This is a genomic window from Rhodococcus sp. APC 3903, from assembly GCF_030407755.1.
In the GTDB taxonomy this organism is placed as follows: domain Bacteria; phylum Actinomycetota; class Actinomycetes; order Mycobacteriales; family Mycobacteriaceae; genus Rhodococcus_F; species Rhodococcus_F erythropolis.
Map to the genome: position 1 here is coordinate 228,758 of NZ_JASDCV010000003.1, position 57,671 is coordinate 286,428.

At 63.8% G+C, this 57,671-nt stretch carries 55 protein-coding genes and 1 riboswitch (1 of these 56 cut by a window edge); of the genes, 28 read left to right on the forward strand and 27 right to left on the reverse strand.

Features of this window, described 5'->3' with window-relative positions:
* Both QMA15_RS05755 and sucB read right to left on the reverse strand, forming a co-directional pair.
* Positions 1-588 carry the 5' portion of a TIGR01777 family oxidoreductase gene (locus tag QMA15_RS05755; RefSeq protein WP_019748921.1) on the reverse strand. It extends 300 nt beyond the left edge of the window, so 588 of the gene's 888 nt are visible here — the first part of the coding sequence; it begins with the start codon at positions 586-588; its stop codon lies off the left edge, out of view.
* A 120-nt stretch (positions 589-708) separates the two neighbouring features.
* Positions 709-2,472, reverse strand: a complete 1,764-nt coding sequence (sucB, locus tag QMA15_RS05760) for a 2-oxoglutarate dehydrogenase, E2 component, dihydrolipoamide succinyltransferase (RefSeq protein ID WP_290283754.1) — start codon at positions 2,470-2,472, stop codon at positions 709-711.
* Between the two features lie 364 nt (positions 2,473-2,836).
* On the opposite strand from sucB, the gene QMA15_RS05765 reads away from it, so the two are divergent.
* Positions 2,837-3,187: an oxidoreductase gene (locus QMA15_RS05765; RefSeq protein WP_070796876.1), complete on the forward strand. Its 351-nt coding sequence runs from the start codon at positions 2,837-2,839 to the stop codon at positions 3,185-3,187.
* A gap of 55 nt (positions 3,188-3,242) precedes the next feature.
* Here QMA15_RS05765 and QMA15_RS05770 read toward each other — a convergent pair whose 3' ends face one another.
* A complete protein-coding gene (locus QMA15_RS05770) occupies positions 3,243-4,760 on the reverse strand; it encodes a leucyl aminopeptidase (protein ID WP_020908114.1) in 1,518 nt (505 codons plus the stop codon).
* A gap of 159 nt (positions 4,761-4,919) precedes the next feature.
* Between QMA15_RS05770 and gcvT the strand changes: the two genes are divergently transcribed.
* Positions 4,920-6,020, forward strand: a complete 1,101-nt coding sequence (gcvT, locus tag QMA15_RS05775) for a glycine cleavage system aminomethyltransferase GcvT (RefSeq protein WP_003941726.1) — start codon at positions 4,920-4,922, stop codon at positions 6,018-6,020.
* Between the two features lie 32 nt (positions 6,021-6,052).
* The gene (locus tag QMA15_RS05780; protein ID WP_003941766.1) at positions 6,053-7,156 is read left to right on the forward strand and encodes a branched-chain amino acid aminotransferase; all 1,104 of its coding nucleotides are present in this window, start codon (positions 6,053-6,055) and stop codon (positions 7,154-7,156) included.
* Here the strand turns inward: QMA15_RS05780 and QMA15_RS05785 are convergent.
* The 6 genes from QMA15_RS05785 to QMA15_RS05810 form a co-directional block, all read right to left on the reverse strand.
* Complete coding sequence (locus tag QMA15_RS05785; RefSeq protein ID WP_279164187.1) at positions 7,150-7,971, reverse strand: dienelactone hydrolase family protein; 822 nt, start codon at positions 7,969-7,971, stop codon at positions 7,150-7,152. The two genes, QMA15_RS05780 and QMA15_RS05785, sit on opposite strands and share 7 nt — an antisense overlap.
* 123 nt (positions 7,972-8,094) lie before the next feature.
* Positions 8,095-9,069 carry a helix-turn-helix domain-containing protein gene (locus tag QMA15_RS05790; RefSeq protein ID WP_065456601.1) on the reverse strand — a complete coding sequence of 325 codons (975 nt, stop codon included), beginning with the start codon at positions 9,067-9,069 and terminating at the stop codon, positions 8,095-8,097.
* 9 nt (positions 9,070-9,078) lie between these two features.
* Positions 9,079-9,846, reverse strand: a complete 768-nt coding sequence (locus QMA15_RS05795) for an adenosylcobinamide-GDP ribazoletransferase (RefSeq protein ID WP_080961137.1) — start codon at positions 9,844-9,846, stop codon at positions 9,079-9,081.
* Between the two features lie 2 nt (positions 9,847-9,848).
* The gene (cobT, locus tag QMA15_RS05800) at positions 9,849-10,907 is read right to left on the reverse strand and encodes a nicotinate-nucleotide--dimethylbenzimidazole phosphoribosyltransferase (protein WP_279164198.1); all 1,059 of its coding nucleotides are present in this window, start codon (positions 10,905-10,907) and stop codon (positions 9,849-9,851) included.
* Between the two features lie 122 nt (positions 10,908-11,029).
* Positions 11,030-11,617 (reverse strand): bifunctional adenosylcobinamide kinase/adenosylcobinamide-phosphate guanylyltransferase, encoded by a 588-nt coding sequence (cobU, locus tag QMA15_RS05805; protein ID WP_290283755.1) that lies wholly within the window; start codon positions 11,615-11,617, stop codon positions 11,030-11,032.
* Positions 11,618-11,619: 2 nt separating this feature from the next.
* A complete protein-coding gene (locus QMA15_RS05810) occupies positions 11,620-12,276 on the reverse strand; it encodes a DUF3043 domain-containing protein (protein ID WP_279164186.1) in 657 nt (218 codons plus the stop codon).
* Between the two features lie 134 nt (positions 12,277-12,410).
* Here QMA15_RS05810 and QMA15_RS05815 point away from each other — a divergent pair, with 134 nt between their 5' ends.
* The 3 genes from QMA15_RS05815 (at position 12,411) to QMA15_RS05825 (ending at position 15,153) form a co-directional block, all read left to right on the forward strand.
* On the forward strand, positions 12,411-13,478 hold the full coding sequence (locus QMA15_RS05815; protein ID WP_279164185.1) for a glycerate kinase: 1,068 nt from the start codon (positions 12,411-12,413) through the stop codon (positions 13,476-13,478).
* 150 nt (positions 13,479-13,628) lie between these two features.
* Entirely contained in the window at positions 13,629-13,979 is a 351-nt protein-coding gene (locus QMA15_RS05820) for an iron-sulfur cluster assembly accessory protein (RefSeq protein WP_007730053.1), read from the forward strand.
* Between the two features lie 196 nt (positions 13,980-14,175).
* Complete coding sequence (locus QMA15_RS05825) at positions 14,176-15,153, forward strand: carbohydrate kinase family protein (RefSeq protein WP_279164184.1); 978 nt, start codon at positions 14,176-14,178, stop codon at positions 15,151-15,153.
* Positions 15,154-15,216: 63 nt separating this feature from the next.
* On the opposite strand, the gene asnB is transcribed toward QMA15_RS05825, so the two are convergent.
* Positions 15,217-17,142 (reverse strand): asparagine synthase (glutamine-hydrolyzing), encoded by a 1,926-nt coding sequence (asnB, locus tag QMA15_RS05830; RefSeq protein WP_019748911.1) that lies wholly within the window; start codon positions 17,140-17,142, stop codon positions 15,217-15,219.
* A 319-nt stretch (positions 17,143-17,461) separates the two neighbouring features.
* On the opposite strand from asnB, the gene QMA15_RS05835 reads away from it, so the two are divergent.
* Positions 17,462-18,526 carry a cytochrome c oxidase subunit II gene (locus QMA15_RS05835; RefSeq protein ID WP_007730054.1) on the forward strand — a complete coding sequence of 355 codons (1,065 nt, stop codon included), beginning with the start codon at positions 17,462-17,464 and terminating at the stop codon, positions 18,524-18,526.
* Between the two features lie 39 nt (positions 18,527-18,565).
* The gene (locus QMA15_RS05840; RefSeq protein WP_003941723.1) at positions 18,566-18,982 is read left to right on the forward strand and encodes a cytochrome c oxidase subunit 4; all 417 of its coding nucleotides are present in this window, start codon (positions 18,566-18,568) and stop codon (positions 18,980-18,982) included.
* A 109-nt stretch (positions 18,983-19,091) separates the two neighbouring features.
* On the opposite strand, the gene QMA15_RS05845 is transcribed toward QMA15_RS05840, so the two are convergent.
* Entirely contained in the window at positions 19,092-19,481 is a 390-nt protein-coding gene (locus QMA15_RS05845) for a DUF3224 domain-containing protein (protein ID WP_279164183.1), read from the reverse strand.
* Positions 19,482-19,547: 66 nt separating this feature from the next.
* Between QMA15_RS05845 and QMA15_RS05850 the strand changes: the two genes are divergently transcribed.
* Entirely contained in the window at positions 19,548-19,844 is a 297-nt protein-coding gene (locus QMA15_RS05850; RefSeq protein ID WP_019748908.1) for an antibiotic biosynthesis monooxygenase, read from the forward strand.
* Positions 19,845-19,993: 149 nt separating this feature from the next.
* Here the strand turns inward: QMA15_RS05850 and QMA15_RS05855 are convergent, their stop codons facing one another.
* From QMA15_RS05855 to QMA15_RS05870, 4 genes are all read right to left on the reverse strand, one after another.
* The gene (locus QMA15_RS05855; RefSeq protein ID WP_007730057.1) at positions 19,994-21,598 is read right to left on the reverse strand and encodes a cytochrome bc complex cytochrome b subunit; all 1,605 of its coding nucleotides are present in this window, start codon (positions 21,596-21,598) and stop codon (positions 19,994-19,996) included.
* A gap of 59 nt (positions 21,599-21,657) precedes the next feature.
* Positions 21,658-22,800: a ubiquinol-cytochrome c reductase iron-sulfur subunit gene (locus tag QMA15_RS05860; RefSeq protein ID WP_007730058.1), complete on the reverse strand. Its 1,143-nt coding sequence runs from the start codon at positions 22,798-22,800 to the stop codon at positions 21,658-21,660.
* The gene (locus tag QMA15_RS05865) at positions 22,797-23,648 is read right to left on the reverse strand and encodes a cytochrome c (protein ID WP_003941682.1); all 852 of its coding nucleotides are present in this window, start codon (positions 23,646-23,648) and stop codon (positions 22,797-22,799) included. The genes QMA15_RS05860 and QMA15_RS05865 overlap by 4 nt, the downstream gene beginning before the upstream one ends.
* 64 nt (positions 23,649-23,712) lie before the next feature.
* Complete coding sequence (locus tag QMA15_RS05870) at positions 23,713-24,324, reverse strand: heme-copper oxidase subunit III (RefSeq protein WP_007730060.1); 612 nt, start codon at positions 24,322-24,324, stop codon at positions 23,713-23,715.
* Positions 24,325-24,451: 127 nt separating this feature from the next.
* Here QMA15_RS05870 and QMA15_RS05875 point away from each other — a divergent pair, with 127 nt between their 5' ends.
* A complete protein-coding gene (locus QMA15_RS05875) occupies positions 24,452-24,940 on the forward strand; it encodes a hypothetical protein (protein ID WP_290283756.1) in 489 nt (162 codons plus the stop codon).
* Between the two features lie 126 nt (positions 24,941-25,066).
* A complete protein-coding gene (gene trpD / locus QMA15_RS05880; protein WP_290283757.1) occupies positions 25,067-26,158 on the forward strand; it encodes an anthranilate phosphoribosyltransferase in 1,092 nt (363 codons plus the stop codon).
* A gap of 8 nt (positions 26,159-26,166) precedes the next feature.
* Here trpD and QMA15_RS05885 read toward each other — a convergent pair whose 3' ends face one another.
* Positions 26,167-26,442, reverse strand: a complete 276-nt coding sequence (locus tag QMA15_RS05885) for an Lrp/AsnC ligand binding domain-containing protein (protein ID WP_003941677.1) — start codon at positions 26,440-26,442, stop codon at positions 26,167-26,169.
* Positions 26,443-26,520: 78 nt separating this feature from the next.
* Positions 26,521-28,281 carry a DEDD exonuclease domain-containing protein gene (locus tag QMA15_RS05890; protein WP_195791317.1) on the reverse strand — a complete coding sequence of 587 codons (1,761 nt, stop codon included), beginning with the start codon at positions 28,279-28,281 and terminating at the stop codon, positions 26,521-26,523.
* Between the two features lie 521 nt (positions 28,282-28,802).
* Positions 28,803-28,981: riboswitch (cyclic di-AMP (ydaO/yuaA leader) on the forward strand.
* Positions 28,982-28,995: 14 nt separating this feature from the next.
* On the opposite strand from QMA15_RS05890, the gene QMA15_RS05895 reads away from it, so the two are divergent.
* The 4 genes from QMA15_RS05895 (at position 28,996) to QMA15_RS05910 (ending at position 33,598) form a co-directional block, all read left to right on the forward strand.
* The gene (locus QMA15_RS05895) at positions 28,996-29,553 is read left to right on the forward strand and encodes a C40 family peptidase (protein ID WP_019748904.1); all 558 of its coding nucleotides are present in this window, start codon (positions 28,996-28,998) and stop codon (positions 29,551-29,553) included.
* 324 nt (positions 29,554-29,877) lie between these two features.
* Positions 29,878-30,930, forward strand: a complete 1,053-nt coding sequence (locus QMA15_RS05900; RefSeq protein WP_020969878.1) for a C40 family peptidase — start codon at positions 29,878-29,880, stop codon at positions 30,928-30,930.
* A gap of 74 nt (positions 30,931-31,004) precedes the next feature.
* Positions 31,005-32,363, forward strand: coding sequence for a hypothetical protein (locus QMA15_RS05905; protein WP_290283758.1), 1,359 nt, complete (start codon positions 31,005-31,007; stop codon positions 32,361-32,363).
* A gap of 107 nt (positions 32,364-32,470) precedes the next feature.
* The gene (locus QMA15_RS05910) at positions 32,471-33,598 is read left to right on the forward strand and encodes a glycosyltransferase family 4 protein (protein ID WP_283385407.1); all 1,128 of its coding nucleotides are present in this window, start codon (positions 32,471-32,473) and stop codon (positions 33,596-33,598) included.
* Between the two features lie 82 nt (positions 33,599-33,680).
* Here the strand turns inward: QMA15_RS05910 and QMA15_RS05915 are convergent, their stop codons facing one another.
* A complete protein-coding gene (locus QMA15_RS05915) occupies positions 33,681-35,492 on the reverse strand; it encodes a long-chain fatty acid--CoA ligase (RefSeq protein WP_019748900.1) in 1,812 nt (603 codons plus the stop codon).
* A 159-nt stretch (positions 35,493-35,651) separates the two neighbouring features.
* Between QMA15_RS05915 and QMA15_RS05920 the strand changes: the two genes are divergently transcribed.
* The 8 genes from QMA15_RS05920 (at position 35,652) to QMA15_RS05955 (ending at position 42,300) form a co-directional block, all read left to right on the forward strand.
* The gene (locus QMA15_RS05920; protein ID WP_019748899.1) at positions 35,652-36,038 is read left to right on the forward strand and encodes a hypothetical protein; all 387 of its coding nucleotides are present in this window, start codon (positions 35,652-35,654) and stop codon (positions 36,036-36,038) included.
* Positions 36,039-36,101: 63 nt separating this feature from the next.
* Positions 36,102-36,539, forward strand: a complete 438-nt coding sequence (locus QMA15_RS05925) for an SRPBCC family protein (protein WP_019748898.1) — start codon at positions 36,102-36,104, stop codon at positions 36,537-36,539.
* Positions 36,540-37,808, forward strand: a complete 1,269-nt coding sequence (locus QMA15_RS05930) for an ArsA-related P-loop ATPase (RefSeq protein ID WP_019748897.1) — start codon at positions 36,540-36,542, stop codon at positions 37,806-37,808.
* Complete coding sequence (locus tag QMA15_RS05935; protein ID WP_019748896.1) at positions 37,805-38,200, forward strand: hypothetical protein; 396 nt, start codon at positions 37,805-37,807, stop codon at positions 38,198-38,200. Before QMA15_RS05930 ends, QMA15_RS05935 begins: the two co-directional genes overlap by 4 nt.
* 124 nt (positions 38,201-38,324) lie before the next feature.
* The gene (locus QMA15_RS05940) at positions 38,325-39,365 is read left to right on the forward strand and encodes an ROK family protein (protein ID WP_020969875.1); all 1,041 of its coding nucleotides are present in this window, start codon (positions 38,325-38,327) and stop codon (positions 39,363-39,365) included.
* Between the two features lie 94 nt (positions 39,366-39,459).
* Positions 39,460-40,266 (forward strand): lysophospholipid acyltransferase family protein, encoded by an 807-nt coding sequence (locus QMA15_RS05945; RefSeq protein WP_020969874.1) that lies wholly within the window; start codon positions 39,460-39,462, stop codon positions 40,264-40,266.
* Positions 40,267-40,332: 66 nt separating this feature from the next.
* Entirely contained in the window at positions 40,333-40,824 is a 492-nt protein-coding gene (locus QMA15_RS05950; protein WP_290283759.1) for a polyadenylate-specific 3'-exoribonuclease AS, read from the forward strand.
* A gap of 90 nt (positions 40,825-40,914) precedes the next feature.
* Entirely contained in the window at positions 40,915-42,300 is a 1,386-nt protein-coding gene (locus tag QMA15_RS05955; RefSeq protein WP_007730070.1) for a class II 3-deoxy-7-phosphoheptulonate synthase, read from the forward strand.
* An 83-nt stretch (positions 42,301-42,383) separates the two neighbouring features.
* Here QMA15_RS05955 and QMA15_RS05960 read toward each other — a convergent pair whose 3' ends face one another.
* Together QMA15_RS05960 and pknB are read right to left on the reverse strand one after the other, a co-directional pair.
* The gene (locus QMA15_RS05960) at positions 42,384-42,812 is read right to left on the reverse strand and encodes a protein-tyrosine phosphatase family protein (protein WP_020969872.1); all 429 of its coding nucleotides are present in this window, start codon (positions 42,810-42,812) and stop codon (positions 42,384-42,386) included.
* Between the two features lie 27 nt (positions 42,813-42,839).
* Positions 42,840-44,903 carry a Stk1 family PASTA domain-containing Ser/Thr kinase gene (gene pknB / locus QMA15_RS05965; protein WP_153210982.1) on the reverse strand — a complete coding sequence of 688 codons (2,064 nt, stop codon included), beginning with the start codon at positions 44,901-44,903 and terminating at the stop codon, positions 42,840-42,842.
* Positions 44,904-45,221: 318 nt separating this feature from the next.
* Between pknB and QMA15_RS05970 the strand changes: the two genes are divergently transcribed.
* A complete protein-coding gene (locus tag QMA15_RS05970; RefSeq protein WP_003941747.1) occupies positions 45,222-45,590 on the forward strand; it encodes an Rv2175c family DNA-binding protein in 369 nt (122 codons plus the stop codon).
* Positions 45,591-45,610: 20 nt separating this feature from the next.
* Here the strand turns inward: QMA15_RS05970 and QMA15_RS05975 are convergent, their stop codons facing one another.
* The 4 genes from QMA15_RS05975 to QMA15_RS05990 all read right to left on the reverse strand — a co-directional run bounded on the left by QMA15_RS05975 (position 45,611) and on the right by QMA15_RS05990 (position 50,976).
* On the reverse strand, positions 45,611-46,555 hold the full coding sequence (locus QMA15_RS05975; protein ID WP_029255559.1) for a phytoene/squalene synthase family protein: 945 nt from the start codon (positions 46,553-46,555) through the stop codon (positions 45,611-45,613).
* A 10-nt stretch (positions 46,556-46,565) separates the two neighbouring features.
* Positions 46,566-48,143, reverse strand: a complete 1,578-nt coding sequence (locus QMA15_RS05980) for an alpha-(1->6)-mannopyranosyltransferase A (RefSeq protein ID WP_020969867.1) — start codon at positions 48,141-48,143, stop codon at positions 46,566-46,568.
* 98 nt (positions 48,144-48,241) lie between these two features.
* A complete protein-coding gene (gene crtI / locus QMA15_RS05985) occupies positions 48,242-49,834 on the reverse strand; it encodes a phytoene desaturase family protein (RefSeq protein ID WP_290283760.1) in 1,593 nt (530 codons plus the stop codon).
* A 2-nt stretch (positions 49,835-49,836) separates the two neighbouring features.
* On the reverse strand, positions 49,837-50,976 hold the full coding sequence (locus QMA15_RS05990; protein WP_021344573.1) for a polyprenyl synthetase family protein: 1,140 nt from the start codon (positions 50,974-50,976) through the stop codon (positions 49,837-49,839).
* A 170-nt stretch (positions 50,977-51,146) separates the two neighbouring features.
* Here QMA15_RS05990 and QMA15_RS05995 point away from each other — a divergent pair, with 170 nt between their 5' ends.
* Positions 51,147-52,136, forward strand: coding sequence for a methylenetetrahydrofolate reductase (locus QMA15_RS05995; RefSeq protein ID WP_003941803.1), 990 nt, complete (start codon positions 51,147-51,149; stop codon positions 52,134-52,136).
* A gap of 47 nt (positions 52,137-52,183) precedes the next feature.
* On the opposite strand, the gene QMA15_RS06000 is transcribed toward QMA15_RS05995, so the two are convergent.
* The 3 genes from QMA15_RS06000 to QMA15_RS06010 all read right to left on the reverse strand — a co-directional run bounded on the left by QMA15_RS06000 (position 52,184) and on the right by QMA15_RS06010 (position 55,249).
* The gene (locus QMA15_RS06000) at positions 52,184-52,978 is read right to left on the reverse strand and encodes a DUF3153 domain-containing protein (protein WP_290283761.1); all 795 of its coding nucleotides are present in this window, start codon (positions 52,976-52,978) and stop codon (positions 52,184-52,186) included.
* Positions 52,979-53,048: 70 nt separating this feature from the next.
* Positions 53,049-54,647, reverse strand: a complete 1,599-nt coding sequence (locus tag QMA15_RS06005; RefSeq protein ID WP_290283762.1) for an NAD(P)/FAD-dependent oxidoreductase — start codon at positions 54,645-54,647, stop codon at positions 53,049-53,051.
* Complete coding sequence (locus QMA15_RS06010) at positions 54,644-55,249, reverse strand: GNAT family N-acetyltransferase (RefSeq protein WP_195791322.1); 606 nt, start codon at positions 55,247-55,249, stop codon at positions 54,644-54,646. Before QMA15_RS06010 ends, QMA15_RS06005 begins: the two co-directional genes overlap by 4 nt.
* Positions 55,250-55,396: 147 nt before the next feature.
* Here QMA15_RS06010 and QMA15_RS06015 point away from each other — a divergent pair, with 147 nt between their 5' ends.
* From QMA15_RS06015 to mraZ, 3 genes are all read left to right on the forward strand, one after another.
* Complete coding sequence (locus QMA15_RS06015; RefSeq protein ID WP_020908080.1) at positions 55,397-55,948, forward strand: SAV_6107 family HEPN domain-containing protein; 552 nt, start codon at positions 55,397-55,399, stop codon at positions 55,946-55,948.
* 237 nt (positions 55,949-56,185) lie between these two features.
* Positions 56,186-56,632 carry a DUF3040 domain-containing protein gene (locus QMA15_RS06020; RefSeq protein ID WP_019748880.1) on the forward strand — a complete coding sequence of 149 codons (447 nt, stop codon included), beginning with the start codon at positions 56,186-56,188 and terminating at the stop codon, positions 56,630-56,632.
* 558 nt (positions 56,633-57,190) lie between these two features.
* Complete coding sequence (gene mraZ, locus QMA15_RS06025; protein ID WP_003941779.1) at positions 57,191-57,622, forward strand: division/cell wall cluster transcriptional repressor MraZ; 432 nt, start codon at positions 57,191-57,193, stop codon at positions 57,620-57,622.
* The last annotated feature ends 49 nt before the right edge of the window (positions 57,623-57,671 follow it).

Genomic DNA, 57,671 nt, shown 5'->3' on the forward strand with positions numbered 1-57,671 from the left:
TGAGATCCACGGAAAGTACTGGCGACCGTTGCCCAGTCGCCCACCGAGACCGAACGAATATAGGCGCCGAAGCCGACCGAGCATGCCGCCGTGGGGTGAAATCACGACGCCCGAGCGCAGATTGACCACGCGGGCTCCCGCCTTGCGTGCGGGCTCGGTGGCAATTTCCCAATCGCGACACGTCGTGGCGAGAAAGTCGGTGCCTGCCGGCGAATCCTCGTCGACGATCTTGTCGCCGGTGTCGCCGTAGTAGCCGACGGCGCTCGCGTTGGCGAGTACGGGAACCTTCTGACTTGCGACAGCTTCGGCCAGGACATCGGTCGCGACGATGCGGCTGTCACGGATCGCCTGCTTGTAGGAACCCGACCACCGTTTGTCGCCGATGCCGACGCCGCAGAGGTTCACGACGGCGTCAGCGCCTTGCAGGACGGAGAGGTCCAGACGGTCCTGGTCCGGGTCCCAACGCGATTCGTCGGGTCCAGCGGTCGAGCGTCGCACGAGACGTACGACGTCGTGGTTGTCGGAACGCAACGATGACACCAAGGCCGTTCCGATCAAACCGGACGAGCCGGCGATGACTACTCGCATTCGGAAAGCCTCCTTCGATTCAGCCTGCTTCGATATCCGACCGTGTATATCCGACCGTACTGAAAAAGCCGGGGCGCCACCTCCTGATGGAGATGACGCCCCGGTCGGCCGAGCAGTTGCTTACAGGCCCAGATCAGCTTCGAACGAGGCTTCTTCCAACCGCTGCTTCACAGTGGTGAGGAATCGGCCGGCGTCGGCGCCGTCGACCAGACGGTGATCGTAGGTCAGCGGCAAGTAGATCATCGAGCGAACGCCGATGGACTCGTTGCCGTTCTCGTCGGTGACCACCATCGGGCGCTTGACGATCGCGCCGGTTCCGAGCATGGCCGCCTGCGGCGGTATCAGGATCGGGGTGTCGAACAGCGCGCCCTGGCTGCCGATGTTGGTGATGGTGAAGGTTCCACCCGAGAGTTCGTCCGGCTTCAGGCCACCCGAGCGTGCACGCTTCGCGATGTCGGCGATGGCGCGAGCCAAACCGGCAAGGCCGAGATCGCCGGCGTTGTGGATGACGGGGGAGAGCAAGCCCTGATCGGTGTCCACTGCGATGCCGAGGTGCTCAGCGTCGTAGTAGGTGATCTGCTTGGCAGCCTCGTCGTAGCTGGCGTTGATGTTCGGGTGCGACTTCAGCGCCTCGACGACTGCCTTGGCGAAGAACGGAAGGAACGTCAGGTTGACGCCTTCGCGCTCGATGAAGCCGGACTTGGCGCGGGCCCGCAGGGCGACGATCTTGGTGACATCCACCTCGAAGGTCTGCGTGAGCTGAGCGGTGTTCTGCAGCGACTCACGCGTCTTGGTGGCCGTGATCTGCCGAATACGGTTGGCCTTCTGCGTGGTTCCGCGCAGGTGTGCCAGTTCCGGTCGGACGCCTGCGGCTGCGGTGGCGGCCGGTGCGGCCGCGGGTGCTGCAGCAGGAGCAGCGGCGGCGGGAGCCTTCTTGGCCTCCGCAGCGGCGAGCACATCCTGCTTGCGGATGCGGCCGCCGACGCCGGTGCCGGTGACGGTCGCGAGGTCGACGCCGTTGTCGGTGGCGAGCTTGCGCACGAGCGGGGTGACGTACGGGCTGCTGTCGCCGGAAGCTGCGGGTGCGGCCGCCGGTGCGGGAGCTGCAGCAGGCTTCGGAGCGGGTGCGGCTGGTGCGGCAGCAGGCTTGGGTGCCTCGGCCTTGGGTGCTTCAGCCTTCGGTGCTTCTGCCTTCGGTGCTTCAGCCTTGGGTGCCGGCGGAGCGGCCGGTGCTGCGGGAGCGGCCTTGGGTGCCGGAGCCGCGGCGGGTGCGCCGGATCCGACGACGGCCAGCTGGCCACCGATCTCGACGGTGTCGTCTTCCTGCGCATTGATCTCGAGCAGGATTCCGGCGACGGGGGACGGGATTTCGGTGTCGACCTTGTCGGTCGAGACTTCGAGCAGCGCCTCGTCGACGGCAACCTCGTCGCCGACGGCCTTGAGCCAGCGGGTGACGGTGCCTTCGGTGACGGACTCGCCGAGGGCGGGCATCGTCACGGCGGTGCCTTCAGCGGAACCGCCGGAAGCAGCGGGTGCCTCGGCGGCGGGAGCTTCTTCGGCGGGAGCTTCGGCAGCCGGGGCTTCCTCGGCGGGAGCTTCCTCTGCGGCGGGGGCGGGCGCCTCTGCCTCGGGTGCTGCGGCTTCGCCGGCTTCACCGATCTGGGCGAGCTCGCCACCGATTTCCACGGTGTCGTCTTCCTGCGCGACGATCTTGGTCAGGACGCCGGCGACGGGAGACGGAATCTCGGTGTCGACCTTGTCCGTGGAGACTTCGAGCAAGGGTTCGTCGACTTCGACCGTGTCTCCTTCCTGCTTGAGCCACCGTGTGACAGTTCCCTCGGTGACGCTCTCACCTAGGGCTGGCATCTGGACGGAGAAGGCCATGTCTTTTGACTCCTCGACAGTTGTGTTCGGGTTGTTGAATTTTGTCGACTTGTGGTCGTAATGCATTGTGCTCGAGTGGCGCGCGACGTGCGGCTACTTGTAGCTATTTTGCCGATGTCGACGCGCGGGCGCGGCGTCACCGTCGTTCATCTTTCCATTGATACGCCGGGCGTGTCCGATGAGGGGGATGCCGTCCGTTTCGGGTGTGTCGGCTACTGGCGAGTAGGTATGCGTTGGGGGTCCGGCTGTAACGTCGTAAGCGGACCAAACGGTATGTCGTGCGCAGGCACAACGGACATCGCCTGGCAAACTTGACATATCGCCGGGGTGCATCCGCGGCGTCGGTACCGAGGAGGGTACGACCGTGGGACTGTTCGATCGTTTCAAGCGTTCGCCGAGTGCGGCTCAGGCAGCAGCGCAGAGTGATGCGGATCATCTGGCGAATTGGGCGCATTCGCACGAAGGCGTCGAGGCCTATGTGGAACCGCAGACGACGGTGACCGAGGTGACCGTTGTCCTCGTCGCGAAGGACGGGGAGTGGACTCGTCGTCGTGTCGGCGGCGAACGTGGTGCCCGCAAATTGGGACAAGACCTGAAGATCCCCGTCTACGACGTCCGAAAAACGGGATATCCGCAGCGTATGCGCGATCACGACGAGCGTAATCGAATCGAACGCAAGCGGGCCCGAGAGCAGGAATTGCGCGACGGCGCCTGAACTGCTGTGCGCCTTTATTAACCTCCCGCGGTTAATAAAGGCGCACAGCAAGTGGTCAGCCGTTGACCGCGATGTCCTCCAGGACCGAGATCATCGTGCGAACCGGAACGCCGGTGCCGCCCTTGCCGGTGTAACCCCACGGCCCTGACGTGTTGTACGCAGGACCTGCGACGTCGATGTGCGCCCACTGGACACCCTCGGGAACGAATTCCTTGAGGTAGTGAGCGGCGACCAGCATGCCGCCCCAGCGGTGCGGGGTGACATTGGCCATGTCGGCGACCTTGGAGTCGAGATCTCCGCGCAGTTCCTCGGGCAGCGGCATGGCCCAACCGTTCTCGCCGACGCTCTGCGAGATGGAGGCGACGCGGTCACGGAACTCGTCCGTGCCCATGACGCCGGGGGTGCGGTTGCCGAGCGCCACCATCTGCGCACCGGTGAGGGTTGCGGTGTCGATCATGTAGTCGGGGTTGTCCTCACCCGCGCGAACCATAGCGTCGGCCAGGATCAAACGGCCCTCGGCGTCGGTGTTGACGACCTCGATGGTGATTCCGCCGTACTGGGTCAGCACGTCGCCGGGACGTTGGGCGGTCGCGGACGGCATGTTCTCGGCCATCGGGACGTATGCGACGACGTTGACGGGCAGACCGAGCTTGGCGGCAAGCACGACGGTGGAGATGACGGCTGCGGCGCCGCCCATGTCCGAGGTCATGTTCTCCATCCCGGCGGCAGGCTTGATGGAGATTCCGCCGGTGTCGAAGGTGATGCCCTTGCCCACCAGTGCGACCTTGCGGGCTCCACGCTTCTTCGACGCGTATTCGAGGCGGACGAGACGCGGCTGGCGTGACGAGCCCTTGCCGACGCCGATGATTCCGCCGTAGCCACCCTTCTCGAGTGCCTTCTCGTCGAGCACCTGGACGGTGAGCCCGGCCTCGACGCCCAGTGCCTTGGCGCGCGCGGCGAACTCGGCGGGGTAGAGGTGGCTCGGGGGAGTGTTGACGAACTCGCGTGCGGTGGCGACGGCCTCGGCGATCGCTGCCGACCGTGCCAGCGTTGCCTTGGTCTCCTTGGTGCGCGGCGAGGGCACCAGAAGTTCGACGCGGGCCAGTGGCTGCGAATCAGGACCGGGAGCCGTCATGGACGACTTGAATTCGGTGAAGCTGTACGCGCCCAACGCAAATCCCTCGGCGGCTGCGCCGAGATCGAGGATCGAGAGCGTGGTTGCGACGGTGTCGATGCCGGACAGTGAGCGCGCTGCAGCGCCCGCGGACTTGCGGATCTGCTCACTGTCGAGCTTGTCGGCGGAGCCGAGGCCGACGGCGAGGACGCTGGTGACCGACAGCGCGCTCGGTGCCGGGACGCGGGTGAGCTGCTCGGGCTTGCCGGTGGCGCCGACGGCGATGAGGCTGTCGAGGATCTCGGCGAGCACGTCTTCGGCGACGATGCCTTCGCTGAGTGCGATCTCGGGGCCGTCCGGACCCGACGTCAGACCGACGACCAATATCTCTGCGCGCTTGGCGACTGTGCCGGCGAGAACGAGGTCGGGTCCCAACGATCGGGCTGTGCGAGTGCTCAAGGTGTCTCCTGTGAGGTGAGTGTGCGATGCGTCCGGTTCTGGCGGATGCCTGAGTCGATGTTAGGCCCTTTGCCGTTTGCGGACGGGGCGATCGTCGCGGCCGGGTGAGCTCTCGCTGCGGACATGTTTCGATCGGCGAAGTCCGATAGGTTGTGGGCCATGACCGACGAACAACTGTTGCAGGGCCCGATCCACCCCGTCCACGTCGAACTCGGCGCGACGTTCGCGCCGTTCGGGGGATGGCAGATGCCGGTTTCGTACGCCGGCGTCGTGGCCGAACACACCTCTGTGCGTGAGAATGTCGGACTCTTCGACGTCAGTCACCTCGGCAAGGCCGTCGTGCGTGGCGCGGGCGCCGCAGAATTCGTGAACTCCGCACTGACCAACGATCTGAACAAGATCGGGCCGGGTAAGGCTCAGTACACGTTGTGCTGCAACGAGTCCGGTGGTGTCATCGACGACCTCATCGCGTACTACGTCAGCGACGACGAGATCTTCCTCGTCCCGAACGCGGCCAATACCGCGGACGTGGTTGCGGCTCTGGTCGCCCTCGCACCGGACGGAATCACCGTCGAGGATCAGCATCGTGCCTACGGTGTGCTGGCTGTGCAGGGTCCGAAATCGGTGGCGGTTCTGACGGCGCTGGGACTTCCCACCGAGATCGAGTACATGGCGTACGAAGATGCGGAATGGAACGGCGTGCCTGTTCGTGTGTGCCGCAGCGGTTACACCGGTGAGGTCGGCTACGAACTCCTGCCGCGGTGGGAGGACAGCGAGCCGTTGTTCCGTGCGCTTCTCGAGGCAGTGCGCGCCGAGGGTGGGCAGGCCGCCGGACTCGGCGCTCGTGACACTCTTCGTACCGAGATGGGTTATCCGCTGCACGGGCATGAGCTTTCGCTCGAGATTTCTCCGCTCGAAGCGCGCTGCGGATGGGCGATCGGTTGGAAGAAGCCGACATTCTGGGGCAAAGAGACCTTGACCGACGAGAAGGCTGCCGGCCCGGCTCGCAAACTCTGGGGGATCAAGGCTCTCGATCGCGGCGTGCTTCGTGCCGGCCTCGGTGTTCTGCGTGACGGCGAGGCAATCGGCGAGACCACCTCGGGGACGTTTTCGCCCTCGCTCAAAGTGGGAATTGCGTTGGCGCTCCTCGATTCCGGTGCCAATGTCTCGGCCGGCGACGAGATCGAAGTCGACGTCCGTGGTCGTGCTCTTCGGTGCGTCGTGGTGTCTCCTCCGTTCGTGGAGACCAACACCAAGTAGAGAGCTTTTTCACGTTCGATAGGATTGCGCCCATGACAGGTGCCGCCGATTTCGTTCGTGTTCAGAGCTCGTCCCCGAAGTCCGACGCCGAGCGCCGTGACATTTTGGCGGCGCCCGGCTTCGGGCGGCACTTCACCGACCACATGGTCTCGATCGACTACACCGCGGGCAAGGGCTGGCACGACGCCCAGGTGTTGCCGTACGGAAACATCGAGCTCGATCCGGCCGCAATGGTTTTGCACTACGGACAGGCCATCTTCGAGGGCCTCAAGGCATACCGTCAGCCGGGTGGCGAGATCAGCTCGTTCCGCGTCGAGGCCAACGCCGAGCGTTTCGCGGCATCTGCGCGCCGTCTGGCCATGCCGGAGCTCCCGTCGCAGATGTTCATCGATTCCATCACCGAACTGATCGACGTCGATCTCGACTGGGTTCCCGCAGCCGGTGGCGAGGACGCGCTCTACCTCCGTCCGTTCATGTTCTCCACCGAAGCCGGACTCGGTGTCCGTCCCGCCGACGAGTACCGCTACCTGCTGATCGCCTCGCCCGCCGGTGCGTACTTCCCGCGCGGCGTCAAGCCGGTCAGTGTGTGGCTGTCCACCGAATACGTTCGCGCGGCCCCCGGCGGTACCGGCGCGGCCAAGTTCGCCGGCAACTACGCCGCTTCGCTCCTCGCCCAGGCGCAAGCCGCCGACGAGGGTTGCGACCAGGTGGTCTGGCTCGACGCCATCGAGCGCACGTACGTCGAGGAAATGGGTGGAATGAACCTGTTCTTCGTCTTCGGCTCGGGCCCCGACGCTCGCCTCGTGACGCCGTCGCTGTCCGGTTCGTTGTTGCCAGGCATCACGCGCAACTCGTTGCTCGCCCTTGCCGCCGATTCCGGTTTCGCCGTCGAGGAGCGCAAGATCAGCACCGACGAATGGCGCACCAAGTGCAAGAGCGGTGAAATCACCGAGGTCTTCGCTTGCGGCACAGCAGCAGTCATCACCCCCGTCGGACGCGTCAAGTCCGCCGAGGGCGAGTTCACCATCGCCGACGGCGAGCCGGGTGAGGTGACGATGGCACTGCGCGACACCCTCACGGGTATCCAGCGCGGAACCTTCGCCGACACCCACGGCTGGATGACGAAACTTCACTGATCGCTGGTTCGTTCCGCGAGCAATCGCTCCCGGAAGAACTGCAGAATCTCGTCTCGTGCGACGGTGGTGGGCGATCCCGCCTCGTCGACGAGATGAGCCGTCACCACGCTGTGTGGATTGGCAATGACGTGTTCGAAGAACGGCGACGTTGTCGCGTTGGCCGCTTCGTCGGGTAGTACCTTCCCGACGAAGCGCTCGCCCAAGGCCTTCGAATAGGCGGCGAATCGTTGTGCGCGGCAGAACGAGTCACCTCGAAAGCGGTATGCAAGCACCGTGAGGTCTTCGGCCTCGAGTCTCGAGCGCACGGCTTCGAGTTCTTCGGGCCCGCTGTCGGTTTCGTCCGGTCGATCGAGCGGTAACGACGGTTGGGCGAGAACCGGCGCGATGACCGAGGGTTCGAGCATCATCGACAACGCGAAGTTACCGGTGAAGCACATTCCGATCACGCCGACGCCAGGTCCGCCGCTCTCCTCATGGGCGGAAGCGGCGAGTGAACGCAGCCAACGGACCGCCGGACTCGGTTCGTCGGCAGCGAGGGCGCGGAATTCTGCACTGACGCAGGCTCTCTTGAATACCGTCAGCCCCTCGTTCACTGTGGGGACCGCGCCGTCGCGGCCGAACAGTGACGGAACGAAGACAGTGAAACCGGCGTCGCGCACCCAGCGGGCGAATCGCGCTACATGCGGGCTGATGCCCGGCATCTCCGGCATGACGATTACTGCGGGACCCCTGCCGGCCACGTACACGGACTTCGCCACTGCGTCGATGGTGATCGTTCGACGGTCGAAGTCTTCGAGCGGATCGTCTTCGGTCATGCTCCGGTTCGGCACGGTGAGCCCTCTCAGTAGTCGAAACAATTCCTCTGCACAGTCTTTCGGCGCGGGATCGATGACAGAAGAGGGCGGTTCGCCACGTTTTCGGGCGGGCTCGCCTCGCACCTATCCGGCGCCGCCGTTGCGGAATCGCTTTCGGTAGTCGGCCGGGCTGATGCCGACGCGGTCGGTGAACAGGCGACGGAAGGTTCCAGGATCCTGATAGCCGATGTGCCCCAGGATCTTTCCGAGAGGCCAGTCGGTCGATTCCAACAACTGTTTCGCTTTTCGGATCCGTGCACGCTGCAGATAACTGCGCGGCGATTCCCCGGTCTCGTCCTTGAACTTCCGAAGCATGGTTCGGGTGCTGAGGTGAAAAGCACTCGACAGCAGATCCAAGTCGTAAGGTTCCGCCATCCGTTCGACCAGCCACTTTCCGACGTCGTCGGCAAACTGTGTGTGTTTGGCGGGCAGCATCGAGTCGACGATGTACGGAGATTGACTGGTTCGGTTTTCCGGCGCCAGAGTAATTCTTGCAGTCCTTCGCGCAATCTTGTCGCCGAGATGCTCGCGCACGAGTGCTGTTGCGAGGTCGAGCGCGGCGGTGAACGCAGCAGTGGTGGTGACGCCGTCGTCCTGGACGATCAACGAGTCGGTTCGAACCGTCGCACCGGGGTAACGACTCGCGAGGTCCGCACCGTACAGCCACGACGTCGTACATCGGCGTCCGTCGAGCAGTCCCGCCTCGCCCAACAGATACGCGCCGACGCAGACCGACGACACCCGAACGCCGTGCGCCTCGCACGCACGGATGAACTCGATTTCTCCCTCCCACAGCGACAAGCGCATCGCAGGGTCTTCGGACGGCACGAGCTCGAACCCCGGTACAACCAGGTGATCGATGTCGTGATGCCCCTCCTGCGCGCCGAGCGAAAATCCACCTGCCGCAACGACTGGCGTGTCGGACGCCGCGATGACCGATACCTCGAAGGGACCGGCGGGCGCTCCATCAGCGACCCGATTCGCGATCAGGAGAAGGTCGGTGAAAACGAATATCTCGGCCGCCAGGCAACCTTCGTACGCAAGGACACCTACTCGCACGACGTCGGATCACAGTCCGAGAGTGAGGCCGACGGCCGTCAGCGTCACAGTGAGTTCGAGTGCGAATCCGAGAACGTCTCCGTTGAGTCCGCCGAATCTACGGACGCAGTGACGCACGCACAGCACACTGATCACCAGCGCCGACGCGGTCACGAGAGGGCCGAGCCACCACCGGTCGGTGGCAAAGCCGGAAGCGGCGATCAGCGGAACCGACCACACGATTGCGGCCCACAGCGGTTGTGAATCGGCGACGAGCGCACCGAATCCGCTCGGGCTCGACGCGAGAATACCTCGGCGGCAGGCAAAAACGACGGCCACACGACCCGCAGCGACAGATACGAGAACGGCGATCCACTGCGTGGGGGAGTCGGCAACAGCGAGGACGCCGAAGGAGACCGATTGCAGCCCGAGGAAGATGAACAGCGCCGCGACCCCGAACGGTCCGGCACCGCCGCTGTGCATGACTTCGCGGGCGCGCTCCGGTGGACCGTAACAACCCAGTCCGTCGACGGAGTCTGCCAGTCCGTCCACGTGCATCCCGCGTGTCCCGAGAGCGAGCGCACCGACCGTCAGCAAGCCTGCGAGATAGGGATTCAGGCCGATACTGGTTGTGCCCCAGAGCAGAAACGTTGCGGCAATGCCGAGAGCGATCCCGGTGAGCGGAGCTGCCGCGATGGCGCGACGGCCGGCAGTTCGATCGATGTCGGAGGGACCACGAACCGGAAGGACCGTCAGCCACGAGAAGGCCAGCGGCACTCCGGACAGCGGGCCCGCCACGCTCACTCCGCCGTATCGGTCTTGGTCAGGTCGATCGACTCCGGTTCGTCGGCAGGTGCGCTGCCCTGAGTGCTGACACCGGCTTCGGAGAATGTCGCCATCTTGCTCAGGATCGCCACTGCGCCCTGAAGAATCGGGAGAGCTGTGACTGCACCTGAACCTTCACCGAGACGCATGTCGAACTCGACGATCGGGTCGAGACCCATTCGGGTCAATGCGATGGTGTGGGCGGGTTCGGTGGAGCGGTGTCCGGCGACCCACCATTCACGTGCGCCGAAAGCCAGTTCGTCGGCAACCATGGCGGCTGCGGTGACCACAACGCCGTCGAGGATCACCGGCGTACGACGCGAAGCTGCCTGGGCCAGAAAGCCGGCCATCGCGGCGAGGTCAGCACCCGAAGACGTGCGCAGCAGCGCGACTGTGTCGCGAACGTGCGGACGGGCACGCCGGAGAGCGTCGCGAATCGCTGCGGTCTTGCGGATCCATCCGGCGTCGTCGATACCGGTACCTCGACCCACGACCGCGACTGGTTCACTGTCCGTGAGTGCGGCGATGAGTACGGTTGCGGGCGTCGTATTGCCGATGCCCATGTCGCCGGCGATGAGAAGATCTGCGCCCCCGTCGATTTCCTCGTCCGCGATCGCTCGGCCGGCGGCGATGGCCTGAAGGGTTGCCTCGTTCGACATGGCGTCTTCGCGGTCGATGGACCCGGAAGACCTGCGCACCTTGTGGTTCGAGACGGACGGATCGGTATCGCCGTCCACTGCGATGTCGACGACGCGTACCGTGGCGCCGGCAACCTCGGCGAGGACGTTGACTGCCGCGCCGCCCCCGAGGAAGTTGGCGACCATCTGTGCGGTCACTTCCGGCGGATAGGCGGAGACGCCGTTGCGGGCGATTCCGTGATCACCCGCGAACACGACGACGCGAGGCCGAGCGAAAGCGTGTGGGGGACAAACTCCTTGGCAGGCTGATGCCCAGCCGGCGAGAGCCTCCAGTCGGCCCAGCGAACCGGCCGGCTTGGTCAGATCACGCTGACGCGCATCGGCCTGCGCTCGCACCTCGCGGTCGGGCGGGGTGACGGGTTCGAAGTCGGCGCTACTGACTGGCGCGACGTCAGGGTTGGATTCTGGGTTGGCAACTGGATTCGCCCCTGAAATGGCCCCTGGATTGGCCTCGGTACTCACATCGTGCCTTCCGGTTGTGCAGCAGTATCTTTCAAGATGAGCGGTAACCCTGCAACCACTAGTACGACACGATCGCACACCGCGGCGATACGAGCGTTGAGAGTGCCGATCTCGTCGCGGAACAATCGTCCGGACCGCGTCTCGGGGATGACGGCCAAACCCACTTCGGGGCTGACCAGCACCAGGTGTCCGCGGTAGTTCTCGACACTGGCGACCAGGCTGTCCGCCGCGGGCGTGACGGTGCCGCGCGGTGCGTCCCAGGCGCCTTGCCGATCGAGTTCCGCGGTCAGCCACGTTCCCAGATCGTCGACCAACGTCGCTGTGTGTGAATCGCTTTCGAGTTGCGCCGCGAGGTCACCGGCATCTGCGGTTTCGACCGTCGACCAATGGGAGGGCCGTCTGTTGCGGTGCTGGTCGATCCGGTTCTCCCAGTCTGCGTCGGAGACATCACGTCTGGCTGTCGCCAGGTACCGGACCGGTGCCGAACTTTCGGGTAAGTGGCCTGCACAAACCAAATCCTCGGCGTGCGCGGACTTACCAGACCGCGCGCCGCCGAGGACCAAAGTTCTATACGTGTTCGTCACGCTCAGATTGCGTCGCCCGGCCCCACACGAGGCTTCGGTGCGCGCAGCTTACGGATCTGCGACGCGCGAACGAACGCGTACCAGCCGAGCTTGAATCCGCCGTCGGTGCTGTCGGGGAAGCGCTCGGCGACGCGGTTGTTGATCATGCGACCGAGCCAGATGCCTTCACCGACCATGAAGAGCATCATCACGAGCATTGCCAGCGTGACGATCTGCTGGAGTGCGGGCGTGACGAACATCGTCATGATGAGGATCAATGCGAGCGGCATGAACAGCCCGACGAGGTTGCGGCGAGCGTCGATGAAGTCACGGACGTAGGCGCGAACCGGTCCCTTGTCGCGGGGGAGCAGGTACTTGTCCTCGCCGGCGAGCATGCGGGCGCGGCGGTCTGCCGACGATGCGCGACGCTCGGCGGCTTCGGCCTTGCGGTCCTCCTTGGAGCCGCGGGTCGCCTTACGGCGGGCGCGGGCTTCCTTCGCGGTCAGCGGGGCAGGGGCAACGGGGCCACGCCTCTTCGCCTCGGCGTCACGACGCTTGGGTGTGGGGCGGCCCTTGCCCACCTGCTCGGTGGGCGCCTCTTCGGAGGCCGAGGATGCCTCAGTGCCCTCGACGTCACGTTTGTCGGAGTTGTCTGAGTCACCGCGGCGTAGCAATTTCACACCTCCAGGCTATTGGATAAGTGCACGGTCTGGGAAACCGACCTCGGTCTTTCTGAAAAACCCGATCGCCCGAGGCACTGAAACGCGCGAGATCGTGAAACATCGGGGTCATTCGGGACTCTTAGACTTCCGTTATGCGGGTAATAGTTGCTCCGGATTCATTCGGCGAAACCCTGACTGCCGTCGCGGCGGCCGAATCCATTTCTACCGGTTGGCGACGTGGCCGACCCGGCGACGACGTCGTCATCGCGCCACAATCCGACGGTGGTCCGGGATTCGTCGACGTCTTGGCCACGGCCGGGGGCGACATCCGGACTGCACGTGTGTCCGGGCCTCTGGCCGCCGCCGTCGACGCCACGTGGCTGTTCGATTCGGACACGGCGTACATCGAGTCCGCCGAGGCCGTCGGGCTCGGCCTGCTCGGAGGTCCGCCGACGCGGGACACTGCACTCGCCGCGCACAGTCTCGGTGTGGGAGAGCTGATCGCTGTCGCGCTCGAGGCAGGCGTGAAGACGGTTGTCGTCGGACTCGGTGGGAGTTGCTGCACCGACGGGGGACGTGGACTGGTGGAGGCGCTGGGCGGCCTGGAGGTTGCAACGGCGGCTACGGCAGGCACTCAGTTGGTCGCCGCCACCGACGTCGAACACGTACTTCTCGGCGAGCACGGTGCGGCAGCGGTGTTCGGCCCGCAAAAGGGCGCCGACGCCGAAGCCGTCGCTGTTCTCGAAGCGCGGAACGCGAGATGGGCCGAACAGTTGGAGTCCGCCACCGGAAAACGAGTGTCGGATTTTCCGGGTGCCGGCGCCGCGGGTGGTATCGGTGCCGCGCTCTTTGCGCTCGGTGCACAGCGGCGATCCGGGGCCGACGTCGTCGCGGATCGCACCGGACAGGCCGCGCTACTGGCTTCCGCTGACCTGGTGATCACAGGCGAAGGCAAGTTCGACCACCAATCTCTGCGCGGCAAACTCGTCACAACGCTCGCTTCGGCGGGGGCAGCGCACGGCGTTCCGACGCTCGTCTTTGCCGGCCAGGTGACGCTCGACGAGGCGGACTATGCGTCGACCTCGATAGTCGCGGCGAAGTCGGTGACGGATTTCGCCGGGTCGGTGGAACGTGCGATGGAGGAAGCGTCGGCGTGTCTCGAGGGACTCGCCGAACACACGGCGCGCGAGTGGAACTTCTGGCGCGGCGTCCGGAGGTGAGGATCCACAAGCGTCGACGCGCCGTTGCCGTGTCTGGAAGACCGGATAGGATGAAGACGAATCGCACCCGGTAAAGGACTGGCGGGAATAAGTCGGCAGCGGCGTACCGTTGAAGCGTTCACGGGTTGGTACGAACATTAGGGAGAGCCCATGACTGTGCAGAACGAGACCGCCACCCACGGCGTCAAGATGACCGAGGCCGCGTCCGCCAAGGCGAAGGCACTCTTCGATCAGGAGGGTCGCGACGACCTCGCGCTGCGTATTGCAGTGCAGCCCGGCGGCTGTGCCGGACTGAAGTACCAGCTGTTCTTCGACGACCGCACGCTCGACGGTGACCTCACTGTCGACTTCAACGGCGTCAACCTGGTTGTCGACCGGATGAGCGCGCCGTACGTCGAAGGTGCGTCCATCGACTTCCTCGACACCATCGAGCAGCAGGGCTTCTCGATCGACAACCCCAATGCAACAGGCTCCTGCGCCTGCGGTGACTCGTTCAACTGAGTCTGTCGATCACAACTCAATTCACGAACAACTGACGCGGAACCGACATTCGGTTTCGCGTCAGTTGTTTGTGGTGACTCGTACGTAGACCGTTCCGATCCGACAGCTCGGGCGCCGATGACGGCGCTACGGGCGGTAACGTGAACTTTTGCTCCTCTTTCATTCTTGTACTCACTTCGCTGAAAGGCCACGATCCGTGACTATTGCGGTAACCGGTTCCATCGCCACCGACCACTTGATGCGCTTCCCCGGCCGCTTCGCCGATCAGCTCCTCGCCGATCAGCTCGCCCACGTTTCGCTGAGTTTCCTGGTCGACGATCTCGTGATTCGCCGCGGTGGTGTCGGCGGCAACATCGCTTACGCCATGGGCGTGCTCGGTGGGTCCCCGCTACTCGTCGGCGCAGTCGGTGCCGACTTCGCCGAGTACCGCACGTGGCTCGAGGACAACGGCGTCGACTGCAGCGCGGTCCGTATCTCGGACAAGGCACATACGGCGCGTTTCGTGTGCACCACCGACGAGGACATGGCGCAGATCGCGTCGTTCTACCCCGGTGCGATGAGCGAGGCTCGCGAGATCGAACTCGCGGCAGTGGCCAAGACTGCGGGCGCAGTCGAGTTGGTGCTGATCGGCGCCAACGACCCCGAGGCCATGGTTCGCCATACCGACGAATGCCGTCTGCTCGGGATTCCGTTCGCAGCGGATCCGTCGCAGCAGCTTGCCCGCCTGTCCGGTGACGAGGCCAAGGCGCTCATTCACGGCGCGAAGTACTTGTTCACCAACGAGTACGAGTGGGGTCTGCTTCAGCAGAAAACTGGTCTGAGCAAGGAAGAGATCCGCGCGCAGGTCGGCATCCGTGTCACCACCCTCGGCTCCAAGGGTGTGGAAATTGTTGACGCCGAAGGTAATTGGGTGCGCGTCGACGTAGTGCCCGAGACCGGCAAGGTGGATCCGACGGGCGTTGGTGACGGCTTCCGCGCCGGGTTCCTGCTCGCACACGGCGCCGGTCTGAGCTTCGAGCGTGCTGCACAGTTGGGATCTTTGGTCGCTGTGTTGATTCTCGAGACCGTGGGAACGCAGGAGTGGGTGTTCAATCGCGACGAGGCACTCAAGCGCCTTACCGACGCATACGGCAGCGCGGCAGCGGACGAGATCGCGACGATCCTGCCGAAGTAGGGCTCCGCCCCGTGAGTGGTTGAGGAGTCCGGAGACTCCCTAACCGCTCACGGGGCCGAAGGCCTAGATGTTGACCGGGTACACCGGTTCCTGGATCTGCGGCACGATGCGCTTCTCCACGAAGATCCCGTGCCAGACCATGAACGTCAGCACGGTCCACAGGCGTCGGCTGTGGTCGGACACGCCCTCGCGGTGATCGTTGAGCATCTTCACGACGGCCTGCTTGTCGAAGATGTGGTCGGTACCCGACTCCTCGATCTGCAGATGTGCCCAGTCGAAGAGTTCGGTGCCGCGCAGCCAATGGCGTAGGGGAACCGGGAATCCGAGCTTCGCACGGTGCAGAACATGGTGCGGCACAATGCCTTCCAGGGCCTGGCGCAGTGCGTACTTGGTTGTGTCCTTCGTGATCTTCTGATCGAGCGGTACGCGTGACGCTACGTCGAAGACCTCGGGATCGAGGAACGGCACACGCAGTTCCAGCGAGTTGGCCATCGTCATCTTGTCGGCCTTGACGAGGATGTCGCCGCGCAGCCAGGTGAACAGGTCGAGATGCTGCATCCGGGCAACCGGATCCCAGTCCCGTGACTGCGCGTAGATCGGCGCGGTGACGTCCTGGTGAGTCCACTCGGGGCGGAAATCGCGAAGGACGGCGCGGAGCTGAGCGTCGTTGAAGCTACGAGCATTGCCGTAGTAGCGCTCCTCGAGGGTCAACGAACCGCGATTGAGCAGACTCTTGCCGCGAGTACCGTCCGGGATGCGTTCGGACAGCTTGCCTGCAGCCCGACGTAATCCCTTGGGGAGGTACTCGAAAGGCTTGAGCGACAACGGCTCACGGTAGATCGTGTAGCCGCCGAACAGCTCGTCGGCGCCCTCGCCGGACAGCACGACCTTGACGTGCTTGCGGGCTTCCTTGGCGATGAACCACAGCGGAATCAATGCCGGATCGGCTACCGGGTCGTCGAGGTACCAGACGATCTCGGGAATGGCAGCGGCGAACTCGGCGGGGGATACCACCTTGACGACGTGCTTCGCGCCGATCGCCGCGGCAGATTCTGCAGCGACGTCGACCTCGGAATAGCCCTCACGTTCGAAACCGGTCGTGAAGGTGATCAGGTTGGGGTTGTGGCGCATCGCCAGTGCCGCGATCGCCGTGGAGTCGATACCACCGGACAGGAACGAACCGACGGTGACGTCGGCGCGCATGTGCTTGGCGACCGAATCCTCGAGTGCCTCGGCGATTTCCTGGTAGCGCGCCTTCTCGGTGCCAGGTGCAAAAGGCTTGGCCGGGAACTTCGGCGTGAAGTACCGCGTGAACGTGGGTTCCTCGCCCGGACGCACCCGAGCGAAGCTGCCCGACTCCAGGCGTCGGATCTCCTTGTGCAGTGTTTCCGGCTCCGGGACGTACTGCAGAACGGTGTAGTGCTCGATGGCGCGCGGATCCAGCTCGGTACCGATGCCGATCAGATCGGTGAGTTCGAGCAGGCTCTTCTTCTCACTGCCGAACGCGGTGCCGCCGGCGCCGGTAGCAATGAACAGCGGCTTGATCCCGAACGGATCGCGCGCGATGAACAGCTCGCGTGTGTCGGTGTCCCAGATCGCGAACGCGAACATTCCGCGTAGGCGCCGGACCGCATCCTCACCCCAGTAGTGGAATGCAGCGACGATGGCCTCGGAGTCGCCCTCGGTGAAGAACTTGGCGTCGTGGTCCTTGACCAGTTCGGCGCGGATCTCCAGGTAGTTGTAGATCTCGCCGTTGAACGTGAGCGCATAACGCTCCGGGTTCTCCGGCGGGCCCCAACGCAGCGGCTGGTGGGAATGAGCGATGTCGATGATCGCCAGGCGGTTGAACCCGAAGACGAGGTGGTCGTCGTTCCACGTCCCGTGTTCGTCCGGCCCGCGGTGACGAAGGCAATGCATCGCCTGGTCGACCCGCGAGACGGCGTCCTCGCTGGTTCCGCCAGATGTCAGTAGCCCGAGCAGTCCACACACAGCGTCCGGTTCCTCGATTCAGAATTTTTGTAGAGAAGGCTCCCGGACACGAGTGTCGGGGAGAGGTCAACGAACTCTTGTCGAAAGTATGCCGCAGATCGACGTCCCTGCCGATCGCGGCGGAACGAATCGACGTGATGTGCGTCGCCGAAACGACCTGAGCCGTTCCTGAGCAGCACCTGAGAGAGCTGTGTGACGTCCGCCGCGACACGGGCGAGGACCCGAGGATGGATAGCGCCCGGCTTTGGTCTACGCTGCGTAGTAATTGGGCCTTCCCTCCGGGCATGCCCTAGTTGAATTTTGTGGCGATCAGGAAGGCGTGAACGTGGCGCAAGGTCGGATCCTTCGGCGAGCGGGGCTGGCAGTATCTCTGGGCATTGCTGCCTTGCTGCTGTCGGGTTGCTCCATCGACAACGAAGTGCTTCGTTTCGGGTGGCCTTCGGGCATCACCCCGGAGGCGACGCGCATGCGTGAGCTGTGGACGTGGTCGGTTGTAGCCGCCCTCGTCATGGGTGTGCTGGTGTGGGGGTTGGTCTTCTGGGCCGTCATCTTCCACCGTAAGAAGAAGGACTCGCCGGAATTCCCGCGTCAGACGGCATACAACGTGCCGCTCGAACTCGGTTACACGGCAGTTCCCTTCGTCATCATCGCGGTTCTCTTCTACTTCACCGTCATCGTTCAGAACCATGTTCTGGACAAGACGGACAACCCTGACGTCGTTGTAGACGTCACGGCCTTCCAGTGGAACTGGAAGTTCGGCTACCGCTCCATCGAGTTCGGTGACGGTTCCGCCAAGTACAACGGAATCGACGTCGAGGCCGAAGAGGCTGCCAAGACCGAGGGCTCCACTGTCAACGATCACGGCGAAGAAGTTCCCGGCCCGATCCACGGCAACAGCACCGAGGACCTGAGCTACCTGCACTACGACAAGATCGAGACCGTCGGCTCCAGCCAGGAGATCCCGATCCTCGTTCTGCCCACCGGCAAGCGAATCCAGTTCGAACTCGCTTCCTCGGACGTCATCCACGCATTCTGGGTGCCCGAGTTCCTGTTCAAGCGTGACGTTCTCCCGAACCCCAAGGAGAACCACTCGGACAACATCTTCCAGATCAGTGAGATCGAGAAGGAAGGCGCGTTCGTCGGGCGTTGTGCAGAAATGTGTGGCACGTTCCACGCGATGATGAACTTCGAGGTTCGTGCGGTTTCGCCGGAGGACTTCGCCAAGTACATCGAACTGCGCAAGGGTGACGCGGAGGGCAAGGGTGGTCTGACGACCGCTGAGGCTCTGCAGGCAATCGGTCAGTCGCCGGTGGCTACGTCGACCACGCCGTTCAACACCGACCGCGAGTACCGTCAGGCAACCGTCGCCACTGCAGGCAACTGAGCCGGCCAGCCTCTTCACTGAACAAGGACAAGTGCTGATATGAAGATCGAAGCCAAGCTCTTCGAGATCCTGACGATGTTCTTCATTCTCGTCGCGATCATCTACGGAGTGTTCACCGCTCTGTCACGCACAGGTATCGAGTGGGCCGGACTGACGGCCATCGTCCTGTCTGCAGGTCTGACGCTCATCGTGGGTACCTACTTCCGCTTCGTCGCCCGTCGTCTGGACACCCGTCCCGAGGACTACGACGACGCTGAAATCTCGGATGGTGCAGGAGAACTGGGCTTCTTCAGCCCGGGTAGCTTCTGGCCGATCCTGCTTGCCGCTGCTGCTGCACTCGCGGCAGTGTCGCTGGCGTACTTCCAGCCGTGGCTCATCGCAGTCGCAGTTGTCTGTGTGCTCGCCGCAGCCGCAGGCCTGGTGTTCGAGTACTACACCGGACCCGAGAAGCACTAGTTTCACCCGCACTCGAACAGAGGCGCCGCACCCACCCGGGTACGGCGCCTCTGTTGTCGTTTATGTACGTTTCGGTGGTAGGAGGGTGCCTGTCAACAACCGCTCTCTGTCAATCGTGGAGCGAGTATTCGAGGTCGTAGCGGTGCAGACCGTCGACGACCTCCAGCTCGAGAGTGCCTGCGATGCCCTTCAACTCGCCGGTTCCGGACCCCGGCACGATCTCGTACAGAAGCTTCTGCGTTCCGTCGATCATCTGACCGAACTGCTGCAGGGCGAACGATCCCACAGCTTCGTCGACCTGCCCCGTGACAAACTCCAAAGCGACATAGCCCGCTGCACCGGCTGTCGGATCGCCCGCGGACAGCATCAGTCCGGTCGATGTTCCTTCGACGCCGCCGATGAACGTCTTGTCGAACTCGAAGCGTCCGACGCGTCCGGAGAGCTCAGGATCGGCGGGGCGAAGATCGATCTCGAAGGTGCCGCGTGCATGGGATGTCATGGTCCGAGTATCTCACCAGGCGACAACGCCTCGAGGGGACTCCCGAGAACGTGCAACACTCGGTAGATGATTCTCGAACATGCCGTCCTGCAGGTCGATCCGTCGCAGTCAGCGCGTTTCGAGGCCGCATTCGACGTGGCCCGAACCATCATCTCCGAGGTTCCCGGATTCATCAGGCTGCGGCTCTCGCACTGCCTGGAATCACCGGAGCGATATCTCCTGCTGGTCGAGTGGGAAGACGTGGAGTCACACACCATCGGGTTCCGTAAGTCGCCAGGATACGAGAAGTGGCGAGAACTTCTCCATCACTTCTACGAGCCGTTCCCGACGGTGGAGCACTATTCGACTGTGCTCGAGGTCTAGCAAAGCGTAGTGCCTGCTGTTGTCGGCGCTCAGACGACGAACCGGGGGAGTGGTGCCCACTTGGAGGTTGTCCATACTGAATCGCTCAGAGAACGAGTGAGGCCCCGAACCGGAATCCGGTTCGGGGCCTCACTGGTCAACTGACGTTCTTAGTGGAGTTCTCCACTGGAACCATCGGACTTGCCGTTGGTTCGGTTCTGGTAGTCCAGAAGGATCTGAAGCTGCTCGTGCTCAGCTTCGTGATGAGCGGCTTCGAGAGCCTCGCTCTCCTCGACTGGGTCAGCGGTGATCAGGCTACCGCTACCGGGCTTGCCGGCGAGGCCGAGCTTGTTCATCTTCTTCGGGACAGCAGCACCCTGGTACTCGAGCGGGATCGGGTGTCCGTGCTCGTCGACGGGGCCGAGCGGCTGGTGGATCTCGATGTACTGGCCGTTCGGCATCCGCTTGATGATGCCGGTCTCGATGCCGTGTTCGAGGACTGCACGGTCACTGCGCTGCAGGCCGATGCAGAACCGGTACGTCACGAAGTACGCGATGGGCGGAAGGATGACCATGCCGATACGGCCGATCCACGTCATTGCGTTCAGCGAGATGTGCAGGTGGTACGCGATGATGTCGTTGATGCAGGAGATCGTGAGCACCAGGTAGAACGCGATGGACATCGCACCGATAGCGGTACGGACCGGCACGTCGCGCGGGCGCTGCAGGATGTTGTGGTGAGCGTCGTCTCCGGTGAGACGCTTCTCGATCCACGGGTACGCGATCAACAGTGCGAAGACGAGGCCCATGATCAGGGCGACGGCGAACACTGCAGGGATCGTGTACCGGTTGAACAGGTAGATCTCCCACGCCGGCCACAGTCGAGCAAGGCCGTCCGTCCACATCATGTAGATATCGGGCTGGGAACCTGCCGAGACCTGTGACGGGTTGTACGGACCGATGTTCCACACGGGGTTGATCTGGAACAGACCACCGAGCAGTGCGAGCACGCCGAAGGTCATGGCGAAGAACGCGCCACCCTTCATCGCGAAGACCGGGAGGATGCGGACGCCGACGACGTTCTGTTCCGTACGGCCGGGGCCGGGGAACTGCGTGTGCTTCTGGTACCAGACCAACGCGAGGTGGCCGGCGATCAGAGCCAGGATGATGCCCGGGAACAGCAGCACGTGAGCGACGTAGAGACGCGGGATGATGAGGTCGCCGGGGAAGTCGCCGTCGAAGATCAGCCAGTGCATCCAGGTACCGACGATCGGGATACTCATCGTGATACCACCGAAGGCGGCGCGGAGGCCGGTGCCCGAGAGCAGGTCGTCGGGGATGGTGTAACCGAAGAAGCCTTCGAACATCGCCAGGATGAGCAGCAGGCAGCCGATGACCCAGTTCGCTTCACGTGGGCGACGGAAGGCGCCGGTGAAGAAGATGCGAGCGAGGTGAACGATGATCGACGCCGCGAACATCAGTGCAGCCCAGTGGTGAATCTGGCGAACGAAGAGACCGCCGCGCACCTCGAAGGAGATGTTCAGGGTCGTCTCGTAGGCGCGAGACATCGTGACACCGCGAAGCGGCTGGTATGCGCCCTGGTAGACGACGTGTGCCATCGACGGATCGAAGAACAGCGTCAGGAACACACCGGAGATCAGCAGGATCACGAAGCTGTAGAGCGCGATCTCGCCGAGCATGAAGGACCAGTGCGTCGGGAAGACCTTGTTGATCTGCCGGCGCATGCCTGCGGCGAGGTGGTAGCGGGAGTCCATAGCCTCCGCTTGTCCAGCCGCTGCCGCGCTGATCTTGGACGGTTTGGTTGTTGTTGTGGTCACGGTCGACGCTCCCAAAATGCCGGGCCGAGTGCTTCGATGAAGTCACCGTCGGCGACCAGGAAGCCCTCTTCGTTCACTGTAATAGGCAACTGCGGAAGTGCGCGAGCAGCGGGACCGAAGATCGGCTTGCCGTAGGTCAGTGCGTCGAACTGCGACTGGTGGCAGGGGCACAGAATACGGTTGCTCTGCTGTTCGTAGAGCGAGGTGGGGCAACCCAGGTGGGTGCAGATCTTCGAGTAGGCGAAGTAATCGCCGTAGTTGAAGCTTTCCTGGCCCTTACGCTTGGTGACACGCGCGGTGTCTTCCGTGCGGAGGCGGATGAGCATCACCGAGTTACGAATGCCGCGCAGTGCTGCGAGCAGAGCGTGCTCGTCGCCACGGTCGGACTCGCGGAACGGGAAGACCGTTTCCATCGAACCGGCATCGAGATCTTCCGGGCGAACGAGGACGATGTCCTCGGGACGGCCGGTGTCACGACGCAGGTAGATGGTCTCGCCCGGGTAGTTCGGGGTCCAGCCGGACACCCACAGAGGTGAGTCGTCGCCCTTGGCCCACGGGTTCTTGATGAGTCCGCCGAGGGGCATGACCATCATGACGCCGAGTGCGCCGCCGCCGAACATCAAGCTGCGCTTGATGGCCTTGCGGCGGGGGAGGGTGGACGTCTCGAGGGTGTCGCCGAGCTCGGCGACGATCGTGCGACGATCGACCTCGGTGGAACCACCGTCGTGGCGGTCCTGGATCGAGACCTCTTCGGGGATGAACTTCTTCGTGAACTGAACGGCACCGATGCCGACGCCGAGGATCGCCAGACCCATGGTCAAGCCGATCAGCGGGGTGTACAGGCTGTACTTGCCGTAGTTCTCGTCACCGGCGCCTGCGTACTCCCAGGGCCAGAACAGGTAGATCGCGATGAACGCGATCGCCGAAACGCCGGCGAGGCCGAACCAGAAGGCGACGTTGCGCTCGGCGCGCTTTTCCGCCCTGGTGCCCTTTACCGACCAACGATCACGGCGGTAGACGACATCGACGCCATCGAGATTGGTACCCAGCTTGACCAGGTCGTCGCGTGACATCGCGTCGAGCTCTTCATCTGTGTACTTCTTAGGCGTATCGCCGCCATGCTGGCCAGCGTCGCTCATGACCTTGCTCCGATCCACAATGCTGCACCGACGACAGCGATGATTCCGACGGCCCACATGGCGAGACCCTCAGAGGCCGGACCGAGGCCACCGAGCCCGTACCCACCGGGGTCCTTCGACTCGCCCGACGACTTGACGTAGGCGATGATGTCCTTCTTCTCCTCGATCGTCAGCTGACGATCCGAGAACTTCGGCATGTTCTGGGGACCGGTAACCATGGCAGCGTAGATCTGCTGCTCGCTGGCCGGATCCAGGACCGGGGCGTACTTGCCCGAGGACAGTGCGCCACCGCGGCCGGTGAAGTTGTGGCACGACGCGCAGTTGAGCCGGAAGAGCTCACTGCCGCGTCCGACGTCGCCACCGCGCAGCGAGGACTGGGCGATTTCGCCGTTCTCGTCGCGGATGAGCGTCGGGCCGCCGCCGTTGGCCTGGATGAAAGCGCCGAGGGCGTCGGTCTGCGCAGCATCGAACTTGGGGTCCTTGCGTGCAGCCTGGGCCTCGTTGCGAGCTGCCGGCATACGACCAGAGGAGACCTGGAAGTACACGGCTGCTTCGCCGACGCCGATGAGGCTGGGACCGCGGTCCTGCACGCCCTGCAAGTTCGCGCCGTGGCACGTGATGCATGACGTGTCGTACAGCTGCTTGCCTTCACGAATCAGGGCTGCTGAATCGTCACTGGCGGTCGCAACCTGCGGAGCTGGTGTCAACGCCGAAGCGAGGAAACCTGCGCTGATCAATCCCATCATCAATACGAGCGCGCCAGTGACGCGCCGGCGGATTTTCCGCTGGCGACGCGACTTCGCGGCATTCGCTGAGTTATCGGATGCGGGAGGGGGGGATGAACTCATCTGTATCCCTTTGGTATGTCGGGACGGAACTGGACGTCAGGGGCTGCCTGGGGCGTACAGCTGATTAACGGATGAAATAAATCGTGGCAAACAGCGCGATCCACACGATGTCGACAAAGTGCCAGTAGTACGAAACAACGATCGCGGCGGTGGCCTGGGCGGGCGTGAACTTGCTGACCCGGGTACGTGCGATCAAGAAGACGAAGGCGATGAGACCGCCGATGACGTGCAGACCGTGGAAGCCGGTGGTCATGTAGAACACCGAGCCGTACACGCTGCTCGAAATCGTGGTGCCCTCGTGCACGAGGTGGTAGTACTCGTAACCCTGGCCGGCGACGAAGAACGCCCCCATGACCAAGGTGATGGTGTACCAGCGACGAAGTCCGAAGACGTCGCCACGCTCAGCCGCGAAGACACCCATCTGGCAGGTGAACGAAGATGCGATAAGCACCAAGGTCACCGGCACGGCCAGATACAGGTTCAATTCGGTTGGCTCCGGCGGCCAATTTCCGTTCGCCTGAGCTCGTGCCACGAAGTACATGGCAAAGAGCCCTGCGAAGAACATGAGCTCACTTGACAACCACACGATGGTGCCAACGCTGACCATATTCGGCCGGTTCAGCGAGTGCACGCGTTGGGTGATTGCCGATCCTGAAGTCCCTACTGCGCTCGTCACAGACAGAAGTATGACGCTTCGTCGTAAGAGACGACCACTCGGGTCCACCATCGGCGCGTCGCTCGGCTCGAGTTCGCGGGATCGGGCGGCGAACGCGCTGGTGGCGTGGTCGGAATATGCTGGCGCGATGGCAGCTACACACAAGAGTAGACCGTGGTTCCTGAGAATTTTCGGCACGAAGATTCCGACACCGCTCGATGCAGGGCGGTCGGATCTGGTCGTCGTTGCCGAAGGCTTCGACGACGCCGAGGCGAGCTCGACGGCTCTCGAACGTGCCGCCTCCACCGAGCCGGAGTTCAGGGCGGAGGCCGAAGTGGTTCTGCGGCATCATCTCGACCTCCCGGAGGGCTCGGTAGCCGATGCCGAGAGCATCGTCGCCCAGGACGGATATGTGCGAGGCTCGAGTCGGCCCGAGGACGTGACTCCGGTGGTCGAGAATTCGGTTCGCGTCGTCTTCGAGCGTGTCCAGGTGCTTGACGCCCTGCATTGCTCCCAGGAGCGGTCACGAATGGCCGGTCTGGCGCAGCGACTCGGTGGTTCGGTCGCCGGGTGGGACGCGCTCCAGCCCCCGATACTTGCGGAGGCGCCGCCCAAACGCGGTCGCAGAAAGTCCTGAGCGGCCCTATTCGGTTTCCTCCTTACCTCACTGACTAGGCTGCGAGGGTCATCGGCAGCACAAAATGGCAGCGCGAAACGACAGCTCGAAATCCAGCCCACTTGAACGACAGGGGACCAAGGCACTATGGCCGGCACCGACGCATCCAACGCCGTGAACGTCGATTCGAGTGCAGTGGTGCGGTCCTGGCCGTTGATTCTCGGTTTGCTCACGGACGGCAGTGACTTGTCGGAAGCCGACAGTCGCTGGGCGATGGGCGAGATCATGTCGGACAACGCCACCTCCGCTCAGATCGCTGCTTTCGGGGTCGGTCTGAAGATGAAGGGCGAAACCCCCGCGGAGTTGGAAGGGCTCGCCGCCGCGATGCTCGAACACTCCAGGCGCGTGCCGGTCGATTCCGACGTCGTCGACATCGTCGGCACGGGTGGTGACCGCTCCAACACGGTCAACATCTCGACGATGGCCTCGATCGTGGTTGCCGCGTCCGGTGTGCGAGTTGTCAAGCACGGCAACCGCGCTGCTTCGTCCAAGAGTGGTGGCGCCGATGTGCTCGAGGCGCTCGGCGTTCGCATCAACCTCGGCCCGGAGCAGGTTGCGAGGTGCGTCGAAGAGGTCGGAATCGGCTTTTGTTTCGCGCCGGTCTTCCATCCCGCACTGCGCTTTGCGGCGGTGCCTCGCAAGGAAATCGGCATCCCGACGGCATTCAACGTGCTCGGTCCACTGACCAATCCGGCTCGTCCGCGTGCCGGGCTGATCGGGTGCGCATTTCCGAAGCTGATCTCGGTCGTCGCGGGAGTCCTTGCGCAGCGCGGTAATTCGGCGTTGGTGGTGCGCGGAGACGACGGACTCGACGAACTGACCACATCGACGACTTCGACGGTTCACATCGTCGGCGGTGGAAGTGTGCGAACTGTCACGCTGGATCCGCGCGACCTCGGAATCGACCGCGTTCCTCTCGAAGAGTTGCGCGGAGGAGACGCCGAATTCAACGCCACCGTCGCCCGAACGCTGCTTTCCGGGCAGAAGGGGCCGGTCCGGGACGCGGTCTTGCTGAACGCGGGAGCGGCCATCGCGGCGTTCAACGGTGTCGGTGACGATCTCGAGGGTGCGATCTCCGCCGGGATGGCTGCAGCCGCTGCCGCGATCGACGGCGGCGCCGGCGCTGAACTGCTTCACAAGTGGGCGGCACTCACCGCCGAACTGGCCGACCAAGCCTGATCGACGAGCTACTCGCCCAGCGAGAAACCGGCCTCGACGTCTGCGCTGGAGAAGGACTGGAAGGCGATGTGTGTGGCGGTTCGGAGAACGCCGGGCACCTTGTTGATTCCTCCGGTGACCACGTCGGCGATCTGGGCGTGGTCACGTACCTTCACGATGGCGATCAAGTCGACGTCACCTGCGCACGAGTAGACCTCCGTCACTCCGGACAGGTCGGCGACGGCCTGCGCGGTTTCCGGGATCCGAGCGGACTCGGCGTGAATCATGACGATGGCGTTGATCATTTCTCTCCTCGATTTCCAGGTGGGTTGTGATGACCCGGTGGTTTCGATCGAGCTTAGGGGTGCCGCCCCGTCGTTACGTCATCGATGTTCGGATTCGGTACCGGCCCGCGCGAGTCGGCACCAGGCTTCCCACTTGCCGGCGCCGCCCGCAGGTTCGACGTAGCCGGATGTCGCCGACACGATTCGGACACCGTCCGATGCGAGCCACCGTGCGATCAGACCCAGTTCTTCGGGTGACGCGCCGCGAAACGGTGCGTCGTCCGGTAGGACGGTTTCGGCTGCCGCGGTGATGGCGTCGACGACGGGCATCGGGTGAGTTCCACGTCTGGCGAGCCCGGCGGACGCGAGACGTCCGGAACGGATCACCGACAGCTCCCAGCCGCCGTCCCCGGTGGGACGGGCGAGAATCAGTTGTTCGATCGCCGCGACTGCTGCGAGTCGCTGAGTGCGCCGCACTGCGGTAGAGACTGCGACCGTTCGGTCACGCAGACGAGCAGCATTCTCGAACAACGCGTGTGCGGACAGCTCGTCTATTCGCGCCTGCATTTGTTGGAGGGGAGCGTCGTTGGTTCCCCGGAAGAATCCACGCACAGTCTCAGGGGCGGCCGCGTAGTCCTCCGCAGTGAGTTCCGGTGCCCAGGAGGCGGGACACGCCCCCAGTTCGCGAGCGGGGCAGTCAGGGCCGTGAACGGCGCCGCGCCCGAGACGTTTGGTGCACGTGCGTAGGCGGCTGAACTCTGCGACGGTGTCGGCGACTTCGACTGCGTCGCCGCGAGAGGTGAACGGGCCGATCGAATCGGCCGTAGGCGTGCGAACCACGGACAGTCTGGGAAACGCCTCGTCGGTGAGAGTGATCCACCATCCTCTTTTGGGGAATTTGGAGCGACGGTTGTACGGGGGTGCATGCGCGCTCAGTAGTCGTAGTTCACGCACCCCTGCCTCGAGCGCATGGGCGCACTCGACGTGGTCCACACGGGTGGCGAGCGCGACCATTTCCTTCATCCGGCCGCGGGTCTCCGAACCGGTGAAGTAGTTGCGGACGCGGCGCCGAAGGTCGGTAGCAGTTCCTATATAGAGGGCTTCGTCCGAAGGGCCTCGGAAAAGGTAGACACCCGGACTTCGCGGCAGGTTTGCGGCGAAGGACCGTTTGGCCCGCTGATGTGAGGAAATGTTGGGCAGGTAGTCGACGAGTTCGCTGTAACTGTGGACGCCTTGGTTCCCGACTCTGTCGATCAACCCGTGTAGGACGTCGACGGTCGCACGCGCGTCGTCGAGCGCGCGGTGCGTCGGTTGGGTGGTCACCTGGAAGAGATGGGCGAGTGCGGAGAGTTTGACCGAAGGCGCCTCGTCGCGGGTGAGCACGCGCCTGGCGAGCTTCACAGTGCACAGCACACGGAACGCCGGCCACGGGCGTGCGCTGCGTGACGCCGCTGCTTTCAGGAAGCCGATGTCGAAGGGCGCGTTGTGTGCCACCAGCACCGCACCCTCGGCGAATTCGAGAAAAGCGGGTAGGACACGTTCGATCGGAGGTGCGCCGATCAGCATGGCGGTGGTGATTCCGGTCAGTTCGACGATGTACGGCGGAATCGATCGGCCGGGGTCGACGAGTGTTGCCATTTCACCGAGCACTTCGCCACCGCGGATCTTGACGGCGCCGATCTCGGTGATGGAGTCCTGGTCGGCGCTTCCACCTGTGGTCTCGAGGTCGACGACGACAAACGTCGTTTCGCTCAGCGGTGTGTCCAGCTCGTCGAAGCTCAGTTGCCGCCCGACGTCGAACTTCTCCCCGTCGGAGAACGGGGACGGAGACGGAAATTCTCGGGCCGAGGCGGGACTCACACCGCAGACAGTAGAAGGACCCCCCGACACGAATTCGAGATTGCATACGCGGAACCCGGCTCACTCCGACTTCCATTGGGAAAGCAACGGATTGACCCCCGACAAAAGTATGAGAGACGAGGATCACACTTGCGGTGGGAACTCGCGAATGCGGTCTCCTACCTACTTACCGGTAGGGCGATTCGTGAGGGTGTTGCTACGGCGATCAGTCGCCGAAACCGCCTGATTGATCGAAACGGGTTCTAGTTTCAAGTAATCGGCGTTGAACTGCATGGAAGATCGGATTGTCGGGTTTGGTGACCCTTGCCAGTGGGTAGCAAGCGCAGGTTTGCGGGCCAGGTGAGCCTCGCCGAACAGACCTGTTGTTATCTCTTCGTGACCCGTCCGGCGTATCGCGGGCGCGGCAGCATGATTTCCGGCGAATCGGGCGCGATTGTCACGAAGCGGTCGACATCGTCGCGATCATTTCGTAACCTTCCTGAGACCTAACGAAGTCTTGCCGGACCAAACAGGACCGGCATCGTCAGGAACCGCCTAATCGGGATCTCCGCGAGGAACCCGAACCGGGAACCCAAGTTTCCACTGGGGTGAATCCCGCCTGGGGTGCAGCACGCATGATCGCTGCGGACCACGCGGGTAGGGCTGATCTTCCCAGCCCGAACCCGTCAGCTAACTCGGTCGGCGGATGAATGGAAGAAATGGAGCACCCCTTAAGTGGCGTCACAGAGTTTCAAGCGTTCAGCGCAGTTGGCAGTAGCCGGCGCGCTCGCAGTCGGAGCATTTGCCGCAACCGCTGCACCTGCCTCGGCAGACCCCATCACCATCCCCGGCGTCGGCACCTTCGAGGTTCCGGGCGTTTCTATTCCTCAGTTGCCGGTCATCCCGGGCATCACCGACATCGCACCGGCCGCTCCGGCCGCTCCCATCTCCAGTGTTGGTGAGCAGGCAGTTCGCGCCGCAGAGAGCAAGCTGGGCTCCCCGTACGTGTACGGCGCATCGGGCCCGGACGCATTCGACTGCTCCGGTCTGGTCCAGTGGGCATACAAGCAGGCTGGTCTGAACCTGCCTCGCACGAGCTACGACCAGGCCGCAGCCGGCGTTGCCGTTTCACAGTCCGATCTTCAGGTCGGCGACGTGATCTCCTTCTACGGCGGATCGCACTCGGGCATCTACGCCGGCAACGGCAATGTCATCCACGCGTCGACCGCTGGTCAGCCCGTGAAGCTCGCACCGGTGTCCTCGATGCCGTACGACGGTGCTCGCCGTTACTGATTTCTGAACACGCTCGACGGCTGTCTCCGGTAGACGGTCGGAACGATCCGCCGCTGCAAGGCGGCGGAGCTCGGGGGAGCTCCGGATCTTCGAATGTGGGCCTCGAATCTTTGATTCGAGGCCCACATTTTCGTTTCGCGACAATTCGCCCGGTACTTCACCCCGACACGCCTACCGGCGAGTAGACACAAACGTATGCCGTTCCGTAACCTTATCGAGACATTGCGCGGCCGAGACAGGTACTGTGGGTAGTTGACAGCCAGCTAACAGATCGTCGACCGGTCCCGGTCGACGTCGCTTCACCGAGACGGAGAGTTGCATTCCGTGGTTTCATCGAAAAACAACAGTCGAGTACGCGCCGCATTGACAGTGGGAGTGCTGGCGTTCGGACTCGTCGCAGGGCCTTCGATGCAGGCCGGTGCCGACCCCGTCATCACCAACCCCACCGAGGCGCTCGACAAGCTCGGTGAACTCTCCCGGGTATCCGAGCAGACCAACGAAGCGCTGCACAACGCACAGATCGACCTCGACGCGAAGCTGGCGGTCGCGAATGATGCGGACGCGCGTTCGGCAGCCGATCAGGGTCTTCTCGACGCGGCTTCGGCACGTGTCGCCGAGTTCGCTCCGGCGGTAAACCGTATTGCCACAGCGAATTACCAGGGTGCGCGGACCAATCGCCTCTTTGCGTTGATGGTGAGCGACTCGCCGCAGCAGTTGCTCGATCAGATGTCCGCGCTGGACGTGATTTCCAACGACGCGGCAGTGCAGGTCTCACAGTTCAACCAAGCCACTGCCGAAGCGCGTGCCGCCTCGGAAGCATCGAAGCGTTCGGCCGAAGAAGCGCGGACCGCCGCCGATCAAGCCCGCGCACTCAGTGACGATTTGCAGCGCAAGCAGAGTGAACTGCAGACGCAGATCGCCGACGTGACCAAAGCTTTCCAGAGCCTCACCGACGACGAGCGTAACCAACTGAGCGGTACGCCATTCCCGCCGGACGTCGATCTCAGCAAAATTCTAGCTAACTTGACGCCTGGTTCGGGTGCTGCTGCTCTGCAGGCAGGCCTCACGCGGATCGGTGACCCGTATGTCTGGGGCGCGACCGGCCCGAACGAGTTCGACTGCTCAGGTCTGGTCGTATGGGCCTACAAGCAAATCGGGAAGACTCTGCCGCGTTCGAGCCAAGCGCAGGCGCAGGGCGGTGTACCGGTGTCGAGGGACCAACTACAGCCCGGTGACGTCGTGACTTTCTACAGCGACAACTCGCATGTCGGCATCTACGCCGGCGACGGAAACATTCTGCATGCGTCGACGTTCGGCGTACCGGTGAAGGTTCAGTCGATGGCAGGCATGGAGTTCTCCACTGCGCGTCGTTACTGACGGCTTGCTGCGCCCGAGCGGCGTGTGGCCAGCCGCCGTGAAGCGTCGAGTCGAGTTCTCCTACACTCGGCACCGTGCCGACTGAACCGATGACGACGCCCGACGTCGGCGCAGATCGACCACGCCGTTGGGAGTATCCAGCCCTCGTGGCGCTCGGCGTTGCCGTGGTGCTCGTGCTCGGTTTGACGATCTTCCTGACGAACAGGTCCGATTCCGACGAAAATGCGGCCAGTGAGCAGGACGCCGAACGCACCGCGCAGGTACAAGCATTTCTCGATGCATGGGCTGCGGCGCAGATGTCCGACGATCCGTCGGGGCTGGCGAAGTTCGTCGACAGTGCCGCGGCACCCGGTGTGCTCGAAGCGGAAGTTCGACGAGCCACCGCTGCGGGAGCGCTCGACTTTGCCGACTGGGGATACGAGATTCCCAGCGGCGGCCTGACTCCGGCGCCGCGAACCGGTGCACCGGACGGAGACGTCGAGGTCTGGAATGCACAGGTTCTGTTGCGATACGCCCTCGACGGCGTTGACGCATTGCCCACTCGCAAGGCAGTGTCCATGACGCTCGCGAAACGCGGAGATCAGTGGTCGGTTCTTGCGGACGGGTCGATCGTCGGACTGGACGGAGCCCGAACGGCGGGCGAATCCTGGAACGGCCCTTGGGACTTCGGGCCGCTGGCCGTCGCCGAAAATGCCGCGGGCAATGCACTCGTGATCGGTCACCCGGGTCAGCAGGCGTTCGTCGACGCTTTGGCGGCCGATGTGGACTCAGCCATCGAAAACACGACGCAGTTGTGGGGGCCGTGGTGGTCCGAGCGCGCGGTGCTCATGGTGGCGGGGTCCGCGGAGGAGTTCACCGCACTGGTCGGCTCCCATCACGACGGCGCTTCGATTGCCGCAGTGTCGGTCGCGGATGCAACGGCGGACGGGTCTTCCGACGTGAGCGGCCAGCGGGTGGTCTTCTCACCTGCCGCGGCTTCGAGGCTGACCGACATCACCAGGCGAACGGTGTTGCGCCACGAGCTCATGCACATAGCCGCCCGATCGAAAACCCGCGACGGGTCGCCGATGTGGGTGTTGGAAGGGTTCGCCGAGTACGCGGGAAATCGTGGATCCTCGCGGGCCTGGGGTGAGATAGCGCCGACTCTGGCAGCAGCGGTCCGCGCCGGCGATACTCCGACCGAGTTTCCGGACGACACACAGTTCGGCGGTGTCCCGGTCGTGAGTTCACTGGCGTACGAATCGGCGTGGTCTATCAACGCGTATATCGCTGATCGATTCGGCGAGGCGAAGCTGACCGACCTCTTTCGAGCCCTCGCCTCCGGAAAGATGACGGCCGAAGACCTCGACTCGCGGATCCGAGCGGTCCTCGGCGTCGGAACCGAGGAACTGCGAGTCGGATGGGTCGACTGGACCAACAGCCATCTGGGCTGAGCAGTTCGCGGCTGGGTCAATTGCAGCGGCGAGGTGAGCTTCGCAAGTCTCCAAGCACTGCGTGCCCTTGTCACGACTCGAAGCACAGCGTGCCCTACGGTGGACGGATGCGCCGGACCCTCTTGGTGACCAACGATTTTCCTCCTCGCCCCGGAGGTATCCAGTCCTATCTCCACACGTTTGCCGGGCACCTGCCGGCGGACAAGTTGGTGGTGTACGCACCGCGGTGGCGGGGCGACTCGCACAAGAAGTTCGATGCGGCACAGCCTTTCGAGGTCGTTCGGCACTCGACGACACTGATGCTGCCGTCGCCCTTTGTCGCTCGTCGGGCCGCGAAGCTGGTCAAGAAGCACGACTGTGAGTCGGTGTGGTTCGGTGCGGCAGCGCCCTTGGCGCTGTTGGCGCCGGTTGTTCGACGCGCCGGAGCGAGCCGAGTGATCGCGAGTACTCACGGCCACGAGGTCGGGTGGTCGATGATTCCCGGTGCGCGGCAGTCGTTGCGTGTGATCGGCGATCACACGGATGCGGTGACGTTTGTCAGCAAATACACCCGTGGACGGTTCTCGGCGGCTTTCGGCCCGCAAGCGGCGCTCGAGCACCTTCCGTCCGGAGTGGACACGTCGGTGTTCCACCCGGACTCGGTCGCCCGCGCAGAACTGCGCAAGCGATACGGGCTGGGAGAGCGGCCCACGGTCCTGTGCCTGTCGCGGCTCGTGCCACGCAAGGGGCAGGACATGCTCATCAAGGCGCTGCCGACCATTCGCAAGAGCGTCGACGGGGCGGTACTGGTGATAGTCGGCGGTGGACCGTACGAGGACCACCTCCGTCAATTGACACGTAAGACCGGGATGGACGATCACGTCGTCTTCACCGGCACGGTGCCCGCCGCAGAGTTGGCGGCTCACCACACGATTGCCGACGTGTTTGCCATGCCGTGTCGCACGCGAGGCGCGGGATTGGATGTCGAAGGACTGGGAATCGTCTACCTCGAGGCCTCGGCGACCGGCGTTCCGGTCATCGCCGGCCGCAGTGGTGGCGCTCCGGAAACCGTGCAGCAGAACAAGACCGGGCTCGTAGTCGACGGCACCTCTGTTCGGGACGTCGCCGAATCCGTGATCGAGGTGCTGTCCGATCGTGATCGAGCGGCCGCGATGGGAGCAGCCGGCCGGGAGTGGGTTGCCGAAGACTGGAAGTGGGACACGCTCGCTTCGAAGCTGCGTAATCTGCTCGGCTGAGCCACCGGGACTCGAACGCAAACGGCCCGCACCGAATTCGGTGCGGGCCGTTCGTTGCTGCGAGAAGCTGCTTGCCGAAAACCTACTTGGCGTAGATCTTTTCGATGTCGGCGGCAAAGCTCTCGTGCACGACGTTGCGCTTGAGCTTCATCGTGGGCGTGAGTTCGCCTGTGTCCTCGGAGAAGTCGACCGGAAGAATGCGGAACTTCTTGATCGCCTCGGCGTGTGAGACGAGCTTGTTGGCCTCGTCGATGGCGTCCTGGATTTCACCGACCAGTTCGCCGTCCGAAACCAGGTCGGCAGCTGTGGTTCCCGCGGCCTTGTTGTTGCGCTCGTTCCAGGCGGGAAGTGCCTCGGCGTCGATGGTGATGAGAGCGCCGATGAAAGGCTTCTGGTCGCCGACCACGATGGCCTGGCTGATCAGGGGGTGTGCGCGAAGGGAATCTTCGAGCTGAGCGGGGGAGACGTTCTTGCCGCCTGCCGTGACGATGATCTCCTTCTTGCGACCGGTGATCGTGATGTAGCCGTCCTTGTCGACGGTGCCCAGGTCTCCGGTGTGGAACCAGCCGTTCTCGATCGACTCGGCGGTCGCCTTCTCGTTGCGCCAGTAGCCGGTGAAGACCACCGGTCCCGAGAGGAGGATTTCGCCGTCTTCGGCAATGCGAACGGAGTTGCCGGCCAACGGCTTTCCGACAGAGCCGACCTTCTGTGCGCCGATGGTGTTGACGGCGAACGCTGCGGTGGTCTCGGTCAGTCCGTAGCCCTCGTAGATCGTGACGCCGATACCGCGGAAGAAGTGGCCGAGTCGAGCGCCCAGGGGTGCACCACCGGAAATGGCCAGCTGGCACTGTCCACCGAGTGCAGCGCGCAGCTTCGAGTACACGAGCTTGTCGAAGAGGGCGTGCTTGGCCTTGAGAACGATGCCCGCGCCGCCCTTGTCCTGAGCCTCGCTCCACGCGACCGCGGTGTCTGCGGCCGCGTCGAAGATCTTGCCCTTGCCGTCACCGTGCGCCTTGGCGCGTGCGCTGTTGTAGACCTTCTCGAATACGCGCGGCACCGAGAGGATGAAGTCGGGCTTGAACTCGCCGAACGTCGGAACGAGGTTCGGGATGTCGCTCGTGTGTCCAAGCGCTGCACCGGCATCGAACGACGCGATGCTGACTGCGCGAGCGAGAACGTGCGCGAGCGGCAAGAACATCAGGGTGCGAACGCCGGGAGTCTTGAGCAGCGTCCCGAGGTTGGAGTCGAGGATGCCCTTCGACTCCGCAATGAGGTTGGAGTGCGTCAGCTGGCAGCCCTTGGGCCGGCCAGTGGTGCCCGAGGTGTAGATGAGGGTGGCGGGATCGGAGGCCTTCAGTGCAGCGACGCGGGCGTGGACGTCCTCGTCGGAGATGTCGGCGCCCAGTGCGGTCAATTCCTCGACGACACCCTTGCCGGCTGCCGCGGCATCGATCTGGTAGACCGTGCGCAGCGCGGGTGCGGCTGCAGCGACGTCCTTCACGGTCGCGGCGTGAGTGTCGTTCTCGACGATGAGGTCGATTGCTTCGGAGTCCTCGAGAATCCAACGAACCTGCTCGGCTGCGGAGGTTTCGTAGATCGGAACCGTCACGCCACCGGCTGCCCAGATGGCGTAGTCGACGAGCGGCCATTCGAAACGCGTCGCCGACATGAGGCCGACGCGGTCGCCTTGCTTGACGCCGATCGCGATGAGGCCCTTGGCGACTGCAGTCACCTGGGCGGCGAAATCGCCTGCAGTGACATCGACCCATGCATTTCCGACTTTGCGCTTGTAGACAACCGCCGCCGGCTTCGTCTTCGCGAAGGCGAAGACCGAGTCGACCGCGGAGGCATCCTCGGGAATGGTGAACGTCTGGGGTGCGCTGAACTCAGGCACGAAATACCTCCGACACTGCGAAATACTGACGAGTAGGGTTTTCGTCTCCTACTGTAGTCGCATGTCCGACGCAGTTGTGGCCAGGCTTACAGTCTGTCCGGTATGTAGTGGTGCGACACCCCTCGACGCTTCGCCGACGCGATATGTGAAGCTACTTCGGTGAGCAGCATTCAGGTCGCAGACCAGACTTTCATCGCCGCCCCGCCCGAGCGGGTCGCCGAACTGTTGTCCTCGCGCGCGCGGTGGCGTCGCTGGTTCAGTGATCTTGCGCTCGAAGTCCGGGAAGATCGCGGTCCCGCAGGATTCCGTTGGGGAGTGTCCGGTCAGCTGGTCGGCACCATGGAGGTGTGGCTCGAACCGGTCATGGACGGGACGATCGCGCACTACTTCCTGCACTGTGAACCGGTCGGCGTATCACCGTCGGATCTGGCGAACCTCGACCTCGCCGGGATGAACCGAAAGCGTCGGGTCGACGGCAAGGTCATGTCCTTCCAGCTCAAGCGCGAACTCGAAGCAGGACGTGCCGCCGGGGTAGCACCGGACTGATAATCGAAGTAGTGCTCGTTGTGCAGGTTCTGGACTTTTGACGAAGGAAGGTAGCGCAGTCGTATGGCCGAGAAGACCAAGGGGTTGATCAGCATCGACGCCCCTGCCGACGCCGTGATGGACGTCATCGCCGATTTCGCGCAGTACCCCGAATGGGTGGCCGCGGCGAAGTCCGTCGAGGTGACGGCGCCGGGGCAGGGCGGCCGCGCGGACCGAGTGCGTTTTGTCCTCGACGCGGGGATGGTGAAGGACACCTACGAACTGCAGTATTCGTGGGCGCCTGACGGGATGGCAGTGAGCTGGGAGCTGATCTCGGGTGAGATCCAGAAGTCCCAATTCGGTTCGTACACACTCGAGCCCGGCCCGAACGGCACCACCTCTGTCACCTACGAGTTGACGGTCGACCTGACGATTCCGATGATCGGTCTCTTCAAGCGCAAGGCCGAGAAGATCATTACCGACACAGCTCTGAAAGAACTGAAGAAGCGAGTCGAGGGCTGAGTGCCGGAGCAACGATCTCGCGTCCAACTGTTCGTCGGTAAAGGCGGAGCAGGCACGACGACGCTTGCCTCGGCGACGGCTGTGTCGGCTGCGTCCGACGGGGCACGAGTGCTTTTGGTGTCGATCGATCAGGCAGGTTCTCTCGCGGATGTCGTGGGCGTGCCGGCGCTGCGAACGACTACACCTCTCGCCGAGCGCCTCGACGTCCGGCAACTCGACACTTCCGAGCTCCTCGAGGAAAAGTTCCGAGGACTGTCGGGATTGATCGATGCTGCAGGAAATTTCGGAGCGGGAGATCACGAACACGGTTCGTCGTTCGAGGGGTTGGAACCGGAAGAGTTGACGGGATCCCTGGGGATCCAAGACATACTCGGACTCTCCGAGATCGTCGATATCTCGAGCAGCGGTGACTACGACCTCGTGATCGTGGACTGTCCGGCCGCAGCCGAAGCACTGCGGATCCTCGGGTCGCCGTCGATGGTGTCGGAGTATCTCGAGCGATTGTGGCCGCGGCACAGGCGGATGGTCGCCGTGACGGGCTCGGACATGCGAGTGTTGCTACTCGTGTCCGTCATCGAACGCGTGCTCGCGTCGGTGGATCGAATCGCCGTTCACCTCTCGGATCGGGAGAACACCAGCGTGCGCGTTGTGACGTCGGCCGATGGCGTATCGGCCGCGGCGACTCGCCGGACGTTGTCCGGTCTGGCTCTGGCCGGATTGCGAGTCGACGGGATTGTGGTCAACAACCTTGTCCCGCAGTTCAACTCGTCGGCCGGGAAGGGTGTCGACGATTCGCCGGCGGCGCAGTGGCTCGCTTCGATCAGGGCGTCACAGGCACTCGTCGTCGACGAATTGCGTGGATCGACTGATGGAATGTCCGTCACAACGGTCGAGCGCGCCTGCGCCGAACCGGTAGGGTTGGCGGCTCTGGGCGAGATCGCGGCCACGTTCGAGGGTGGAACGGGCACGGATTCGGACACCGTCGACACAATCGACGCTGTCGACACCGCGGACAACATCGTGGTGTCGTTGGAGTCGGGGGCCGGAGTCGATTCGGTGTACGTGATGCGGATGTACCTTCCGCTCGTGGATCCGTCGTCGTTGTCGTTGGGCCGGGTGGAGGACGATGTGCTGGTGGGAGCAGACGGCGTACGACGCAGAGTTCGTTTGGCGTCGGTGCTGCGTCGTTGTGTCGTGAACGGGGCGGAGTTGGACGGCAGTTACCTGATCATCCGGTTCAGCCCGGATCCCGCGGTGTGGCCAGTATGAGCGAAGAGCACGAGCGCCTCGTCGCGGAATTTCGCGCGCTGGCGGATACCGTTCTGACGCGCCTGGAACCGGTCTTGCAAAAGGCTGCAGCAGCGACGGCCGACGTTGCGGGTGACTCGGCGTCAGCGGACACGCAGCCGGTGTTCACTGGCTGCAGTTGGTGCCCGGTGTGCGCTCTCGCTGCACTGGTTCGCGGTGAGCACCACGAACTACTGGCGTTTCTCGCGGGTCACGCAGCGGCGTTCCTCGCATTGCTTCGCGAGATTCTCGACGAGTTTCTCGGGGGGCCGTCCGGCCCGGATCGCGGACCGGACAGCGGAGCGACGACGCCAGGTGCCGAGCGAACTCGAACGGCGGCATTTGTCCCGATCAACGTGACGGTCAAGGACTGACTTAGTACCCCGGGTAGAGCTGACGGCCCGAGATGAGCACAATCGACACAATGGTCACCGACGCACGAGGCACCGATACAGGGTGCGCACTCCAGCGGGCGCCGCTCGCGCGGGAATTGGCGCGATGAGCGCGCGCCGCTTGAAAGCGGTCTCCGACTCCACCATGGACGACATCTTGACGGTCGGCATCGACGTCGGCGGAACGAGCATCAGGGCCTCCGTCGTGGACGTCGACGGACAAGTGCTCGAGATGATTCAAGCCCCGACCCCGCAGTCCGCACGCGCTCTCGAAGACGGCCTCGATCGCGTCGTACGCGAACTGGTGACCCGGCACGAGGTATCTGCCGTGGGGTTGGCGGTCGCCGGCTTCATCACCTCCGATCGAAGCTCGGTTCGGTTCGCGCCGCACTTGCCCTGGGTGGACGCGCCGGTGGGTAGTGACTTGAGTAAGCGGCTCGGATTGCCGGTCGTTCTCGAGCACGACGCCAATGCAGCGGCGTTCGCGGAGCACCGATTCGGCGCGGCCGCAGGTGGCCGCAATGTCGTGATGGTGGCAATCGGGACCGGAATCGGCGGCGCGCTGCTGATCAACGGTGAGCTGTACCGGGGCAGTCACGGCGTCGCCCCCGAACTCGGCCACATCCAGGTCGTGCCAGGCGGGCGTCAGTGTGCGTGTGGCAAGCGTGGGTGTTGGGAGCGCTATTGCAGCGGAACGGCGCTCGTGGACACGGCAATCGAACTGCTGGCCGCCGACCCGGCTGCGTCGACGGTTCTGGCGCGCGAAGTAGCGGTGGATCCGGGTTCCCTCACCGGTCGCCGGATCGCCAACGCCGCGCAGGACGGTGACCCACTCGCTCTGGCAACCATTGCCGAGTTCACACGTTGGCTGGCCGTCGGATTGGCGATGGTCGGGGACGTCTACGATCCCGATCTGGTCGTGATCGCAGGCGGCGTCGCGAGTTCTGCCCCACTGTTTCTCGACGACGCCCGTGAGCAGTACGCGACATTGTTGACCGGCGCGAAGCACCGCCCACTGGCACGAATCCGTTCGGCTCAACTCGGCGAAGCTGCGGGCATGGTGGGCGCCGCCGCATTGGCGCGTTCGGTAGTGCCTCAGGATCTCGGTGGGGTCGACGGCGCTGGAACCACGTCTGCCGGACTGTGATCGGGTCGATCCTCCAGGGGCGTGTGTAGCGGGGGTTACCGGTCGGCAGTAAGGTCGTACTCAGCGAAATTCAGCTGTGAATGGGAGGGACGCCGTGTGGTATTGGCTCTTCAAGTATGTGTTGCTGGGGCCGATTCTCTGGCTGCTCGGGCGTCCGACGGTCAAAGGTCACGAGAACATTCCGACTGACGGCGCGGCCATTCTGGCCAGCAATCACCAGGCGGTTCTGGACTCGTTCTACCTTCCGCTTCGCGTCAACCGCCGTATCACCTTCCTTGCCAAGAGCGAGTACTTCACCGGTTCCGGCCTGAAGGGCGCTTTCCAGAAGTGGTTCTTCACCGCGGTCGGACAGGTCCCCATCGACCGAACCGGCGCGGACGCGGCGCAGGATGCGCTCAACGCCGGTCTCAAGGTTCTCGGTTCGGGCAGTCTGCTGGGTATCTACCCCGAAGGAACGCGTTCGCCTGACGGTCGTCTCTACAAGGGCAAGACCGGAATGGCGCGCCTCGCGCTCGAATCGGGCGTCAAGGTGATCCCGGTTGCGATGGTCGGTACCGACAAGATGAATCCGATCGGCTCACGGATGTGGCGCCCCGCGAAGGTCACCGTGATCGTCGGTGAACCCATCGATTTCTCCCGCTTCGAAGGCATGGGCGGAAACCGCTTCGTCGAGCGGGCTGTGACCGACGAAGTGATGTACAAGCTGATGAAACTCTCCGGTCAGGAGTACGTGGACATCTACGCGGCGAGCCTCAAGAACCAGGCGCCCACGAAACCCGAAGCTGCCGTCGATGTTCCGGCGGAAGGCGGCGAGTCGGTTGTTGATCTCGTGGTCTCGGCCGAGTCGAAGGAGTCCGCGAAGACCGACAAGGATTCGCTCCCGGACGCACAGGCCAGCTAGAGATTTCCCACACCTGCCGCACGCGCATTGGCTCCAGAGCCTGCGCGTGCGGCATAGTTTTCGGACGTGCGCTACTTCTACGACTGTGAATTCATCGAAGACGGTCGAACCATCGATCTCGTGTCCATCGGCGTTGTCTGCGAGGACGGCCGAGAGTATTACGCGGTCTCGACGGAGTTCGATCCCGCCCGTGCCGGTAGTTGGGTGCGCAAGAACGTGCTGCCGAAGTTGCCGCAGCCTTCGTCGCCGCTGTGGAAATCACGCGAGAAGATCCGCGACGATCTTCTGAAATTCTTCGTTCCGCGGCCGATGGTCGTTCCGGAGCTCTGGGCGTGGGTAGCCGCATACGACCACGTCGCGCTGTGCCAGTTGTGGGGCGATATGACCGAACTACCGCAGTCGATGCCGCGGTACACCCGCGAACTCCGACAGTTCTGGGAAGACAACGGCAGTCCTGCCCTCCCGTCAGCGCCCGCCGACGCACACGACGCACTTGCCGACGCCAGGCACAACCTCGTGAAGTTCGACGCGATTTGGGCAGCACGTTCACTTCGCTGACTCAGGTTTCGGTGCGCGAGAAGTGTCCCGATTGGGCTGCGATCGAGAGCCTGTGTGACGCGCCGACGGGCGAGCGAATATCCTGTAGAGGTGAACTGGACTGTCGACGTGCCGATCGACCGCTTGCCCGAACTCCCGCCGCTGCCTGCCGGACTGCGTAAGCAGCTCGACGAGGCACTCGCGAAGCCCGCTGCTCAGCAGCCCTCGTGGCCCGCTGACCAGGCGGCCGCCATGCGGACTGTGCTCGAGAGCGTGCCTCCCATCACGGTGGCCAGCGAGGTCGAGGCGCTGCAAGAGCGTCTCGCGCAGGTCGCGCGTGGTGAAGCATTCCTGCTCCAGGGCGGTGACTGCGCCGAGACATTTGCGGACAACACCGAGCCGCACATCAAGGGAAACATCCGCACGTTGCTGCAGATGGCCGTCGTGCTCACCTACGGTTCCTCGATGCCTGTCGTCAAGGTTGCTCGCATCGCCGGCCAGTACGCCAAGCCGCGTTCTGCCGACATCGACTCGCTGGGGCTCAAGTCGTACCGCGGCGACATGATCAATTCGCTCGTCGCCGACGAGGCAGTCCGTGCGCACGATCCTTCGCGTCTGGTGCGCGCATACGCCAACGCCAGCGCCGCGATGAACCTGGTTCGCGCGCTCACCGGCGCCGGAATGGCCGATTTGCACAAGGTGCACGACTGGAACCGCGAGTTCGTCGCAGCTTCGCCCGCGGGCGCACGTTACGAGCAACTGGCAGCCGAGATCGACCGCGGCCTGCAGTTCATGAACGCGTGTGGCGTCACCGATCCGAGCCTGCACCAGGCACAGATCTTTGCCAGCCACGAGGCCCTGGTTCTGGACTACGAGCGCGCGATGCTGCGTCTCGACAACGACAGCGACCACCCCAAGCTCTACGACCTGTCGGCCCACTTCCTCTGGATCGGTGACCGCACCCGTCAGCTCGACGGCGCGCACATCGCCTTCGCCGAGTTGGTCTCCAACCCGATCGGCCTAAAGATCGGTCCGAGCACCACGCCGGAAATGGCGGTGGAATATGTCGAGCGTCTCGACCCCACCAACAAGCCGGGTCGACTGACTCTGATCTCGCGCATGGGCAACGGCAAGGTCCGCGACCTGCTGCCGGCGATCATCGAGAAGGTCCAGGCCACCGGCCACCAGGTCATCTGGCAGTGCGATCCGATGCACGGCAACACCCACGAAGCCTCCACCGGGTACAAGACGCGCCACTTCGATCGCATCGTCGACGAGGTTCAGGGCTTCTTCGAGGTCCACAACGGCCTCGGCACGCATCCGGGTGGTATCCACGTCGAGCTGACCGGTGAGAACGTCACCGAGTGCCTCGGCGGCGCGCAGGACATCTCAGATCTCGATCTCGGCGGTCGCTACGAGACGGCGTGCGACCCCCGATTGAACACCCAACAGTCGTTGGAGCTCGCGTTCCTCGTGGCCGAGATGCTGCGAGGCTGAAACCCTGCTTCGCCGAAGCTGATTCGCACTGGCACTGATTTTCAGCAAACGCCCTCACCCGCTCGCGCCGGTGGGGGCGTTCGCTATTTCGTGAATCGTGTGACGAATCGGCGCTGCCAGGGCATTTCGACGGCGCGAGGTGAGTAGCGTGCGCGAACGTACGCGGTGGCGTCCTCACTCGGCACTCCGTCCATAATGGCAAGAGCGGCCAAAGCTGTTCCGGTGCGGCCGAATCCGCCACCGCACGCGATCTCGACTCTTTCGGTTTCCGAACGCACCCACACTTCGTGCAAGGCGCTGCGCAGCGCGTCGGGATCGCTCGGCAACCAGAAATCTCGCCAGCGGACCCACACCGAATCCCACTCGGTGGCGGGAGGTTCTTTACCGGTCAGATAGACACCGAAGGTGGGGAGAGGCCCGGAAGGAAGTGGATTGCGGAGTCCTCGACCCCGAATCGATCTCCCCGACGGCAAGTCGAGTATCCCTATGCTCTCGGGTTCCCACGTGGCCATGAATTCAGACTAGGCCGAAGCGGACTGTCAGGGAATTGCGACGACGCTGATGTCGGTGCCCTTGGCAACGAGGTCGTTCTTGACGCTCTGGCTGATGATGACCGAGCTGTCGTTCTGGGTGAGCTGACGCACGGTGATCTCGAGGCCGAGGCGGCCGAGTTCTTCGCGTGCTGAGGAGACGGAGCGGCCGATCAGCGAGGGAACCTTGACGGAGTCGGAGATGAGGAGAACAACGGAGGTGCCCGCGTTGACGGAGGACCCGACTGCGGGATCTGTGCCGATCACGCTACCGCCCTCGACGGCGTCGTCGAACGTTGTTCTGGTGGTGCTGACGGAGATACCTACCTTGTCGAGGGCGGCGCGCGCAGCGTTCTCGGACATGCCCTTCACATCGGGAATGTCAACGGGCGGTGACCCTTTGGACGTGATGACCTTGACCGAGGAGCCCACGGCAACCTCGGTTCCCGGCGCCGGGTCGAGCGCCGCCACGCCGCCGATCGGGATCTTGGAGCTGAATGTGTCCCCGCCGTCGACCGCGACGAGAGTACGGTCGGCGAGTTGTGCGCCCAGGGCCGAGACGTCGCCGCCGGCCGGAATGGGCGGAACAGTCGGACGCCCGAGCGAAGTCAGCAGCGCGACGGTCGAGCCTTTGGTAACCCTGGAGCCGGAGGCCGGGTCTGTCCCGATCACCGTGTCGATGGGTTGGGCGTCGGAGTACTGACCCTGGACGTCGGGGGAGAGCCCGGCGTCCTGCAGAGCGGTGACCGCAGTGTCCTTGGTCAGCCCGTCGATCGAGGGAACAGCTGTATAGCGGCCCGAGCCCATCCACCATCCGCCGAAGCCCAACGCAAGCGCGAGGACCGCGATGACGAGCAGCCAGATCAGGGTGGCTCGTCGAGACTTGCGTCGTGCTTCGACAAAATGAGCGTGCGGATCGTCAGGTCCCAGTTGGTCGTCGCCGAAATCGGAACCGTCGTCGAAATCCGAGTCGCCGTCGACCGTCGCCGGACGAGCAGTTTGTGCGGTGACCGCGCGAGTGTGCTGAATGCCACCGGGGGGAGGAGAGCCCGTGCCGAGCGCCGTGGTGGCTGCCGCAGCCGGGGCCACGCCGGACGCCAATACCGTCGTGGCACCAGGGTTCGGGCGCGCAGCAGAGTTCGGGTGTACATCCGTCGGGGGCGCAGGCGCCGGTTGTGGCCGAGCCGGGGCAACCTGCGCGCTCTGGTGCTGGGCGCTTCGACGCGGAGCCGGAACGCGGTATGACGGAAGTTCCAGTTGCTCGCTCACACTGCGAAGTGCAGCTGCCATCTCACCAGCGTCGGCGAAACGATGTGCCGGCTCGCGGTGAGTGGCTTCGGCAACCAGGCGATCGAACTGCACCGGTACACCGGGGATGCGTGAACCGGGGCGCGGGACATCGTCGTGGATGCGTTGGTAGGCGATGGAGAGTGACGTATCACCGGTGAACGGTGTTGTACCGGTGAGAAGTTCGAACATCAACACGCCGGTCGAGTAGACGTCGCTTCGAGTGTCGGCAATTCCTGACGTCACCTGTTCCGGCGACAGATAGGCTGCGGTGCCGAGGATCACGCTGTTGGAGGTGGTGGTTGCTGCCGCGGCTGCACGCACCAATCCGAAGTCGGCGATCTTCACTTCGCCGGTGTCCGAGATCAAGATGTTCTCGGGTTTGACGTCACGGTGAACCAGTCCCGCTCGATGCGCCACCGCCAACGCGTCCAGGACAGGTGCCACGACTGCCGCGACGGCGTGAGGCGGCATCGGTCCGCGCTCACGAAGGAGTTCGCGCAAAGTTCCACCGTCGACGAGTTCCATCACGAGGAACACGTGATTGCGATCGCTGCCCTGGTCGTAGACGGCCACAAGGGACGGATGCTTGAGTCTGGCCACGGCCCGGGCCTCGAACTCGAAACGAGTCAGGAACGCCGGATCGCCGGCAAATTGCGGGTCCATCACCTTGATAGCGACAGGTCGATCCAACCGTGTATCGAGGCCTCGATACACGGTCGACATACCGCCGCGCGCGATCGGTGCGTCCACTCGATAGCGGCGCTCGAGCATTTCGCCGATCAACCCTCGACCTCCGTAATGACTATTCCTCCGTGCTTGCGATCTGTGTGGTTGTGCTCTGGGCGGTAGCTGTCAGCATGTAAGTAGTGGCCCCCGCCGTACGGGCGCCGATTCGCGGTCACCACGAAATCCCAGTTCACGAAATCCCGGTTCGCGAAATCTCGGTTACTGATACGCCGCATCCCGTCCATCGTAGCCAGCGATACCGACGCGGAAGTCTCGAGAACGTCACAGAGCGCTGTGACCCAAGCGGAGCGGCGGTTTCGAGCACTGCACCGGGCGGTACACAGCGGGCTCGCCGGACCGGATAAACTTCTCGCGATGAGCGCGATTCCTTATTGTGATGATGTCCTGGATTCTTCGGTTTCCCTGTTCCAGCTGGTGGATGTGGCGAAGAACGTCGGGTTGCCGGTGAGCAAGGTTCACCAGTTGCTTCGCGATCACAAGATCATCGCAGTCAAGCGGCATGGCGTTCTCGGTGTCCCCGAAGTGTTCTTCGGCGAGGACGGCCAGATCGTCAAGTGGTTGCCCGGTCTGCTGGCGGTGCTGCACGACGGCGGCTACACCGATGTCGAAATCCTCCGCTGGTTGTTCCTGGCCGACGATTCCCTGCCGGGGCGCCCGGTGGACGCACTGCATGGTGATCTCGCGCGTGAGGTCATCCGCCGCGCACAGGCCATGGCTTTCTGAGATGCCGGCCTTCTGACAACTCACCTCATGCGGTTTTTCGCCGCGTAGGTTGCCGACCGGACCAGACCCGGCGCAGCGACTCGAAGTCGCGTGCGTCCGGGAACGGACACTCGTCGATGCAGTATCCGGAAGTCGGCGCGCTCGACCTGGTCGAGAATTGCTCCGTACAACACGAAAGCCGTGCGGATCGACGGCTGGACCCGCCGATCGAGCATCGGGATGCCGGATTCAGCAGACCGATACCGCCCCCGCGTCACGGCAATGAAGTGTGCCAGCGCGCGCTTGACCCGAACGTCCACCGTTCCGGTTCTGCGCCCGTGCTCGAGCATCTCGATGTCGACCCCGAATGCGGCGAACTCGCCCGCCGGGAGATACAGACGTCCCCGGTCGAGGTCTTCACCGACGTCGCGGATGAAGTTGGTCAGCTGAAACGCCTCACCGAGATTCGACGCGGGCACTACAGCTTCCTGCTGCGGAACGCTCACTCCGAGAATCGGGAGCATCTGCAAACCGATGACGACGGCGGAGCCGTACATGTACTCGGCAAGCTCGTCCATCGTGTTGTAGACGGGTCGAAACTTCGCGGTGTCGGGGGCGTCCATCCGCATGGACTCGAAGAAGGCGTCGAAGTATGCACGCGGAATGTCGAACGTCTTCACAGCATCGGCGAAGGCAGGGAGTACGCGTGTCAGGTCGAGGGGAACCGTCGACGGGAAGCCACCTGTCGCAGTGGGGTTGTCGAGTGCGGTGACGGCTGCACGTTCGACGTCGGCGAGCACCGTGCCTCGTTCATGCGGACCCGAGGGTTCGTCCACGACGTCGTCGACGACGCGAGCAAATGCGTAGAGAGCGTGAACTGCGCGGCGTCGAGGCTCGGGCAGCAACCGAGTGGCCAGAAAGTACGTTCGGCCGTGTTCCCTCGTCACGTCCTCGCAGAATTCATAGGACGCAGACAATGCGTTCATGACACGCGGATCACGCAGATTCTGACGTCGAGGGCGCCGAGGCGGCTGACGTCATTTCGATCGGTTTCTCATGTTTGCGTCCACGAAGTCTGAGTGGATCTTCCGTCTGCAAGGACATAGCCGCGATCACGGCAGCGACGATGGCCAGAGCCACATGCGGGAAGGTGTAGAGGCCGATCGATCCGTCAGGCTGGAACACCAGCATCAGCCAGGTGGACAGCCCGGTCAGTACGGCGAGAGTCGTCGGCGACATTGCGAAACCGGCCGCTACTGCCAGCGGCCAGGAGTAGTACCAGGGGAGTGCTGCGGGGGATAGAACGACGATGGCGACCATTACGATCACGATGCCCATGACGGCGTCGCGCTCGGTCTTGCGGTAGCGCCACCACACGACGGCGATGATCGCGATCAACACAACCGCCGAGATGGTCCGGGAGACTTCGAGGATGTCGTTGAAATGGTCACCGGCGAACCAGGAGGTGGCCATGGTTCCGATGTGCGCCACGATCGTGGGCAGCGAGAGCCAGTTGATGATCTTTGCCGAACCCGAGAGTGCGGTCGTCCAGCCGAGGCCGACTCCGGCGATCAGTGAGGTGGATCCGAGTACCGCCACGAATACCGCGAAACCTGCACCGGCCGTTTTGACGAACGATCGGATCGGTGACGCCGGTTCTCGCCCGGCCGCGGCCGCGTCCTCCCGCTCGTGGATCATCCAGATCCAGACGATGAAGGGAAGTGCGACGCCCGCGGTTGCCTTGATCGCGACGGCGAGTGCGATCAGCCCGATTCCGAACAGGTGCTTGCGTTCGAGAGCGAGCGCAATGCCCGCGGCCATGAGGCCGACCATGAGCATCTCGTTGTGAACGCCGCCGATCAGGTGGATCAGGACGAGGGGATTGAGTACTGCGAGCCACAGGGCGATCGAGGTGTTTCCGCCGAGCTTCGTCGCGAGATGGGGAACGGCCCACATCATCAGGGCGAGTCCGGGCAGCATCGTGATCCGCAACAGCATCGTGCCGGCGATGACGTTCTCGCCGGTCAGCCGAACGATGGCGTCGGCAAGGAGAAGGTGAACCGGGCCGTACGGGGTAGTTGTCGTCGTCCACACGTTGGAGACGTTGTCGAGCAGGATTCCCGGATTGACGACGGGGCCGACGGCATACGGGTCGAAGCCGTTGCGTAACAAGGCGCCCTGTGCCAGGTAGGAGTAGGCGTCGCGGCTGAACATGGGCACCGCGAACAGCAGTGGAAACGTCCAGACCGGGACGACGTAGCGCAGGCCGCGCAACGAGACGTCACCGCGCAGAGTCGAGCGGCCCAGTCGAACCCAGGCAGCGATCATGCACAGGACACCGATCCAGACGATGGCCGCCGACAGAATCGATCCGTGTCCGAAACGGAGCCAGGACAAATGCATCGACTCGAGCAGCGGATCTTGGCGCCGGACGCTACCGGCCCCGAATCCGCCGAACGTGATCATGACTGCGCCGAAGAAACCGAGCAGTGCACTGTGACCTTCGGGAGTCCGAAGGAAATTGGCGGCCCTTAGGTGCCACGGTCTTTCAGTGGCTGCGGCAGAGGACGTCATCGGTGCAGGTTCCTCCCCCGAGGAGATCGGTGTCGATCGGCGCATGCAGCGCCCGAGTCGGTGAATCGTGGATGAATGGTCGGTTACGAGGGGCTAGTTTAGTTGCTCGCACGAGTGCCCACCGCGCTGGCTCGCTCGCGTGTACCGGTAATACGTTCGGCGGCGAGCCGGCCGGACAGCAGAACGGTCGGTACTCCCACCCCCGGAACGGTTCCCGATCCGGCGAGAACGACGTTGTCGAAGCCGCGGGCGAGGTTCTTGCGTCGGAACGGCCCCGTCTGGGTGAAGGTGTGTGCCGCCGCGAACGGGCTACCCGCGGCCATGCCCTTCTCGAGCCAGGTCTGCGGGGTGTCGACGTGATCGATATCGAACCCCTCGACCAGTCCCGTATAGCCACGTTCTTGCAGCGTGAGGATGATTTCACGCACGTAGGCCGGGCCGAGAACTGCCCAGTCGAGCGGCGCACTGTCCAGATTCGGGCACGGCGCGAGGACTGACAGCGGTTCACGGATCCGGCCGTCTCGCGAGAAGGCCAGGCTCGGGTCGGTCTGCGCCGGTCGGGTGACGAGCAGTGACGGATCACTCATCAATTGCCCGCGGCCGCGGCGTGCCGTGATCTCGGCGAAGGTGCGCTTCCACGCCTCGCCGAAGTCGATCATGTGGTGTCGCTGCGCGGGCCATCCGTCGGCGACGGCTGAAGAAACAGTGCCGTGAATCACGACCGCGGACGGCGATGTACGCACCGGTCGCGGACGCAATCGCGTAAGCGGGCGCAAGAGCGAGTCTGTGACGGCCATGTCGGGGGTGAGGACTGCGACGTCACAGTCGAAGCTCTCACCGTCGCGTGTGTGTACGGCACGCACGCGACGGTCGCTTACCTCGAGTCGTTCGACCGTGCGGCCGAGATGCAGAATTCCGCCGGCCTCGGTGAAAGCGTCGGCCATCGATTCGGCGATCGTGCGCATCCCACCCTCGGGAAAGTAGACGCCCAGTGAGGTGTCCATGTGAGCGATCGCCCCGTACACCGCGAGGGCTCGAGACGGAGCAACTCCCGCATACAGCGCTTGGAAAGTGAAGATCCGCCGGAGGCGAGGGTCGCGGATCTTGCGATCCACCTGCCCGCCCAGTTTCCCGAATCCTCCCAGTGCGACGAGTCGGCTCAGATCCTTGACTGCGCCACGCGAATTGACCAGTCCGAGGGGAGAATCGAAGTCGGCGTCCATGAAGCGGTCGAATTCCGCGTCGAAGATGCGGTTCAGCCATCGCCGCAACGCACGGTATCGCTGCGCTTCTTCCGGCCCGCAGACACGAGAGACTTCGGCAGCCATGTCTTCGGGGTCGGCGTGAACATCGAGAGCGGTGCCGTCTGCGAATCGCGCGTGGTACGTCGGATCGAGCTTGTGCACAACGAATTTGGGGTTTGTCGAGTCGGGGTCGGCGCCGACGGCCGCAAGAGCGTCTTCGACGAGTTCGGGCATCGTGAGCACCGTTGCGCCGTTGTCGATGCTGTAGTCACTGCCCTGGTAGACACCGACTCGCCCGCCGACCGAGCCGTTGCTCTCGAGGATCGTGACGTCGCGGCCGGCGCCACGCAGATACAACCCCGCAGACAGTCCGGCAAGTCCCGCGCCGACGATCACGACTCGATCGGTCGGCAAGCTGACGGTTCGAGTGCGGTGCACGTCTGCCACGGTCAGTAGCTTCGCTTCGTGGCCGCGATCGCCATATCGGTCAGGCGAGCCTTGGACTCGGCCGTTGCCGTGCTCGAGTCGAGGGCGTTCGCAGCTGCCTCGACGAGGGTGTCGATCTGCGTTTCGACGTCGGTGACGGCGCCAAGATCGGTGATCACCTGACGCAGAGTGTCGACTTCGTTGTCGGTCAACTGGGTGCCGATTCCGTTGCGGAGCAGTTCTGCTGCCGCCGGATCTGCGGCGTCGGCGCGGGCAAGCGCCATCGCGAACAGGACAGTCCGCTTGCCGGCGATGAGATCGTCGCCCGACGGTTTGCCCGTGACGGACGGATCTCCGAAGACACCGAGCAGGTCGTCGCGAAGTTGGAAGGCAATCCCGATGTCGGTGCCGAACGTCCGGTAGGCATCGATCAACTCGGCGTCTGCACCGAACAGTGCGGCGCCGAGGTGCAGGGGGCGTTCGATCGTGTACGCGGCGGTTTTGTAACGGTTGACCCGCATGGCTGCCTCGACGGTCTCGTCTCCGCGGGCTTCGTTGCTGATGTCGAGGAATTGGCCACCGAGCACCTCGGTGCGCATTGCCGACCAGACCGGGCTCACTCGTGCGGCCGCGTCGGGGCTGATCCCGGATTCTCGGATCATGTCGTCAGCCCAGGCCAAGGCCAGGTCGCCGAGGAGAATGGCGACGGCCTCGCCGAAGTGCGCGGAGTCGCCGCTCCACTCCTCGCCTCGGTGCTGGTCCTCGAATTCGACGTGAACGGTCGGGAAGCCGCGCCTGGTCGTTGATGCGTCGATGATGTCGTCGTGCACGAGCGCGCAGGCCTGCACCAGTTCGAGGGCCGCGCATGCACGAATCACCGCCTCCGCGTCGCTCCCGTTCGGGTCGCCTCCGGCGCCGAGCCATCCCGTCCAGGCGAACGAGGGCCGGACGCGCTTTCCTCCGCGCAGGACGAAGGCTTCGAGGGTGCTGACGGCTTTCTCGTATCCACCGCCGATGTTCGAGACGAGTTCGCGGCGTGAATCGAAGAAGTCGCGGAGCGCTCCTTCGAACATGCCTGGCAGTTCGAGTGAGGTCGGATGCGGTGCGGTGTTGGTCGAACTCTGTCCAACGCGCGCGGTTCCTGCGGACAGGGTGGCCTCCAAGATCGGTATGTTCTCGCGCCGGAGGGTTACACGGAAGCGAGCTTGAGGCCCAGCTTAGTGGGGGTTGGAATCAACGGGGGTTCGGGCCGTGAACTGCGTGATCCTGACATTCGGGATACGCGGTCCTGGGCGATGAGCTTGTTTGCAGCTGGAAAACATATGCTTGACCGGTGACATTCGATCCAGTCAGGGGCCGCTCCAGCGAGGGGTGGGCCACCCGAACACCGTCGATCGTCGATCGGATCGCTTCCTCGACAGGTAGCCGTATTCCGTTCTCGGTCGAGTTTTCGCCGCCGCGCGACGCTGACGCCGAAGCGCGCCTGTGGCGTGCGGTGCGTACCTTCGAGCGGCTCGGACCGGCGTTCGTCTCGATGACTTACGGCGCAGGTGGCTCGACGCGCGATCGTACGGTGCGCGTCACCGGCGAACTGGCCGAGGAGACGACCCTGCTGCCGGTTGCTCACCTGACTGCCGTCTCGCACAGCACCGAAGAACTTCGCGCCATGGTCGGTGCGTACGCCGATCGTGGGATCAGCAACATCCTCGTGTTGCGCGGCGATCCGCCCGGCGATCCGCTCGGCGAGTGGAAGAAGCATCCCGAAGGCGTCGAGTACGCCGAGGAACTCGTGCGGATGGTCCGTGACCTGGGCGACTTCCACGTCGGCGTCGCGTCGTTCCCCGAGGGGCATTACCGCGCTCCGGACTTGGCGTACGACACGAAGTACCTGGTGTCGAAGTTGCGTGCCGGCGCCGAGTACTCGATCACGCAGATGTTTTTCGACGTGGAGGACTACCTGCGTCTCCGTGACCGGGTGAGTGCATACGACGCAGAACAGGGCGCCAAGCCGATCATCCCGGAGATCATGCCGGTGACGTCGCTGCGCTCGGTGAGGCGCATGCTCGAGCTCTCGGGCTCGTCGTTGCCTCCCGCCCTCGAACGCCGATTCGACGCCGCGGCCGGAAGCGGTCCGGACGAGAACCGTGCAGCGGTCCGCGAACTCGGCATCGATCTGGCCACCGAGATGGGAGAGCGGTTGATCGCCGAAGGCGCTCCGTGCCTGCACTTCATCACGTTGAATTTCGCGCGCGCCACCAGTGAGGTCCTCGAGCGACTCGGTCTCACCCCCGACACCTCTGTCGGGACAGCACAAGCCGTCTGATCCCGGTTGCCCCGCTCGACACCTATCGAGGGGGCAATCGTCAGGCGCTACTTCGTGGTGTTTTTCGGATTCCTGTTGTCAGCTTGCTTGCTGCCAGGTGATTTCGTGACAGGCGTCTTCATGGCCGGTGCTTTCGCGGCGGGCGCGCGCTTGATCGGTGCTCGATTGCGCGCCATCCAGGCCATTGCACCGACGATAATCGCGACACCGAGCGCCAGTCCGGCCATGATTCCTGCCCACCCGGCGAAGCTTCGGGTGCTGGGGTCCGCGTAGTTGACCTCGGCGCGCATTGTCGACACCTCGCCGGCGGGCAAAGTCCACGACACCCGGGAATCGCCGTCTCGTGTTCCGTTGGTCGTGCCGACCCGTGCCGGGAAGGCGATGCTGACCTGGACGTCGGCGCCCTGAGTTGGAACCGTCTTCAGGTCTGCCTTGCCGTCGAGCGTGACGGTGTCCCCGGATCGCTTGAGGGTGATCTGGAACGACCCGGATCCCTCGGCATACATCGAGCCCAGTTGGGCGACGTCACCGAAGGACAAGTCGCTGAAGAACGCCTGGCTGCCGACGTATCCGTCCTTCTTGTATTCCTGAACCCGTATCTTGTCCTCCAGCGAGGAAGGCGGGGTCAGCTGCGGACCCTTGTCCGCCTCGTTCGCCGGAATAGCGGCAGCTACCACCTGTCCGGTCACACGATCGTTCGAGGACACTCCCATCGACACCTGCACGCGGATGCACCCGGCAAGCAAGGGAACAAGCATGAGGGCGAGCGCGGCAACCGTCAGGAAACGTTTCCGACTGGTCGGCTTGGCGGCGGGATCGGTGGACTGTTGCACAGTGGTCATCGTGCCAGCCGTGGCGTAGCCAGTCATCGAGGCGGGGGCGTGTCGGCGGGTGAAGTTCGGTGGGTGACCTTCACGACCTGCTCGAACGACGCATCCACTGACTCGCTTTACCCCGGCGGCTGTCGGACAGTGCGATTCGAGCCGCACTGCGACCACTGGCTCCGGACACACCACCACCGGGATGCGTCGATGCTCCGGTCAGATACAACCCGTCTGCTCCCGGAACGCGATGGCCGGACAGTTCGGGAAGCGGTCGCCACAACATCATCTGATCGAGTGACATCTCGACGTGCATGACATTTCCGCCGATCATCCCCAATTCCGACTCGATGTCGCGGGGAGTCTGAATGAAGCGGTCGAGGACGGAATCGGCGAATCCGGGTGCAAAAGCCTCCATCTCGCCGACGATCCGGTCGGCCTCGGCCTCGGCGACCGACGCCCAATCGCGATGTCCGCTGAGACGATACGGCTGCCACTGCGACCACAGTGTCACCTGATGCCGCCCGGCCGGGGCGATCGTGGGATCGATTCCGCTGAAACTCATTCCGAGAACCGCAGGGCGAGGAGGCAGTTCCCCCGCCAGTGCTGCGCCGTGTGCAGTGCGCAAGTGGGCGCGATCGGAAACGAGTAATTGCAATCCCGAGGTACTTTCCCGTGTCGTGGCGTCGCCGCGGTAGGACGGGAGCGCAGATGTTGCCAGTCGCAATACAGCGCCGATGCCGGGGCCGACCCTGATCTTCCGCCGCCAGTGATCGAGCGTGGTTCGGTCGAATCCTCCGGTGCCCAGGAGATCGAGTGTCGTGAGGATGTGGCAACCCGCGATTACCTTGCGAGCGTGAACTTCTCGACCGCTCTCGGTTGTGACGGTCCAGTGGTTCGAGTTCCGGCGGATCGACGTCACGCCGTCACCGAGCGCGACGGTGGCGCCGTCGACAGCCATCCGGGAGGCCAACGCAGCACTCAGTGCGCCGCTCCCTCCGACTGCTCGCCCGGGCGGTAGGACGTGCATGAGGGCCGCGAAGCCGACCATCGGAGCGGTTCCCGGTTCCGACATCGGAGGCCCGGACTGGGCGCCGAACCACGCCAACGCTGCCTTGAGCGCCTCACTGTCGAAATACTCGTCCAGCAGTGCGTCGCCAGGCGCGAGGAACTGCCGCGACAGTTCGCTGTTGCCGCGCGCTGTGGCCAGTCCTCCGAACGCACCGATCAGGTTCGATCCGGTGGGCGGTGTGGAAAATGCCTGCATCACGTGTCGGCTGCGCTCCGACCAGACCGCGAAGAACTGCCGGTACGCGTCGGCGTCCTTTGTCCCGCAAGCTCGTTCGATGGACCGGCAGGTTGCATCGAGGTCGCGATGAAACACGATGCCCGGCCCGTCGGTGCCAGGGGCGGGCGGAGCGAACGCCCACGGGTCACAGTCGATGTAGCGAAGGCCGTGCGCGCCGAGTCCGAGTTCCTCGATGATGCCACTGTGTCGGATCATGAGGTGCGCAGACGACCCCCGGTCCACCTTGTATCCGGGAAATCGCTCGACGGTCGAGACGGCACCGCCGAGAACCGTGTCCTTCTCGAGAACCTCGACCGACCAACCCTCACGTGCGAGATACGCGGCCGAAACGAGCGCGTTGTGTCCGGAACCGACGACGACGGCGTCGAAAAATGCGCTCACAGCGGCAGTCCACGGCCGAGAACCGCAAATGGCCGGTTGTCGCCGGCAAAACGAAATCTGCGGAGCACGTCGCAAAAGCCGAGACGGCGGTACAGCCGCCAGGCTCGGTTGTCCTCGTCGAACACCTCAGGTGTCGACAACAGAACGCTGCGTTCGGTTCGATCGACGAGGAGGTGGCGCAAGAGCGATTCGCCCAATCGGTGACCTTGACCGTTCGGATGCACGTGGAGTTCGGTGAGTTCGAAGTAGTCGCTCAGAATCGCGTCGATCTCGCTCTGAGGGCGACCCGAGCGCCGAAGCCCGTGCAGTACCTGTTGATGCCACCACTGGTCCGGGCTCCCGCGATACCCGTAAGCGATCCCCACCAGCGGCAGATTTTCGTGTGACGGTTGCTCGGGAACCGCCAATGCGCCGACGGCTTTCCAGCCAGGCCGGTTCGCGTGCTCCTGCCACATCGGTGCGCGATGGAACTCGGTTCCTCGCGGATAGTCCATCGCAGTGACGTACACGGCCAGTGCCTCGTGGAGTCGACTCGCGAATTCTTCACGATCGAGGTCGACCGTATGTGGTGTCCAGGCGATCTGCGGGTCGACCGGTCTCACCTCTTCTCTTGACGGCGTGTCGGTGGGTGCAGTTATATTGAATAGGTCGAACAGATGTTCGATGTGGGTGATCCGGAGATGCCCGAAGGGAAGCGGGCATCTCCGGCCCACCTGGCCTTGGATCCTTACGGTGCAGGAGGTGCCCCGATGTCCGAGCATGTAAAGCCTGATCGTGTGAAGTGCCAACGAACTCTTCCGGCCGAGTTGTCGAGCCCGTCGGATGCCGCAATCTCGCGATTGCCGATATCGGCGAGGCGGTCCTTCGGTGCGACGGACGCCAGCCACCGCACTGCGCAAGTCGGAAAGTCCGGTGTGGCGTGGGGGCTCCTCCGGAAGGCGGATGCGCTTCTCGAGGAAGCGATTGGGGCGGGCGATCCTGCCGACCGGTTCCGGTGTGCCTATCTGGCAGCACTACGTGGTGCCGGGGCAGTGTTGGCCGCCGCTCCTGCCGGTGCCGGATCGAAGCGCAAGCGAAGCGGAAACGCGTGGGTTCTGATGGACGCCGCAGCGCCCGCGTTCGGAGCGTGGTCGAAGTTCTTCGCGGGGTGGTCCGCTGCGCGTGCGGCCGTGGAAACCGGTGTGTCGATCGTGATCACGGACTCCGATTCCGATGCATTCTTCGCCGAGGTCGGTCGTTTTCTCACGGCGGTCGAAGATTTCATCGGTCAGGACGCGTCCGAGCATTTGCGAGCGTCGTGAACAAATGGTCCGTGTTGGCAGTTGTTTCCGGGGAATTTCCTGGTCCGCACAGGCAAATGGAGCCGAATCGGGGCCCTTCGGCACGAATACGTACGCTTGTGGCGGAACTCGTACCCGGAGTTGGTGGTCCGAGACCTAAACTGCTCGTATTATGAAAACAGGTAATCGTCCAACTTGATTACCCGCCGCCCCACACCGTGGGGTGGTTGCCAAACTTCCAGTGCCGGGGGAGGTACCGTGCCACTCTCCGAGCACGAGCAGCGCATGCTCGATCAGATCGAGAGCGCTCTCTATGCCGAAGACCCCAAGTTCGCCTCCAATGTGAGGGGCGGCCGTATGCGGGCGCCGTCGAGTAGACGGCGGTTCCAAGCAGCGGCTCTATTCGTGCTGGGTCTGGTCCTGCTGATCGCGGGGGTTGCCCTCCCGCTCAAGCCGGGCGGTTTTCCGATCATCAGCCTGTTCGGTTTCTTGTTCATGTTCGGCGCAGGGGTCTTGTTCCTCTGGGGTGGTGGACGCAAGTCCGCAGCAGCAGCCGAACCCGCTTCCGAAGGTGGCAATCATCCCTCCGGTCCGCCGGGTAGGGGTAGTGCCGGTGGATCCGGGCGGGGACGCGGCCGCAAGTCCGGCGGCGGATTCTCGTCGCGGATGGAAGATCGATTCAAACGCAGGTTCGAGCAGGACTAGCTCTCCCGCCCTTCTTCGGGCGTACTTCGAGAGTGGTGCAGTTCGGACATGACGCCCTCTGTAGGGCACGGACGACCACACGTCGTTGGTGTGGGTGTTGTACATGTGTGCCGGCAATCCATCGAAGTGAATCAGTGACGCGCGAGCGAATCACTCGCCACCCACGGTCGCCCCTAGGCAAGCCCGCGGGCTTCCTCCACTTCGCTCCACTCGGCCCTCCACTTTCCTCCACCCTGGTCGAACTGCAACGCACGACCAGACCTCGTCCCGCTCACGTCTATTCGAAAACCGCGCTTGTACTGCGATTTTGTCTGGGGGAGCGACAAATCGTGGCGTGAAGGGTCGATATGGCGGCGGTGTGGGCCGGGACACGGTTGCAAATTTCCCCCACGTATCCCCACCTGCGCTGACCTGCTATTTATCAGCAAATGATGCTGAATAGGGACCATGTGCTCCTTGTTTGTGGGGGAAAGTGGGGTACTGTGGGTTCGGGCGGAGAGCTGAAGCACGATCCGCTCGATAGGGAGGGTTTCAGCGCAAGCTCGCAGGAGGTGTCGAGTGTTCCTCGGTACCTTCACGCCGAAGCTCGACGACAAAGGTCGGCTCACGTTGCCGGCAAAGTTCCGAGACGAACTGGCAGGAGGATTGATGATCACCAAGAGTCAAGATCACAGCCTCGCCATCTACCCCCGGGACGAGTTCGTCAAGCTTGCTCGAAAGGCAGCGGCAGCTCCACGCAATGATCCGGCAGCTCGGGCGTATGTACGTGCCCTGGCCGCCGGTACAGATGAACAGCACGCCGATGCCCAGGGGCGAATCACCCTCTCGGCTGATCATCGGCGTTACGCAAACCTGTCCAAGGAATGCGTAGTGACCGGCTCCGTCGATTACCTCGAGATCTGGGATCTAGCAGCCTGGGAGAGGTATCTCGGAGACAACGAAGAGGACTATTCGCAGGCAACAGGCGAATCTCTCAGCGAGATCGTCTAGGCGAAGAGCCCCCGGCGAATGCCGCGAGGCCTCTGCCCGGAAAGACCCT

What these genes read in the sequence shown, in the direction of transcription:
- sucB (WP_290283754.1), bottom strand. Translation starts at nt 2,472, where the DNA reads ATGGCCTTCTCCGTCCAGATGCCAGCCCTAGGTGAGAGCGTCACCGAG.
- gcvT (WP_003941726.1), top strand. Translation starts at nt 4,920, where the DNA reads ATGACCGACGAACAACTGTTGCAGGGCCCGATCCACCCCGTCCACGTC.
- QMA15_RS05780 (WP_003941766.1), top strand. Translation starts at nt 6,053, where the DNA reads ATGACAGGTGCCGCCGATTTCGTTCGTGTTCAGAGCTCGTCCCCGAAG.
- QMA15_RS05785 (WP_279164187.1), bottom strand. Translation starts at nt 7,971, where the DNA reads ATGACCGAAGACGATCCGCTCGAAGACTTCGACCGTCGAACGATCACC.
- QMA15_RS05815 (WP_279164185.1), top strand. Translation starts at nt 12,411, where the DNA reads ATGCGGGTAATAGTTGCTCCGGATTCATTCGGCGAAACCCTGACTGCC.
- QMA15_RS05820 (WP_007730053.1), top strand. Translation starts at nt 13,629, where the DNA reads ATGACTGTGCAGAACGAGACCGCCACCCACGGCGTCAAGATGACCGAG.
- QMA15_RS05840 (WP_003941723.1), top strand. Translation starts at nt 18,566, where the DNA reads ATGAAGATCGAAGCCAAGCTCTTCGAGATCCTGACGATGTTCTTCATT.
- QMA15_RS05845 (WP_279164183.1), bottom strand. Translation starts at nt 19,481, where the DNA reads ATGACATCCCATGCACGCGGCACCTTCGAGATCGATCTTCGCCCCGCC.
- QMA15_RS05850 (WP_019748908.1), top strand. Translation starts at nt 19,548, where the DNA reads ATGATTCTCGAACATGCCGTCCTGCAGGTCGATCCGTCGCAGTCAGCG.
- QMA15_RS05855 (WP_007730057.1), bottom strand. Translation starts at nt 21,598, where the DNA reads ATGGACTCCCGCTACCACCTCGCCGCAGGCATGCGCCGGCAGATCAAC.
- QMA15_RS05860 (WP_007730058.1), bottom strand. Translation starts at nt 22,800, where the DNA reads ATGAGCGACGCTGGCCAGCATGGCGGCGATACGCCTAAGAAGTACACA.
- QMA15_RS05865 (WP_003941682.1), bottom strand. Translation starts at nt 23,648, where the DNA reads ATGAGTTCATCCCCCCCTCCCGCATCCGATAACTCAGCGAATGCCGCG.
- QMA15_RS05875 (WP_290283756.1), top strand. Translation starts at nt 24,452, where the DNA reads ATGGCAGCTACACACAAGAGTAGACCGTGGTTCCTGAGAATTTTCGGC.
- trpD (WP_290283757.1), top strand. Translation starts at nt 25,067, where the DNA reads ATGGCCGGCACCGACGCATCCAACGCCGTGAACGTCGATTCGAGTGCA.
- QMA15_RS05885 (WP_003941677.1), bottom strand. Translation starts at nt 26,442, where the DNA reads ATGATCAACGCCATCGTCATGATTCACGCCGAGTCCGCTCGGATCCCG.
- QMA15_RS05910 (WP_283385407.1), top strand. Translation starts at nt 32,471, where the DNA reads ATGCGCCGGACCCTCTTGGTGACCAACGATTTTCCTCCTCGCCCCGGA.
- QMA15_RS05925 (WP_019748898.1), top strand. Translation starts at nt 36,102, where the DNA reads ATGGCCGAGAAGACCAAGGGGTTGATCAGCATCGACGCCCCTGCCGAC.
- QMA15_RS05935 (WP_019748896.1), top strand. Translation starts at nt 37,805, where the DNA reads ATGAGCGAAGAGCACGAGCGCCTCGTCGCGGAATTTCGCGCGCTGGCG.
- QMA15_RS05940 (WP_020969875.1), top strand. Translation starts at nt 38,325, where the DNA reads ATGAGCGCGCGCCGCTTGAAAGCGGTCTCCGACTCCACCATGGACGAC.
- QMA15_RS05960 (WP_020969872.1), bottom strand. Translation starts at nt 42,812, where the DNA reads ATGGCCACGTGGGAACCCGAGAGCATAGGGATACTCGACTTGCCGTCG.
- QMA15_RS05970 (WP_003941747.1), top strand. Translation starts at nt 45,222, where the DNA reads ATGAGCGCGATTCCTTATTGTGATGATGTCCTGGATTCTTCGGTTTCC.
- QMA15_RS05975 (WP_029255559.1), bottom strand. Translation starts at nt 46,555, where the DNA reads ATGAACGCATTGTCTGCGTCCTATGAATTCTGCGAGGACGTGACGAGG.
- QMA15_RS05980 (WP_020969867.1), bottom strand. Translation starts at nt 48,143, where the DNA reads ATGACGTCCTCTGCCGCAGCCACTGAAAGACCGTGGCACCTAAGGGCC.
- QMA15_RS06000 (WP_290283761.1), bottom strand. Translation starts at nt 52,978, where the DNA reads ATGACCACTGTGCAACAGTCCACCGATCCCGCCGCCAAGCCGACCAGT.
- QMA15_RS06015 (WP_020908080.1), top strand. Translation starts at nt 55,397, where the DNA reads ATGTCCGAGCATGTAAAGCCTGATCGTGTGAAGTGCCAACGAACTCTT.